Genomic DNA, 57,671 nt, shown 5'->3' with positions numbered 1-57,671 from the left:
CGGGAACGATATAATCTAGCACTTGCTGACGGTAATTAGCCACCATCTCCGCATTATAATCTGTACGGTACATTCTTGCATATCCAAGTTCAACAAAGTTTTTGAAACCTAAAGATTTTGCGATTTTCGTTCTCACTTTAACAAGCTCATCATAAATACGATCTAGTTCTTCCTCATTTCCAGCTAAAAATCCGTAGTATGCTTCACTTGCTGCTTTACGTTCGCTTCTTTCTTTTCCTTGCATAAACGGAATCAGTTGCGATAACGTTCTTTCTTCTCCAGCAAAGTCAATTTTTGCAGATGCTAATAACTGTGTATATTGCGATGATAATTTATTTTCTAATTGTAAATCTTTCACGACTTCATCTGAATATGTTTTTAAATCACATTCTGCTAGAGCAAATAATTGTTTTCCATAATACGCCTCTAATTCTTCACGAAATGGAGAATTAATGAGTGCCTTATAATATTTTGTACCATATCCTTGTACAACTGGAGAGAATTCATCAAAGAAATCCTGCTCCTCCTTATAAAAAGTATCCGTCGTATCAACAGAATGGCGAATGTAACAAAGGTTTCCCATTGTACCAAAATCGTTGCGAATCTCATTAATTGAATGAATGACTTGTTTTTGTTCTTCTACAGTTTTTGCGTTATCAAACTTCTCTAAAGCAACAGTAAATTTCTCTTTTAACTCTTCAATATTTGGGCGTTTATATTCATAGTCTTTAAATGACATGAACGAGCCTCCTCTCCATTACATACCTTTATTATAATTCAATACGTATTCTCGAATCCCCTCTTAATTTTCAACAAATTTCGGCAGTGACTGCCATGAGTTCATTACAAATAAAGAAGCCTTGGATTTATTTATCCAAAGCTCCTTTGGAACATATTATTTTTCATACTTCCCAATTTTTTTTAATAAATCAAGTAATTCATCTTTTTCATCTTTCGTTAACATTTCAAAAGACTGATGTATAACTTTCTCATGCCCCGGAAAAATAGAAGCAATAAAGTTCTCGCCAGACTCAGTTAATTGCGCGTAAATAACACGTCTGTCATTCGGACATGGGATTCTCTTTACTAATCCCTTTTTCTCCAACTTATCTACAACATATGTAATGCTGCCACTAGCTATTAAAATGCGCTCACCAATTTGCTGGAGTGGTTGACCGCCTTTATGATATAGCAGTTCTAATACAGCAAATTCAGTTGGATTTAACCCGTTACTTTGTATAGATTTATTTGTAGTATCCATAACAGAACGATGTACACGAGATAATGCAATAAATACTTTTAAAGATTGAGAAATATCTTCTCGTTCATTATTTGATGTCATACAACTTTCAACCCTTCACTTAAATTCTCAGCAATAAAAAGAAAATACCACTTCATACTTCATGTGAATTCCGAATGAGCATTCACTCATCCATTTCCTCTCCCCTAATATATTAAAAATCATTCTTGAATAAAAACATGACAATTTTAACATAGTTTATATATAATGATAATAAAAAAAGAAGGAGTACCACATTTGAAAGTCAAATTCCAAAGCATAATTATATATATATTGCTTGTTATCCTACCGACAATAGGGATTGGTGCTACATTTTATTCGTATCATACATATAAAATGAAACAGGAAAACAAATTATCTGCTCATACAGTTCTCTTTTTATATAGAGATTATTTGGATCATCATCTTGGTGAAGCAATTTCTGCTTTAGACATGCTTGCAAAAGTTGTAGGCACCGAGACTGGTAATATAAATGGCATTAAACAAATTGTACATGATACAGATGGAAACGATGCACGCTTTTCTGGTCTATATTACGCTACACCAGAAGGAGTCATTACAATCGCATCTGAAGATGAATCAAAGCCTATAGATGTTTCAGACCGTAAATATATTCAAGACGCGCTCCAAACTAAAAAAACCACTGTATCATCAGTCATTACTGATCGCGTTCTTGGACATAAAGCTATTATGATTGCTACCCCCATATTTAATAAACAGAAGGAGCTCTCAGGATTATTATTAGCTAGTTTACGCTTTGATTACATTTCCTCTTCTTTAAATGCCATTAAACCACAATACCATTTTGAGGTAACTGATAAACATGATGTAGTTTTTCTAACCGATGATAATAACGACACAAGTGATACGCATTCTAATATGCTTACTACCCCACTCCAAAGATTAAATTGGAAGGTCTCTGTTTCTCCATTACCCATTCATCAAAAAACCTTATACCAGTGGGTTGCAATAGAGTGTATAGCTACTTTATTTTTAATGTCTATTTTATTTTTGCTTGCTCAATATATGTTGTTAAAACGTCAAACAAAACTTGAAAGACAACAAAATGAACTACAGAAAATTGAATTAGTTGGAACTTTTGCAGCGAGTACAGCACACGAAATCCGTAATCCTCTTACTGGAATTAAAGGACTCGTCGCTCTATTAAAAGAGAAATATAAAGATGAACAAGATCAGTTCTACTTTTCCGTAATTGAACAAGAAATAGAGCGAATCAATGAAATTGTAAGTGAATTTCTTATTCTAGGAAAGCCAACCGCCATCATCGAACAAACATATGATGTAAGAACAATTCTAAATGAGGTAGCATTAATTATTCAATCTGAGGCGAATTTACATAACATTGTATTCCATTTACATTTGCCAGACCATCCTGTTCATATCCGTTGTTCGAAAGACCATATGAAACAAGTGGTTTTAAACATTACCAAAAATGCAATTGAGGCCATGACTTCTAATGATACACTAACCATTGTAGTAAAAAACAATGAAACACACGCACAACTGCATATTACAGATACTGGAAAAGGGATTCCGCAACATATTCAAAAACACCTCTTTCATCCGTTCTTTACTAATAAAGATACTGGAACAGGTCTTGGACTTGTCATATGTAAACGAATTGTAGAGATGTATAATGGGCATATTTTTATCGACAGTACAGAAAATGAAGGAACGACAGTTCATATCGAAATTCCGTTACACATAGTATAATTATCCTTATCCTATAAGGGTAATTATACTTATTTCATAAAACCAGCCACAAGCATTCGCCAAAAATTATTTGATTTTCCTTCATACCCGATTTGAAAAATAGGTATTTTTATAATTGAAAACCATTTCGGTGTTTGTTTTTCTTTATAACATTGATATTGTAAAATAAGCTTGTCCAATTCTTGACTAACTTGAATTGTCTCCCTACTATTTAGCCCACTTGTTAATCCTAGTTGAATCATTTCTTCACGTTTCATATGAATATCACGTGAAAGCTTTTCTAATGTGTACTTCCTTTTTACAGTAAACATCCATATCCCCCTTATTATACTTCCATGCTCTTAACTTCACTTCTCCATTGACTTGTTTAACTACTTAATCATATGCAAATTTGAAGAATCAGAAAATTTAACATTTTCTCCCTGTAATTTACAAATCTTTACCCTCACTTTGAGAATTATTACAAATTATTCTATCTTTGTAAATACATTCGCAATAATAGACATTTTTTTCATCTTCTTTTTTTATAAATTCTACGTAAACCGGGGATTCTTAATTTTCCACCTACTTTTCTTCGACATTTTTTGTTTAATTTATATAAAAAAGCAAAACATAATGATGATTGATAAAGTGAAACTTTAATCAGTGTTTTTTTGTTCAGCCCCCACTGATAATTAGCATTCACCAATCGGGTAGGCAGTGAATCTCCCACCTATCCAGCCCAATGTTGAGGTGGGAGTCTTACTACCCACAAATAGCAGGATAACAATAGAAAGGAAATATTTATATGCGAAAATATACGATTGCATTATTCATCATTGTTTTGTTTTTACCGTCTTTCTTATTTCCTATTCAAGCAAATGCTCATACGAATAAAGTTGCTATTGTCATTGATGATTTCGGTAATAATATGAAGGGGACTAATCAAATGTTATCACTTCCCATTCCACTCACTGTTGCTGTTATGCCTTTTCTTCCTTCCACAAAAGAAGACGCAATAGCTGCCCATAAGAAAGGACATGAAGTTATTATACATATGCCAATGGAACCTATAAAAGGTAAAAAAGAATGGCTTGGGCCGAAAGCAATTACAACTGATTTAAGCGATGAAGAAATAAACAACCGACTTGAACAAGCGATTCAAGAAGTACCGCATGCAATTGGAATGAACAATCATATGGGGTCAAAAGTAACAGCGGATGAAAGAATTGTTCGCCTTATACTTGCTGCTTGTAAAAAACACGGTTTATTTTACTTAGATAGTAAAACGAATCCTAATAGTGTCGTCCCAAAAATCGGAAAAGAATTAGGAGTTCCTATTATTGAAAACCAACTATTTTTTGATGATGTGTATACAGCAGGACATATTTCAAAACAAGCCCAATTACTCATCAAAAAAATTCAAGAAAAACCTATTATGGTAGCTATCGGGCATGTGGGCCCCCCAGGTGAAATTACATCACGCGTTATTGAAACTTCTATCCCTAAAATTCGTGAGCATGCAGACTTTATTTTCTTATCTGATCTAGCATTATCCCCGCCTCCTGTTTCAAAATAAAGTTCATTACTCACATCCCTCACCAATTGGGCTTTTACGGGCAGTCCGCCCCCACTTAACTTCTTTGCTTGCGCTGAATTTTGAGGCGAAGATCTTACTGCCCACAAATAGCGGGACAAAAAAGTACCTATCTATATATAACAGATAGGTACTTTTCTTTTTAACTTAAATATAATCTACATGACTCACTCTGAATCCTTTTTTCTCTATTTTTCCGATTAATTGCTTTAATTTTGTTTCATCTAACTCATCTGATATATTTACAATAACGCGGCGGATATATTGATCACCGTTATCTAGCGTAAATAGGCCACCGATATTATATGCTTTTAACAATGTCCCAAGCTCTTTAATCGTTCCCTTACAATCTTGTGTTGCAATTGTTAATATATAACCACCTGTTCGCATACCAAATGAATCTTCAATAACATCAAATATATTCGAATGCGTTAACATACCGACAAATTCATTATAATCATTTAGCACGGCTAAAAACGGAAGCCGACGAATTACATAAAAGGCTCTGAAGAAGGAATCCTTTTCAAAAATAAATGCATTGGAATCGTCGAGCATATCCCCTGCACTTACATGCTCTAATCCGCTATTGCATTTTTTTTCTAATAAATCTACTTTATAAATAATCCCCGTGAATTTCTTCTCATCTTCTGCTAATACCGGGATGGCTCGAAATCCCGTTTCGTTCATCATTTGCAGTGCCTCTTCACCAGAATCATTTATTTTGCAAAATGTTACTTGCTGCTTTGGCAGAAAATGATATTTAACTCGCAAAATATGTTCCTCCTTACATGTCAACATGTAATCTATATATAATAAGGAGACCTATATTTTATGAGTGAAATTATTTTTTAAAACGCTTTCATTTATTTATTAACTTGTAGCTATATCACATCCATTTTTATATAACAGAGCTTCTTGCCCCCTTAATCATTAATAACTTTACATGATAGTTCATTAAATATTCTATACCCTCTAGCCATTTTTTCGCCTCTTCTGGCGTTTTTCCCCACACAATCATGCCGTAATTATGAACAAGAACTACCCCTCCACCTTCAATGAAATTCGGAACATTCCTTTCTAATAAATCAGCGAATTTTTTTTCATCTTCTACAATTGGAATTGTCATTTCTGTTATACCTTCTTTTCCGAAAACACGCTCCACACTGCGTTTATCGAACGTTACTTCTCCTTCTTCCCCATATAACTCTGATATTAAATGACTATCTACAGTCTGCACTTGTAAAATACATCCTGCACTACTTTTTTTATAAATATCCGCATGCATAAATGACTCTGCAGCTGGTTTTTCTTCATTTTCAAATACTGACTCGCACATGCAATTTACGACAATAAAATCTTCTTCCGAAAATAGCCCTTTATCTCTTCCTTCAACATTTACTAAGAATGTTAACGGCTCTTTTGACGTGCATAGCGATAAGCTAATTTTGGTACCATAAAACCAATCACGAAGTGCCAATTCAGATTTCACATCTTTTAATTCATTCCATTTCTTCAGAAAAAATAACATTTCGTCACCCCCGGCATAATATTCATATAAGGTTCAAATCCTTTCTATGTAAAAGGAATATTTTTTGATTATTCTAAAAATTAATTGAATTATCACATGAGAACGCTTTTTTGTCAATATAGTTTCGTGGTTCTTCTTTAAAATAGGCTATTCATATGTCTATACTCCTATCTATTTCCTATTTCATTTTGTACATAAAAATACGCTACTCTTTAATTAAAGAATAGCGTATTTTCCTCATTTTTTATTCCGCATTAACGGGCAGCCCGATTAGTGAGGGCTAATAATCAGTGGGGAATGAACAAAACCCCCACTGATTAAAGTTTCGCTTTATTTCTTTATTGCATTATATAAAAACTGTGCATATTGTTCACGTGTTACGAAATTATCTCCTAAAAAATTCCCTTCCCCATCGCCCTTTGATATTTTATTATCCACTAAAGCTTTCACATATCCTTTCGCCCAATGGTCATTTGGTATATCTTTAAAATTCTCTGCACTATTTTCATTTTCTTTTAACTGAAATACTCTTTGTAATACTACTGACATTTCATATCGAGTTAATACTCCATCTGGACGGAACATACCATTTCCATAGCCTGTCATAATTCCAGCTTGAACCACTGCATCAATAGCCGTTTCATACATATTTCCTTTCGTATCTGTAAATGCCGTTTTTGGTACTAGATTATTTTCTAATTTTAAATACCTTTGTATTAGAAGAGCTACTTGTCCACGAGTAATGTTATCACCAAATCCAAATTCACCATTTCCATAGCCTATAAATAATTTTTCTTTCGCTAAGTAATTAATTGCTTCTTCTGACCAATGTCCCTTTGGTACATCTTTAAATTCTACCACTTCTGTTTTCTCATCTTCTTTAGACGTATTACCGTCTTTACTTTCTACTACATTTTGAATAACAGACCCTGTAAAGAAAATTCCTGTATCCGCGAATGGATCTTTCACACCAAATTCATATATTTTCTCACCTGGTGTACTCCATTTCACTACACCATTACTATACGTACCGTTATCGCTCTTCAGACGGATTTTCGTAGAAACCTCACCATCTTTTTCATATATAGGTACTTTTACTTCTTTATTTACTTCTGTTTCCTCTAAAAATACTTTTTGATTTTGGACATTAATATAAGCCGTCTTACTTAGTTCTATAACTGGTCGGACATCACGGATTTCATTTGCAACAAAACTTAGAAATACTAATTTTTTCAAATTACTAACTGGTGATAAGTCTGAAATATAATTCGCTTCTAAATCAAGCTTTTGTAAGTTTACTAAACTTGATAATGGCGTAATATCCTTTAACTCATTGTTAGGTAAGTGTAATTGTTTTAACTGTGTCATCTTACTTAGAGGAGTAACATCTTTTATTTCATTTTTCCCGATCCACAATTCTTCTAATTGCTTCATTTGCTCAATGCCGGATAAATCTTTAACTTTATTACGTGTTAATACTAAGTCTGTTAAAGGTAATGAATATAACGCTTTAATATCTTCAATTTGATTACCTGCTAAAGTTAAGTATGTTACATTTTTCAAAGCGCTTAATGGAGCAACGTTCGTAATTTTATTATTTGCTAAATTCAAGTAATCTAGTTGTTCCATTTTCGCTAATGCTGTTACATCTTCTATTTGGTTGCCTGATAGAAATAAACTTTTTACATTTTTCATTTCAGTTAGTGGTGCAACGTTTGTAATTTTATTATTACTTAAATCAAGAGATTCTAAATTATCCATCTTAACAAGTGGCGTTACATCTGAAAATTCATTACCACGCAAAGCTAAATGACTTAATTGCTTTAAGTTCGCAAAGAACGACGGATCTTTTATCTTCGCATTCGCAACTGTTAAAGATTTTAAATTTGGCATATATTTTAATGCACTATAATCAAGTATCTCATTTGTATTTAAAAACAAATCCTTTACTTGTAATAAATCTTCTTTCGTAATTGGTGTATTTAAATCTTTTCTATTAAATACTTTTTTATTAACAAGCTCTCTTAATTTCTTATCTGTTATCATATTTTGATTATCAACTGGATTATCCGTTTCCGTATTGCCTGAATTAGAGTTATCATCTGGTTTCTCTGTTTCTTTGTTACCTACAGTTGGATCTTTAATTTCAAATTGAACTTGATATTTGTGATCATATCCAATAGCTGGAATAAGTATATGCATTTGCATATTGTGCTTCTTCTCAAACTCACCAATTTCAAATTGAACTACTTTCGTTCCATTCTTCCTCTTATCTTCTGACAAAACCTTCACATCATGAAATACACCAGGCTGGTTTCTATCTTCTATTCTAAGATATTGAAAATAATCACTATCTTGCATTGTTACAGTGACAATTTTTTTGCCAGCTGCAATCGTTACTTTAGGATCTTTTATATATTGAGAAACCATAGATGGCTCATCTTTTTGGTCCTTATATATTTTAATCTCAGTATCATACGTGCGATCACTCGCTGCTGCTACCGATTGATTTGCTTCAACTTTTAATGCCGCTAATGCTGGAGTAGAGTACGTAGCAAATGGAATTGCTAATGTTGTCGCTACTACTAGCGCCTTCATGTAATTTTTTTTCAAAATAATATCCCCTATCATATATAATCTTTACAATTGATAAGTATTATCAATTGTCCACAAATAAATGATAATGAATATCATTATCATTGTCAATGAGAATATTACATTAAATTTATATTTTTAAAGATAAAAAAATAAAAAAGCCCTTTATTCAAAGGGCTTTTTTACCTATCGTATGAAGAATTTCACTTTTTTCCTTCTCATTGATGACACCGATTTTTTGCAAAATATTCGCGTACAATACAAGTTTATTATATATTCGTTCTGACATGTTCTCCCTTCTTTCCTTCGACCAACTTTTTTTGTATTGGTAAATTATATGAAAGAGGTGAGAAAATGTGTCCACTTTTTGCATAACTGCAAATCTTTTATTTTACAATTTACAGATAATAAAACTCCCTCCTAAAAATTAGGCGGGAGTTTATGTGCTTTCACTGTATTTAACAAACTGTCCACTGAATATTATGCTTCTTAAGTTCTTCTTCAAAGCTATATGGCATTTTTTTATCACAAATTACGTGTTGAATACGCGAAATTGCTGCTATACGATAATTCCCTTTCACGCCTACCTTCGTATGATCACATAAAATATATGTTTTCTCAGCTAATTTCATGATCGCCTCTGACAATTTCGCTTTCTCTAATTCAAAGCTGGAAACTCCAAAACTAGGTAATAACCCATCAATCGAAACGAACGCTTTATGAAAATGAAATTGCTGTATGACTTGCTGAGAAATAGACCCTGATACACGCGAATGCTTTGGAGATACTTTTCCACCTATAAACAAAACTTCACCGTGAAACATCTTTTTATTAATAGAAGAAATTAATTGTGTTGCGACTGGAAATGAACTTGTTACAATCGTTAAGTTTTTACGATGAACAAGGTATGGAACCATTTGAAGCGGTGTACTTCCATCATCAATTGCAATGACATCACCGTCTTCTACAAATGTCGCTGCTTTATAACCAATTCTTTTCTTCTCTTCTATATGTAGCATTTCTCTTTCTAACATTGGTGCCTCTACTCCAGCGCCTGGAAGTTGAACAGCTCCACCATACACTTTTTTCAGCTTCTTTTCACGATCTAATTCTTCTAAATATCGACGAATCGTTTCTGTTGATACAGCAAATTCTCTCGCTAATTCTGAAACCTTTACTTTCCCTTTAAATTCTACCTTTTCAAGAATGGTTCGCTTTCTTTCTTCTCCTACTACAGACATAGCTTCACCTCATTTATATCTCCCTTATAAACGTCCTTACTTATACAAAGCTATAATTTTCTTTATAAGTAGAAACTTCTTCATGAATATGAATACCGCGCTTTGCTAGCTCATCAAAAATCAATTGTGGATTTTCAAAGGCTTCTTCAGGCGTAACAACACCCACCCTATTTACATTTCCATTTGCAATTAACTCTGCAGCAATCCCAAATGGAATACCGACGTTTCTCGTATACGCTCTTAATTTTTCCCATCCTACAACAGAACCATCAGATAACGGATGTGTATGATATAACACATGTCTTTGCTTCTCATTATTTTTCATACCTATTACTTCTACATGAAGTGCATAACCATAAAGCTCTGTTTCTTGCCCTTCTTTCGATTGCAATAAATACTGTGAAATACAATCCATAATGCCTATTTCTTTCCCGTTTATTTCAATCTGATCATTACGCAATATGCCGTAATCATATAAAGCACGTACAAGTTGCATATTTTGCTGTGGCCAAGTTCCTCTCGTCTCTATCAGTTTGACACCTTTATTTTCTAATGCCTTTGCTAGCGTAATCGTTTCAGAATGCGGAATGATATACTGCGTTGCCTTACCATAAGGCTCTGGCAATTCTATTTCTCTCGGACGCGCAAACGGAGGTACTTGCTTAAATTCACCATCTTCATACACTGTACGCGATGGTAAATATGGATCATATTCATATGTCGTTGTCTCTGTAATTGATGCAGAAAAAGCAATCGGACGATACGAACCGTGACTTACACGGACAGACTCTACAGTATCCAATTGATTTGCTGCATGCATTGCCATCATTTGCGTTACACCCGGCGTCATGCCAAATCCAGGTAAACATATCTTTTCATTTTCAACAAATATAGCATGCGATTCATTTTCTTCACCAAATCCATTTAAGTTCACACCGTGACATCCTGCTTCTGCAATACAGCGGGTCGACAATCTGTTTAACTTTATCGTCGTACCGTCCATTACAATGTCATAACCAATCATTTTTGCAACCGTATCCTCGTGATCCGTTACATCTACTTTTACAAAATCAACACGAGGGTCGTTGAGCCATTCTACTACTTTACGGCCCTCCACCTCGTTAAAATCAGCTACTGTAATTGTCTCAAAAGATGAAAATTGAACTAAATCCAAAATAGCTTCGCGACAAATTTTACCTGCTCCACCTAAGCAAAACACTTTCACCCAATAACAGCTCCTTTAGCAATACTATCAACTAAGCGATTAATATCTTGTTCATGTACATCACCGATATTTCCAATGCGGAACGTATCTACTTTCGAAATTTTCCCAGGGTAAATAACAAATCCATAACGCTTTAATTCGTTATATAACTGTTGAAACTCGAATCCCTCTTTTGGATAAATGAAAGATGTAATAATAGGAGATTGGTATTCCTCATCTACTAGTGGCTTAAATCCAATTTCTCCCATTCTATTTACTAGTAGTTTTTGATTGTTGTAATATCGATTGTAACGCGCTCTTACTCCTCCCTCTTTTTCTAGTTCAAGTAGTGCTTGATAAAAAGCATGTACAACATGTGTAGGTGAAGTAAAACGCCATTTCCCATTTTGTTTTTCCATCGTTTCCCATTGATCATATAAATCAAGAGATAAAGAGCGTCCTTGCCCTTTACACTTCAATAATTCATCACGTTTTGCGATTACAAATCCGAATCCAGGAACCCCTTGAATACACTTATTCGCACTACTAATTAAAAAATCAATTTGTAAATCAGCAATGTCTATTTCAATCCCGCCGAAACTACTCATCGCATCAACAATTGTAACCTTTCCATACTGTTTTCCTAATTTACATACATCTACAATTGGATTTATAATGCCTGTCGTCGTTTCGCAATGAACAACTGCAATATGCGTAATCTCTTTATCTTCTTGCAATAACTTCTCTACTTCTACAATATTAGTAGGTTCCCACTCTTCTGTTTGACTGACCACCACATCAATCTGTAACATCTCTGCCATTTGCACAATGCGCTTACCGTACGCACCATTTGTACAAACGAGAATCTTCCCATTTGCCGGAATAACAGAACCAATTACTGCTTCAACTGAAAACGTACCGCTTCCTTGCATTAACACTGTTGTATATTTCTCTTCTTCCTTCGTCGCTAACGATACAAGTTTAGCTCTTACTTCTTGCACCATCGTATTATATTCATCATCCCACGTACACCAATCGTATAGCATAACTTCTTTTACTGATTTTGTTGTCGTTAATGGTCCTGGTGTTAATAATAAGTAGTGATTTTCAGTCATGATCCTATTCCCCTTTTATGAAATAATAAGTTCTTGTTTCTCGATATGTTCCATTACGCTTTCGAGCTCCTGCATCGTTTCTATCGTAAAGTGCGCCCCATTTTCAACGAAACGATTGCGAACTACTTCTATTTTTTCACGAAGTTCTACCGAATCCATATTCTCCACTTCCTCTTCCGTTAAACCGAGCTCGCTACTGCCAAGAATTACACCAACTGTCCACATTCCAGCATTTCTACCTTCTTTCATATCTGATACTGTGTCCCCAACTTTTATCATATGGTTCATCGGATACACACCAAGTTCCATTGCATTTTTATAGCACATCCATGGATATGGACGGCCTGCTGGAACATCATCTGGCGTAACAAGAAAATCAGGTTTATATCCTTGTAACGCTGCTTCCTTTGCTACAATATCCATCATTTCTCTCGTATAACCAGTCGTTGAACCAATTTTAATTCCTCTTTCACGTAAAGAAGCAATCACTTCTTTTACTCCATTAATCGGCGAAGCATAGCGTGGTAAAATAGCGAAGAGAATCTCTTCAAATTCTTCATACATCTCCTGAATGTCTGCTTCTGTTGGTAATTGTTGGAAAATAAAATTCCACTCACTCGCAATACGAGGCATCTCAGTAAGTGCCCTTACATGATCTATTTTTAATAACCCCATTGGCTTACGAGCTTCTTCTGCTGTAATTGCTACACCCCGTTTATGAAAAATCTCCATGAATACTTCTAGTGGTGCAAAACATCCGTAATCAACTGTTGTCCCTGCCCAATCAAAAATAACTGCTTCAATTTTCATTCTGTCCATCACCTTTCTTACTTATCTTTTTTGCCATTGTGAAGTTCGGTTACGAAGTGCTTTCGTTCCCCATTCATATACAACTCTTACTACAATATTTGTAACAACAATAAGCACACTCATTGCAGCTGCTGGCGCCACATTTCCTGCATCATCCATATTTACGATTGATACGGCAGCTAGTTTAAAATCAGCTGCATATAGGAATACAACTGCCGATACAGTTACCATTGAATTTACGAAGTAGTACATTACCATTTCTAAAATTGCTGGTAAACACATTGGTACCGTTACTCTAAAGAATGTTTTATAAAACGGAATACCCATCGACTGCGAAACAAGCTCAAACTCTCGATCTAATTTCTTTAAAGCAGTCGTTGCCGTGACAAATGTTACAGAATAAAAATGAATGATATTTACTAGTACTAACACAGCGATTGTTCCGTATAAAGAATGAAACGGGTTCGTTACTGATAGTCCCAAAATTTGAATCGTTGGTTGACTAAAGAAAAAGACATATCCTAATCCGAGTACTAAACCTGGTATGGCTAAAGGAACGATAGAGAAAAAGTAACCTGTTTTTCGGAAGAATTGTAGCTGGTCTATTTTCTCAATTGCATATGCAAATACAAATGTTAAAATCGCCCCAATAACTGCTGTAACTGCTGAAACAATTACGCTATTTTTAAATGCTTCAAGTCCATCTCCTGTTAAACTCGAAAAATTAAAATGCTCAAATGTAAAACTCATATTATATGGCCATACTTTCACACTTGCAGCAATACCAACTGCCACAAATAACAGAATGATCATAAATGTAATCACACTACAGTATATGAATGAGATGACATCTCTTTTCTTATTAGCTATTATTCTGTATGGTACTGCTTTTGAAGATAAGAAATTCGCCTGCTTTCTTTGCGTAATACGATCAACTGCAAATGCGAATATAGCTGGGATTAATAAAATCATTCCAACTGTTGCACCCATCGACATATTTTGCTGTCCAATTACTTGTTTGTATACGTCAGTAGCAAGCACATTATATTGTCCACCAACAATTTTTGGTGCCCCAAAATCAGTGAAACTAAGTGTAAACACAACAAACATTGCACTAATTAATCCGTACTTTACACTAGGTAAAGTAACCGTGAAAAATTGTTTTGTTTTACTCGCCCCTAGCATATTAGAAGCTTCATATAAACGATAATCGGATCCTTGAAAGGCAATTAGTAATATGAGAAAGGCTTGCGGAAATGTATACATAACTTCAGCTATTACAATTCCTACTGGTCCATATAAAGGGATTTGTATACCTTCAAATAACCCAAACATTCCTTTCGTTACTAGCCCTTGATTACCAAATAAATATGTAAGTGCTATACCGTGCATCATCGTTGGTGCAAACAATGGTAATAACGCTACATACTGAAATACACGCTTTCCAAAAACATTCGTACGGGCAATTGCATATGCGTAAACGAATGCAATTGAAACTGAAATAATTGTTGTTGCGCCCGAAATCCATACCGTATTTTGTAAAGACTGAACTAAAGTTGGTGTTGTAAAATATTTACTGAAATTCGCTAAACCAATGAAAACTCCATCTTTATTATAAAAAGCTTGTGTAAATAGTTGTAATAGTGGTAATACAAGTATGACAAGGAAGGAAAGAATCATACCGATAATTACAAGCCTTTGGATCCATTCCTCTTTCCCTATACTTCTCTTAATCTTTTTTTTCGCACTTTCTACCTTGTAGTTTTCTAACATCTCCATCTATACAATGACCTTCTTTCCATATGACAACATATGATTTTCTGAGAAAGAGATTTGAATCGGCTTTCCTTTTCTAATATCAGCTACTTCTACTTCTGATGCTAATATATCCACTACAATTTTCTCATTATAAAGGTGTGTGTTTTCTTCTACGACTCGCACTTCCGTTCGATATACAGATCCACGAAATTCCATACTTTCCACAACTGTTTTAATACCGTCCTTTTGTACAATTGTTACATGTTCAGGACGAATTGCATGCTCTTCGTTATTTTTCGAAAAGAAATTAATAGAACCAATAAAATCTGCCACAAACGGATTGGCCGGTCTTTGATAAATCTCCTCTGGTGTTCCAATCTGCATAATTTCCGCATGATTCATTACAACAATTTTATCAGCCATCGTTAATGCCTCTTCTTGATCATGCGTGACCATAATAGTTGTTACTCCTACTTTCTCTTGCAAATCACGCATTTCTCTACGTAACTTTTCACGTACTTTTGCATCTAAAGCAGATAACGGCTCATCGAGTAACAAAATATCTGGAGACAGAGCGAGCGCACGTGCAAGTGCCACTCGCTGCTGTTGTCCACCAGACATTTGAGCAGGATATTTATCTTTTACATTCAGCAAATCTACAAGTTTTAACGCCTCTAGCGCTTTCTCTTTTACTTCTACTTTTCCATATTTTTTTGTCTTTAAGCCGTATTCAATATTTTCAAGTGCTGTTAAATTCGGAAATAATGCATACGATTGAAACACCATTCCGAAGTTTCTCTTTCCAGGAGGTAATGCTGTAATATCTTTTCCATTCACAGCTATACTACCTGTTGTTGCCTCTTCTAGCCCTGCTAAAATTCGAAGCAATGTCGTTTTCCCACAACCACTTGGGCCTAATAAACATACAAACTCATTTTTGTTCACAGTAAAAGAAATATCTTTTAACGCTGTAAATGCATCAAACTGTTTTTGAATGTGTTGAATTGATAAATATTCGCTCATTTTTTCTCTCTCCCACTCACTTACTTTTTCGGTTCTGCTTTTTGGCCAAACTCTTTTTCCCATTTTTCTAAAATTTTGTCACGATTTTCTGCTGCCCACTTAAAGTCATTCTTTTTGTATAACTTTTCTGTTACATCTTTAGGAAATCCATCTGGAAGTTTATAATCATTTTTAATTGTCGCAAATCCATTTTTCTCGAAGTATAACTTCATTACATCATCAGTAATCGCCCAATCTAAAAATGCTTGCGCTAATTTTTCATTTTTTGCATTATCTTTTTTAATAAGTGCGTTCGCTTCTACTTCCCAACCTAATCCTTCTTTCGGCAATACAACTTCAACTGGTGCACCTTTTTGTTTCTCTTTCAAAGCACTATAAACCATTGATACGCCAACTGGATATTCACCCGCTCCTGCTAATTTCGCTGGTTTTGATCCTGAATGCGTATAACTTGCCATATTATCATGAAGTTTCTTCATGTAATCCCAGCCTTTATCTTCACCCATGATTTGTAGCCATGCAGAAACTGTTAAAAATCCTGTTCCAGATGATGCTGGATGTGGCATAACAAGTGTTCCTTTATACTCTGGTTTCGTTAAATCTTCATATGATTCTGGCATCGGTAAATTTTTCTTCTTTAACTCTTCTTTATTTACAGCAATCCCCGTCATAAATGCAGTATTTCCTACCCATTTTTCAGGTTGCTTATCATCTTTAAATTGTGGAAGAACACGATCTGCTCCTTTTGGAGAGTATCCTTTTAACATATCTTTTTTATCTAAAGCTAATAGACTTGATGCCGCAGTTCCCCATACAACATCGGCTTGTGTATTTTTCCCTTCAGCTAGTAATTTCGCAGTAATAACTCCTGTTGAATCACGTACAATGTTCAATTTCACATCAGGATATTTCTTTTTAAAGGAATCAAGATAAATTGGTACAAGCTCTTCTTCAATTGCTGTGTAAACAGTTAATGATCCAGATAATTTGTCATCTTTCACTTTCGCTCCAGCACTTTCTTCCTTCTTTGCACCACACCCCATTAATAACGAAAATACCATTCCAGTCGCTACAGCTTTAAAGATTGTTTTTTTCACTGTTTCTCTCTCCTTTTACAAATCTTATGTACAACTCAAATATAAACAACTAGTGTAAAAGCAGTATTAAACCAACATTAATCTTTTGTTTGTTGTTTGTTTTTGTGTAATACGTTGCTACTTCTATGTTTTTTCGCATTTTTCTGCTAATAGAAAACACTAAATTTACAAATAATTAAAAAAACCTTTATAATCCCACAAAAAAATGAGGCGTTTGTAAAAAACGCCTCATTTTTGTTTCCCTTTTTTTGAATTACGATTCGCATACTTTGCGCTATTTTCTCCTTCATACTCTAATGCAAATTCTGCATCTGGTAAGCTTTCTTTCGGAGTTTTATTATTATTGATTGCCGCATTTTGTTTCACTTTTCTTTTTACCAATACATTCACCTGCTCTCAAGAAATCACTTTCTACTCTAGTTTGAAACAACTTAAAATAATTATTACTGGCAAGTGTTAACAAGTACATAAGAGGCGTTAGATGGAAATACTACATATGAAGAAATCATTATAAAAAGGAGCGATAATTTTGAAGAAAAAAGAAAAGATTCAATCACCCATTTTAGGCGAAACGCTCCCGCATCAAATGAATTTTCCATCTTTTAAAGGAACAGGAAAAACGATGCAACAACCTTTTGTGAATCAATATAATGTTGTAATTGGAGACAGTAAATATAATTCCGAGAACAGTCCGCTTAATAATTGGAGTGATGAAGTAGATCCTGCCATTATGGCTGGCGATGAGTGGATCCATCCGACAAATGATATTGGGTGGATTTCAGAAGAAAATCAAGAGTTGCTAAAAAACGAAGTGGATAATAAAAATGAAGCTTTTATGCATCCACAATTTGGCATTAACGACTAAAAAACCATTCTACCTAACGTAGGTAGAATGGTTTCATACTATCCAATAATAATCCGCTCTTTCGGGTATTTATAGCGAGGTGGTTGTTCCCTTCCACCACTAGCTAAAATAAATGTTAAAATACCAACGCGTCCGATAAACATAAGCACAATAAGTACAAGTTTCCCAACAGTTGTTAAATCAGGCGTAACACCTGTTGATAGTCCCGTCGTTCCGAAAGCAGAACAAACTTCAACAATTAAGCTCATAAGCGGTACATTTTCCGTAATAGATAAAATGAATAGCGCAGTAGCACATAACAAAATCCCCATCGTCATAACGACAGATGCTTTCAGTACATCCTCTTCATGTAGCTGACGTTTGAAGACTCTAACTGTTCTACCGCCCCTTGCAAAGGTGTATAGTGACAATATACTAACAGCAAATGTAGTTGTACGTATTCCGCCCCCAACCGAACTTGGAGATGCCCCTATAAACATTAATATACTCATAAATAAAAGCGTCGGTTGTGATAATTCACGTATATCCATTGTTGCAAGTCCACCACTTCGCGTCGTCACAGATTGAAATAATGTATAAAATACAGTTTCATGCCATGATTTTCCTACTAAAAAATGATTTCTCTCCAGTAAAAAAATCATAATTGTACCCACAACAACGAGTGTGAAAAATGTTGTTGTCGTCAATTTTGTAAATAATGAAAAACGGAATAATTGTTGTCGCCTTTTACTAAGAAATTGCTTTACTTCCATTAGCACAGGGAAACCAATCGCTCCTAAAATAATTAGTAACATATGAATCATTTGAACAATATAATCTTTTTTATACGGAATTAATGATTGTCCTGTTAAATCAAATCCGCCGTTCGTAGTCGCACTAACAGCTGCAAAGAAACCGTGAAAATAAGCTTCTTGCCAAGTCGGAAAGTAAAGTAAAAATCTTGTACCTAATAAGATTGCTCCAATAAGTTCTATCGAAATAATTACAATTAAAATAGAACGCATCAATTCTACGAGACCCGATAAATTTCCTTGATTATGATCTGCCATAATTAATCTTCTTCTTTGCAAACCAATCTTTTTCCCCGTAATGATCCAAACAAATGTACCAAGCGCCATAATTCCTAAGCCGCCTAATTGTAAAATAAGAGCTAAAACAATAATTCCTGCAGTAGTAAACGTATCTGGAATCGTAATAACAGACAGCCCCGTAACACTTACCGCACTAACCGATGTAAAAAGAGCATCTATAAATGTCCATTTCACACCGGGCTTCGTAACAAACGGGAAACTAAGCAATATTACCGATACAACTACCGCTAATAAATAAAACAAAACGATGAGTTGTACAGGACGTAATTTTTGTAAAAACTTTTTTATATCTCTCATTCCATCACTTCGCTACCTTTTTTCTATCGATTAAATAAAGAAAAATCTTTACTTTCTTTATTTGTAAATAACTGCTCAAATAATTTGGCAAAGACCATTCCATATACAGTTCCATTACCTCCATACGGCAATGCGTAAAATAAATTATGTATCTTTTCATCTTCTTTTAAAATGGGAAGACCATCATGAGTACCACCAAATACAGCTGCCCAATAGTAGTCTGCCTGTATATTTTTATACTGCGGGAACATCTCTTTTACAATATTAATAAGGATATCACGCTTATGCAATAATTTCGTATCACCGATTGTTTGAATTTGCATCGCTTCATCTAATCCGCCTACAATAATGCGGTTTTGATACGTTCGAAAATATAAGTAGGGTCGTGCCGTTTCCCAAATTAACGATCGCTCATGCCAGCCTTCAAACTGATCTATTTCATTTGTTACAATTGCATAAGAGGTGTCTACTGTTGTATTTTTTTCTTTCTTTCCAAAAAGCGCTTCATAACCTGTCGCCATAATAATATTCTTTGCTACAATTTGATTCCCTGTTTTCGTGTAACAAATTAAATCATTTTTGCGTTTTTTTATATGTATTGCCTCTGTATGTTCATATATATTAGCTCCCATTTGGTTTGCTTTATGCAAAAGACTATGTGCTAATAAATACGGATTTACCTCAGCATCACCGTGTGTATATAATGCCGCTTGTTTTATAAAAGGATAACGCTCCTTAATATCAGATGCTGTAAAATACTCAACAGGAAATCCATAATTCTGTAACGTATTGTACTCCTCTTGTAAAAATGAGACATCCTCACTTTTACTTGCATAATATAAACTATTTCGCAGAATAAAATGGGGATTAATATCAAGAGTCGGTATTACCGCTTCCATTGTTCTTAGCGCTTCATAACAAAGCTTATATGCTCGCACCCCTTTTTCTTTACCAAATGTATGGATAAGAGAGGTTAACGATTTATCATGGAGAAATTGTAGTAAACCTGTATTAGCAGCTGTGCTACCACATGCAATGGCTCTTTTTTCAATAAGTGTAACACTCACGCCAATTTTCGCTAACGAATGCGCTATATGAGCACCAGCTTCGCCGCTTCCGACTACGAGCACATCACATATCATATCATTTTCTAACAGTGGATAACAAGGTACAGAAACTCCTGTATTCCAAAACAACTTACCCATCATAAGTTTCATAATTATACTCCTAAAATATAAATTTCTCCTTTCTATGTTTTGTTATTTTTCATAAAAAAATCCAACTAACATAGGCTAGTTGGATTTTTTATCTTTAATTAGAACGCTCTTCAAGCCAATTTCCAATCGTCGGATATGTTTGTTTTACAGCTGTTCCACCGTAAACGATAGACATATGTCCTGTCGGTAAACATACATATTGTTTATCATTGCTAGAAATATGATCTAGCAATGCTTCTACTTGACATGGCAAAGCGATATGATCACGTTTCCCAGAAATATTTAAGACATTCGCCTTAATATTTGCAAGGTCTACCTTTTGTCCGCGAATAACGAGTTCACCCTTAACCAATTTATTATTTTGATAAAAATCACGAATCCACTGTCTGTATGATTCACCTGGGAACGGAATACCATCCCCAACCCACTTTTGAACCAATCTCCAGCTTTCGACGAAGCGTTCATTCTCTGAACGATCTACTAAAGCAACATATGGACCAACAAAGTTCGTAATTGGCTTTAACATTTTGTTTCCGAAATCAATCATTTCTGGCGGAATATTTCCAAATGTATCAACCGCTTTATCTAAATTGAAGTATTTCTCATCTAATAAAGGACCATACAATCCTGTTTCAGAGAAATCAAAAGGACTTGTCATAAAGATTAGGTTACGAATTGGCATGTGCGGATGAAGCGCTGCATAAATAGAAGTTAGCGTTCCACCCATGCAATAACCAAGTAAAGAAATCTCGTCCGATTTCGCAGTTCGCATTACTTTTTTTACGGCTTTTGCAATATAATCAAACACAAAATCATCAAATTTCAAATGACTATCTTCTAAACCAAATGTGCCCCAATCAAGCATATACACATCAAAACCACGATCCACTAGATATTCCACTAAACTATTTCCAGGAGTTAAATCCATAATATATGGTTTATTAATAAGAGCATATATTAACAGAATTGGAACTCTTTGTGTTTTTTCTTGTTTTGGAATGTAGCGATAAAGCTTCGTCTTATTCTTCGTCCAAATAACCTCTTTCGGCGTTAATCCTACTTGCGGCTCTGGTTCACGTAATAAAATTTCACTCGCCCTTTTCACTCGGCGGTATGCTTTTCGGTACTCTTCTGGGTATAGCTCTAATTGCTTTTCCCATTCTGTTGCGAATGTAGTCATTTTTCTATCTCCTTTTTGGTCGATTTCCTTCTTAAAAAAAGAAGTGCATTCCTGCTATGGATATGCACTTTTTTCTTACTTCATTACATATATAATCCGCCGTTAATGTTTAATTGTTGACCTGTGATATACGCACCGTCACGGCATAGGTATACTACACCTTTTGCAATTTCATCAGCTTGACCAAAACGTTTTTTCGGGATTTTTGCAACGATTTTTTGACGTACTTCTTCTGGTACTTCTGCTACCATTTCAGTATCAATAAATCCTGGGCAAATAGCGTTTACAGTGACATTTGTTTTTGCAAGTTCTAACGCTAACGATTTTGTAAATCCTAGCATACCTGCTTTTGCTGCTGAGTAGTTTGTTTGGCCAAATCCACCTGCTTGACCAATAATAGAAGAAATGCTAATAATCCTTCCTTCTTCCGCTTCAGTTATGTATGGAAGAACCGCGCTTGTCGTATTAAATACGCTACTTAAATTCACGTCAATTACGCGCTCCCAATCTTCACGATTTAACTTTTTGAATGTACGATCTCTTGTAATACCAGCATTATTAACAAGAATATCAACTTTACCAAAATGATTCACAGCTTCTTCTACAAGTCGGTTTGCATCTTCTACTTTAGAAACATCCGCTTGCACTGCATAAACGTCATGTCCGTCTTTTCCTAATTCGTTTACTAAGTTTTCAGCTGCTTCTTTACTGCTATTATAGTTAATAACTACTTTTGCTCCCTCTTGTGCTAATGCTACTGTAATCGCTTTTCCAATTCCTTTTGCTCCACCTGTTACGATTGCTACTTTTCCATTTAATTGAACCATTTCTTTTCCCCCTTAAATGAATTTGTGAACGATTGTTATGAATCATTTTGGTACTCATACTATAGAGTCCATATATAATTATGTTTCGCTGTTTATACGTGAAAAGAGATTCTCCCTCTCTCTTTTATCTGTTATAAACAAGCGCTTTTATCATTTTTTATTTTCTGGCTTATTCGCAGGCTTTACCTCTTCTTTTACAGGTACTTGTAGTTTAGCTAGTACTGCATTTTGCTTTTCTAGCAATTCTAAAATTTGATCTACTTTTGTTTCAAGCATACGAATATCTTGTTTTACTTTCGTTACATCACGCTTTAATGTAGGAGCTTGTCCTAAAGAATCTACTTTTTCCTCTAGAAACTCCTCAATGTTATCTACTTTATTTTCTAAGTTAATAACTAGCGTAGCTACTCTTGCGATATCCTCTTTCGTCGGCACATTTACTTGTTCTAAATAGTTTTTTGTCGTATCATTTAATGCTTTTTGATAAAACAAATTCAAATCTAGAACGCTGCCCATCCAAGCAGAATATTCTTCTGTTTTAATTGTTTCATTGAGCGCTTTTCCCCAAAATGTTTCGGTTTGTTCATAAGCATTTTTCCATGCTTGTAGTGGATCGAATTTTTGATCAATCACTTTACCTACACTCCCTTTTTCGTTTTTGAAACAATTCAACCTATTCACTATTTTCTAATATTCTGAATAAAACTTCAAGTCTATATTTTATTTTTTTCTATTTTCTAACAAATGTGTTGACTTTAAAAACAGATAGGTGTAAATTGCACTTATAAGCAAAAAATTCCATCTAACTGATTCATGAGGTGATGCACAATCATGCTACAAAATGAACCAGAACAACGCGAAAGTTTGGAAAGCAACCAAGCGAAACAACCAAACTCCATGCCAAAAAACTTCTTAGTTCCCTTCTTACTTCTCTGTCTAAAAGACTGGAGTCTTCATGGTTACAAACTTATTCAAATGCTAATGGATATCGGCTTTTCTTCTGTTGACCAAGGTAATGTTTATAGAACACTACGCAAATTAGAAAAAGAAAACCTTATTTCTTCTACTTGGGATACAAGCGATGGAGGGCCGGCAAAAAGAATTTATTCTTTAACTGAATATGGAGAGCAATATTTAACAACATGTGCGACTTCTTTTGAACATTATCAAAATATGTTGCGAACGTTTTTCACATTATACACCAATGCTTTCTTTCCATTTTCTACTTCTCCAGAAAAGGATGAAAAGGATTCTTCATCTTCACCTGGTGGTACAGCAGAGTAATCTGCGTTCACAATATGCAAAAAAACATTTGGAGGTCAAATAATGGAAACTAAACCATACGAATTAGTCGATGCATTTTGGAAAAACTGGTCTCAATCACTTTCCCTTTTCTCTTCAGCTGGGAAACAATTAGAGCAGCTTACTTTAGAAACATTAAAACAACAACAAGACGCTTTGCATAAATTAACATCAGGAGTAGATGAACTAGAAAAAGAACTACAACAACTCACTGCTCAGTTCAACAACCAATATACAGATTACGTGAAACAATTAACTGGAAACTCCTTAAATGATCAAATTAACGAGTGGCAGGACAAATGGAAGGAACTTTCTGCTCATATGCATCAACTTACTGTTTCTCCTACAAAAACATCTTTGTCAATTCTTACACAAACAAGCGGTCAATTTGAAGAAACAACAAAACAATTTATTGAGCAACAACAATTACAACGTGAAGAGGCTCAAAAACAGTTAGAGGGTTTTTTGGAAGAGTTCAAGTCAAAACAGTTGGAACTCGCAAAAAAGTTCGAGGAAAACTCAAAAAATCTATTTACTTCCATCAAGTAAGAAAAATGTGGGAGCTAACTGCAGCACAAACAAAACTCTTTCTTCCTCCTACTACATCAAGATGGCTGGCATTTTTCGATATGGAAAAGAAGGAGGACAAAATGAATCCATTCCAAGAAGCACAAACCGTCCCGGAGCTTCGTTATGATGAGATTCAAGTCGGTGATCAAGCATCCCTTACAAAAACAATTACAGATGAAGATGTTATCAATTTTGCAAAATTGACTGGGGATGTGAATCCTATTCACATTTTAGACTCTTTTGCAAAAACGACAATGTTTAAAGAACGCATTGCCCATGGTATGCTCGTTTCGAGTTTTATTTCTACCATCCTTGGAACGAAACTCCCAGGCAAAAATACGATTTATTTATCCCAAAATGTTTCATTCCGTGCCCCTGTTAAAATCGGTGATACACTTCGCGTTGTGGCAGAGGTTATTAAGAAGCGTGACGATAAAAAAATCATTACGTTGCAAACAAATATATATAATCAATCGGATGATATTGTCGTGGAAGGTACAGCGACAATACTAAAAAAAGAGTAGCAAATTTGCTACTCTTTTTTCTATCCAATAACTTCTAATCACACCGATTACTTCCGCGTATGAGCACGCCGGTTCCACATAAAATAACAGTACCAATTCAGATAAGTACTTATCTGGACTGGATTACTCATAAGGATGTGTATCATCATGGCAAAAACAAACAAATTACTAGTTCCAGGTGCTGAACAAGCACTTGATCAATTTAAATATGAAATTGCACAAGAATTCGGCGTAAGCTTAGGGTCTAATACAGCATCTCGTTCTAACGGATCAGTTGGCGGTGAAGTAACAAAACGTCTTGTTTCTTTAGCTCAACAACAATTACGCGGATAATAATATAACATATGGCTTAGAGGCAGATATTCTCTGCCTCTTTCTATTTTTCACATACATAATCGGACTTTTTCACATACTAGTAAGAGCAAACAGAAAGGAACGATATATAACATGAAACGGATTAACATTCGTATGAGTCCTCCCCGCGTTCTTACTTTGTCTTTTATCATGTTATCAATTATAGGTACATGCTTATTAAAGCTTCCAATCGCTACAACAACGTCTATTTCATGGCTCGATGCTTTATTTACAACAGTTTCTGCCTGTACGGTTACAGGGCTTGGTGTTGTGGACACTGGAAAAGTATTTACTTTGTTTGGCCAATGTGTCATTTTAACGCTTATACAAGTTGGCGGACTTGGTATTATGAGCTTTGCTGTCTTAATTGCGATTATGCTCGGCAGAAAAATCGGTCTTCAAAATCGTATTTTATTACAACAAGCATTAAATCAAACGAATATAGGCGGCGTCATCCGTCTTGCCAAAGCATTATTTTTATTCTCTTTTACAGTCGAATGTATCGCTACTTTAATTCTTTCTTTTGAGTGGGTACCAAAATACGGGGTTACCAAAGGGATCTATTATAGTTTTTTCCATTCAATCTCAGCCTTTAACAATGCTGGTTTTTCTGTGTGGAGCGATAATTTAATGTCCCATTCTCATAGCATTATTGTCAATTTCGTCATTTCCTCTCTCATCATTTTAGGTGGAATTGGTTTTACAGTGATCGTAGACATAAAAAGAAAGAAAAACTTTAAAAACCTTACACTACATTCAAAACTTATGCTCTCTTCTACTCTAATCATCAACATTATTGCTACCCTTTTTATTTTTATATTCGAGTTCCATAACTCTCTTTCTATGAGAGGTTTTACCCCATTTGAAGAAGGAATGGCCTCTTATTTCCAAGCAATTTCAACACGAACTGCCGGGTTTAATACAGTTGATATTTCTACATTGTCAAAACCTTCCCTGCTATTAATGATGCTACTTATGTTTATTGGTGCTGGTAGTGCTTCAACGGGTGGGGGGATTAAGTTAACAACATTTTTAATCATATTTTTTGGTGTATTTAAATTTTTACAAGAACAAGAAGATATTGTCGTATTTAAAAAATCCATTAAAGATACTCTCATTGTCAAATCATTAACCATTACTATTATTTCTATTTCATTTATCTTTTTTGCTATTTTAATTTTGAGTATTACTGAACGAGTTCCTCTATTGATGAGTGCTTTCGAAGTATTTTCAGCATTTGGGACTGTTGGCCTCAGTATGAACTTAACACCCCACTTAACTATAATTGGAAAAACGATTATTATTTTTATGATGTTTTTTGGGAAAATGGGTCCTTTAACATTGGCATTTTCATTTGCTCGTAAAAAGAACCGAAAAATAAAATATCCGAATGAAGATATTTTAACAGGTTGACAACCGTATAAATTATCCATATAATGAGAATACAATAACATATCTCCAAAGGGGAGTAGCGTCCAAGAATATATCTTGGAAACAAAGTCGTCATTACGTAGAACTTAGTTCTTCCGGCTTTGTTGGCATTTTTATTACATATGTCTAGCAAGACCTTTGCCTATTAACGGCAGAGGTCTTTTTTGCATTCATTTCCAGATTCTTCCAAAATTAATAGGCAGGAGTATGGGGAAACTAAATAGTGGGGAAATTCTTCACTTATTTAGAAGTTATAGAGATGAGAGGAGAATGTACATGGATGTATCATTATTATTGGAGTATGGTTGGGTATTACTCATCCTAATTGCACTTGAAGGGATTTTAGCGGCTGATAACGCTCTTGTTCTTGCAATTATGGTAAAACATTTACCAGAAGAAAAACGAAAGAAAGCACTATTTTACGGATTAGCGGGGGCATTCGTTTTCCGATTTGGATCGTTATTTATGATTTCGTTCTTAGTCGATGTATGGCAAGTGCAAGCAATCGGTGCCATCTACCTTATGTTTATCGCTGGTAATCACTTATTTAAAACATATGTTAAAAAGAATACAGATGAAGAAACAGAAGAAAAAGAAGCAAAGAAAAAACAAGAGAACTTTTGGTGGACTGTATTTAAAGTTGAGGTTGCTGATATCGCCTTCGCAGTTGATTCAATTTTAGCTGCTGTTGCACTAGCAATGACTTTACCAAAAACAGGACTAGGTACAATTGGTAGTCTTGATACTGGGCAATTCGTTGTTATCTTTGTAGGTGGACTTATCGGATTAATCATTATGCGATTTGCAGCAACTGCTTTCGTACAAATCTTAAAACGTAAACCAGGGCTTGAAACTGCAGCATTCTTAATTGTAGGTTGGGTTGGTGTGAAGCTAGCAGTTTATACATTAGCACACCCTGCATTAAATGTAATTCCACATTCATTCCCAGAATCCACTCCGTGGAAGCTTACATTCTGGATTGTATTAGTCGGAATCGCAGTTGGTGGTTGGTTCTTCTCAAAAGAAGTAGAAGTAAAAGTGGAAAAGAATTTAGACGAAAAAGCGCTGTAATTACAGCGCTTTTTCTTTTTCCTTTCTTCCTCGCAATGTCCAGAAAAAATTCCATTATACTATCTTTTGTAAACGTTTTCTTAATGTATGTATGTCCTTTTTGTGAAACATTGCACAAACTCATTGAAAGTAGGAACAATTCCATGTACTTTATTCATATAAGGAGTATTTATAGAAGATTTACTAAAGGAGCGTATTACTCATGCTAGAACAAGGACTAGATTATGTTGTCAAACTGGCTAAAAGCAAAAAGAAAATACTAGATACAAACCCAATGCAATATTTCATTCGTGCTGCACTTGCTGGTATTTATATCGGTTTTATTATTGTACTATGTTTTAAATTAGGTAACTTTTTTCACATTGCAGATTCACCAGCAACTTATTTATCTGCCTCTATGTTTTTCGGGATTGCTCTCGTACTTATTATATATGGTGGTGCTGAATTGTTTACTGGGAACACAATGTACTTTACTGTCGCAACTTTAAGAAAAGAAACAACGATTTCTGATACACTTCGTAACTGGGTTGCTTGTTATGCAGGTAACTTAGCCGGCGCATTATTCTTTGCCTTACTATTTTACGCAACTGGAATTTTTGAAGCAATTGATCACGGTCACTTAATGAGTAAAGTCGTTGAAGGAAAGATGAATACACCTACGATGCAGTTATTCTTTAAAGCCATTTTATGTAACTGGCTCGTATGTCTTGCTTGCTTCTTACCTTCTCAGGTTAAAGGTGACACAGCAAAAATAATGGTGATGATGCTACTTGTTTTCACATTCTTCTTATCTGGTTACGAACATAGTATTGCAAACTTATCACTCTTTGCTTTATCTTTAGTTTCACCGCATCCTGAGACAATTTCTTTTTCAGGTGCTATTCATAACTTAATTCCTGTTACAATTGGTAACATTATTGGCGGATCAGTATTTGTCGGTATGGTATACCACTACTTAACAAAGAAAACGCCTGAAGTTCAACAGGAAGAAACTGAAATCGCAACAGCTCAACAAGAAGAGATTATTCCTTTACAAGCCCATATGAAACATTAAAAACTCCAAAGTTTTACTTTGGAGTTTTTAGCTACCCACGTATTTAACAACAAGGTGAGGAGTAATTTCTCCTTCTTCCTTTCCCTTATCCATTCTCTGTTTCATCTTGTGCATACCAATGACATCATTCGTATGAAAGTGAATTTCATTTACATATAACCCCTCTGTACAAAAAGCTTCTACAAAATCTAGTCCATTTTTCGCTCCCCATCCCATATTAAAATCAAGAGAAAGAATATTCACATCATAATCCCGAACCATTTGCAAAGCACATTCTACTGTAGTTGCGGGCACATACCCGAACGGGCAACTTCTTTGATCATCCATATATACGTTCATTTTCGATTCCCTCTCTAATTTGAATATGCGGCCAATACATAACATATTGCCCCGAGACTAATAAAAGGACCAAATGGAATTGGCTTTCGTACTTCTATACGTTTTAATCCGATACCAATCCCGAAAAAACAAAGACTAAAACAAGATGCTAAAAATAAAACGATAAAAACTCCTTTCACTCCTACTATAAATCCAAGTAACGAAAGTAGTTTTATATCTCCTCCGCCAATCCCTTCTGGATATATCTTTTGCATGCAATATAACAAAATAAATATAACACCACTACCAGCTATACTATCTGTCCAAGTAACTAATTGTACAAAAACACTTTCGAGAATGAGTAAAAAGGCAAACGAAATTAAAATACAATCAGGAATTAACATATATAAGTAATCTGTAACTGAAATAATAAGAAGTAGCGAAAAAAGGGATAAAATAATAATAAGCTCTCGTTCTATTCCAATCATATACACTGTAAGAAGAAATATACCTCCTGTTATACATTCAAATGCTACATACATAATTGGAATTTTCCTCTTACAATTCGTACAACAGCCTCTTTGTATATAAAATGAAATGATGGGGATTAGTTCTTTTGTCCTTAGCACATATTTGCAATAATCACAATGTGAACGCGGGGTAATAATAGAAGCACCTAATGGAACCCTCATCGCAACTAGCATAAAAAAAGAACCAAACACCATCCCTGCTAACAGTGCATATAAATAAGTGAACATCCCTTCCTCTCCTTTCCCAAAAAACATAGCAAAAAAAGGAGAGAACTTCTACTTCATATTATCCTTTATTCTACTAAAAAGCAGGCCATTTCCTGGCCTGCTTTCCCCTCTTTTATACGATGAAATAAACTGCTTTTAATGGTCCATGTACTCCGACAACAAGATTCATCTCGATGTCAGCCGAGTTACTTGGCCCTGTAATAAAGTTAATACAAGATGCCGCTGTCTCCCCATTTTCTACGCGTGAGTTCATATCCTGAACTGCTTGTGTAATACGAGGCACAAGTGTTTCACGTGGAATAATAGCAAAATATACAGTCGGTAAAAAGTGTAAAGAACGCCCTTGACCTTTATGACTTTGTACAACAATTGTACCCGATTCAGCTAATGTATAATCACTAAATGCAATACCAATATTCGCTTTTTCAGCTAAACGCATATTTTCGTCTTTTCTCTCTGGATCCCATACATTTACTTCAACATCTCGTTTTGGAAGTTCTTCTTTAAATAAAGATGTTAAACCATATGCATCAAAACGCGCATCTGCTGATAATAAAATAGGTCCCCCGCCGTTTTCCATGATTACTTTTTGAAGGTCTTCACCTAAACGGTCGTTTGTCGTTTCTACTACAGTTGTATGAATGTTTGTACATTGCTCTTTAAACACTTCTAGTAATTCTTCTTGTGAATAATCTTTTAACGTTTCTATATTCACATTACTTTTCCATACTGGACGCTCTACACCTTCTGTTTTACGCGCGCGCCCAAGTTCTTTTGCAATGTTATCTAGAAAGGCATCACGGTTTTGAATTAATCCTGTCATTATTTATCCCCGCCTTTCTTATGATCTTTATACCAATCACGGAATCGTTCTTTACTTGGAGCTGGGAATTCACGAATATCCGTCCAGTTTTTAAGTGGTCCAACACCTTTTGATACACGATTACCAGATGTAAATGGACTCATTGCCGCTGGTGCCATTTTTGAACCCATTTTATATAAAGCAGCTGAAGAAGCACCCATACTAAACATTTTCATAGCCAGTTTTTCTGCAAGTGGTGCACGACCTTCTTGCTCAACGATGACTTGACGATGTTTTAATAATAAATCATGCAATGGAATTTTTACTGGACAAGCTTCTGTACATGCTCCGCATAAACTAGATGCATAAGGAAGCTCTTTGTAATCATCATATCCACCTAGAAGCGGTGTTAATACCGCACCGATTGGTCCTGAGTAAATCGATCCATATGAATGTCCACCAACGTGACGATATACAGGACATACATTAACACAAGCAGCGCAACGAATACATTGTAATACTGAACGGAATTCAGATCCAAGAATTTGAGAGCGACCATTATCAACAACAACTAAATGAAATTCTTCAGGTCCATCAACTTCCTCTTCTTGAATTGGCCCCGCTACTGTTACATAACTTGTTAATTTTTGACCTACTGCACTACGACATAGTAAACCAACTAAAACATCTAATTCTTCCATTGTCGGAACCATACGTTCCATACCCATTACCGCTATTTGTGTTTTAGGAATTGACATAACAAGATCTGCATTACCTTCATTCGTTACTAAACAAAGAGAGCCAGTATTTGCAACAGCAAAGTTACAACCAGTTACACCAATTTCTGCATCCATAAATTTCTCACGAAGTTGTTTACGAACAAACTTTGTCATTTCATACGGGTCATCAGAATTTTCATAGCCTAGCTTTTCTTTAAATACATCGCGAATTTGCGTTCTATTTTTATGAAGTGCAGGTGCAATAATATGTGAAGGTGGATCGTTATCTACTTGCAAGATATACTCTCCTAAGTCACTCTCTAACACTTCACAGCCAATCTCTTCAAGCGCATGGTTCATACTGATTTCTTCTGTTACCATCGACTTTGATTTTACTATCTTTTTTGCCTGCTTCTTTTTTGCAACGTCTTGAATATACTTTGCTGCTTCCTCTTTCGTTTTCGCAAAGTACACGTGTCCGCCTCTTTTTGATACATTTTCACTTAACTGCATTAAGTAATAATCAAGATTTTCTAACGTATGTTGACGAATTTGTTCACCTAGTTCACGCCACTCTTCCCAGTTTCCTAGTTCATCTGCGGCTTTTAAGCGATTCGTATATAAACGCGTTTGTGCAGAAGATACTGCTCCGCGCATAAACGAATCTTGAATTCCATCACCAACGCGATCATTAAATTTTTTCTCACTGATTTTCATAGACATAGCTTATGTTCCCCCTTCATGAGCGACTATTCAGTACCTCAGCAATATGCATTACTTTTACTTCTTTTCCTAAACGCTCAATACGTCCGCCAATGTTTAACAAACACCCACAATCTGCACCGATTAAATAATCTGCACCTGTTTCCATTACACTATCTACTTTTTCGTCTACCATTTGCTCAGAAATTGGAGTCATCTTAACTGAAAACGTTCCCCCAAACCCGCAACAATTTTGCACGTTTGGCAAATCTCTCACAGTTAATCCTTTTACATTTGATAATAAAATTCCTGGTGCTTCTTTTATTCCAAGCATACGTGTCATATGACATGATTTATGAATAGTAGCGACCCCTGGTAAACTTGCACCAACATCAGTAACCTTTAAAACATCCACAATAAACTGTGTAAATTCATAAGTTTTATCAGCAACTTTTTGTGCACGTTTAGCCCACTTTGGATCATCTTTGAAAACATGTGGATACTCATGAAACATTGTCGCACAAGAACCAGATGGCGTAACAATATATTCTGCATCTTCGAAAGTTTCAATCATATGTTTCATTGCTTCTTTTGCTGCTTCTACATGGCCGCTATTATAAGCAGGCTGACCACAACAAACTTGCGCTTCTGGAAATTCAATTTCACAACCTAAACGCTCCAACACTTCAACCGTTGCTTTACCGACATTTGTTTCAAACATATCGACTAAACAAGTAACAAATAAAGTAACTTTCATAACTATTACTCCCCCTTTTTACAACTTCACCAACAAACATATGGTCATCAGATGACTAAGCAGAGAAGAAATAGGCTCAACCATGGCCTATCCTCTCCCTCTTCTAAAGAAAACGCTTACTTAATCTTTCTCTATTTTATCAGAAAATTAAATTTTTAAAAGATTAAATTACGAATTTATATCGTTTTTACCTGTGACAATATGTTCTACATTTGTTAAGTGATCTAGCATTGCTTGCTGCGCTAATTCTACATCTTGTTTTAACACCGCATCATATATAACTTGATGCTCTTCTATAAGTCGTTCTGATGTCGTTTGTTCACCATATAAAATAATGCGTCTTGATTCACCAATCGTTTCAGCAATCATCTCTGAAACATGATTCATGAGTTCAAGCAAAATGCTATTATGCGAAGACTCTGCAATTCCCATATGAAATTGAAAATCGGCTTTTTCGCCAGCCTTTTCATCTCCAATGCTCTTTGCCATTTCATCTAACCAATGTTTCATATTTTGTAAATTATCTTCCGTACGTTTTGCCGCCGCTACTCGAACTGCCCCCACTTCAAGCACCTTTCGTACTTCTAATAAATTCAAAATATCTTCTTTCTTCATTAATAATCTATTGTTTAATGATTTCGTTAATGAAGAAGAATCGAAGTTCTTCACATATGTACCTTCTCCTTGTTTCATCTCAATTAAGCCCATCGCTCTTAGCGCACTTAGCGCTTCACGAACAGCAGATCTGCCAACTTGAAACTGCTCAGCTAATTGATGCACAGGGAGTAGTTTGTCACCAGGTTTTAACGTACCATTTTTAATCATTGTTAAAATAGCTTCAGATACTTCTTCGTAAATTTTTTTCGGTTTAATAGATTTGTACTCCAGTTAAATCACCTCAGTATCTTCCAAACAACAATTGAAACGATTTATAAGAACTTTGCATCATAACTATTTTAGACCGAATTGATAAGAAGTACAAATGTTTTGTTCATAAAATAGTCAAATTTTCGATATTTATTACATATTAATTTATATTTTTACGTATAAAGTGAAACTTTAATCAGTGAGGGTTTTGTTCATCCCCCACTGATTATTAGCCCTCACCAATCGGGCTTTTACGGGCAGCAGTGCCTCCACCTAACTTCTTTGCTTCCGCTGAATTTTGAGGTGAGGGTCTTACTGACCGGCGAATAGCGGGATAAATATTTTCTTCAATATAAAGAACATGCCCTAAAAATTAGAACATGCCCCCCTCATCCTGTACATTCAGTTTAATAATAACCGTTGTTCCCTTATCTTTTTCACTTTCAATTTTCCACTGTCCACCATGTATATGAACAATTTGTTTCACAATAGCAAGGCCTAAACCTGTTCCACCATGTTGACGACTTCTCGCTTTATCAACTCTGTAAAAGCGTTCCCCAAGATTCTCCAAATGCTCTATATCAATGCCAATTCCTGTATCTTTTATTTTTAATTCACAGTAATCATCGATTTGCTCTAAAGTTATAACGATATTTCCTTTTTGATTTGTATATCGTATCGCATTATCTAACACATTATGAAGCACTTGTTGCATACGATCCTCATCAATCATGACAATGACCTCTGGATTTAAATTGGTTGAAATATGAATTTCCTTTTCTATAAACTTAATCTCATACGTATCTAATACGTCTTCAATCAGCTGTGAAAAAACGATAGGTTGCTTCTTTAACGGAAAGTGCTCACCTTCTAATTGTGCTAAGTCTAACAAGTCATGAACGAGACGCTGCATACGACCTGCTTCTTTATGAATTAGCTGCGTTACTTTTTCCTGCTGAGCTCCCTTTGCAACACCATCTAAAATAGCCTCGCTATACCCTTTTATATAACTAAGTGGTGTTCTAAGTTCATGCGAAACATTTGCTAAAAATTCCTTACGCTTTACATCTTCTGTTTCTAATGAATTTGCCATTTTATTAAATGCTTTTCCTAATCGTCCAATTTCATCCTCTGAAGAAACTGTAATCCGCTCCGAAAAATCTCCCGTAGCCAAATGATTTGCAACCCGCTCCATTTGCGAAAGTGGCTTCGTAATTGCAATTATAATTTTTCTTCCAACCCATATCGTAATTAAAATCATAGCAATTGCTAACGGTGCTAAAATAAGACCCATATCATAGATTAAATCTTTTATACTTTTTAAAGGAATATACGAATAGACAATTCCGACTAATTTTTTATTTTCCAATACAGGAATGACAACCCCCATAATATTACGGTCAAAATGTTCTTCATATCCTATTTTTGTCACAGTTTTCCCATCTAATAGCGTTTGCCTATCTCCTTCACTTATAAGAGAATGATGATGCACATCAAAAGGCAAACATGCGCTTAAATCACGCGGATTAGATACGAAAATAACGTCTGAACTAGATATTTGATCAAACGATCTTACTTTCTCTTCAAAAGTTGATATTCCTTCACGCTTATCATATTGAGCAGCAAGATTTTTCCCTTCCATTACTAACGAAGTTTTTAAATTATCAACGTATAACTTTTCATACGAGTATAAAGATACGAAATAAAGAAAGGACACTGTTACACATACTGCACATACTACTGTAAGCCAAAGTTTTTGTACCATCGTAAACATATGTTACACCTCAAATTTATAGCCTACACCCCAAACAGTTTGAATGTAGTTTCCACTTTCTCCAAGCTTCAAGCGCATCGTTTTCACGTGCGTATCTACTGTTCTTGTACTTCCGGCATAATCATATCCCCATACCTTTTCAAGTAATTGCTCCCGGCTAAATACTTGTCCTGTATGCTGACAAAGAAAATATAGTAAATCAAACTCTTTTACAGTAAGAGAAATCGACTCACCATTCGCCTCAATTCGTCTGCTTTTTTCATTGATAAGAATTGGTCCAAATTGAATCTCTTCTTGCTGTTCTTGCTTTGTATATCTTCTTAGTACAGCTTCCATACGGGCAACCAATTCACCAGGACTAAACGGTTTTACAATATAATCATCTGCTCCCATACGTAAGCCATTCACCCTATTCCACTCTTCACCTTTTGCGGTTAAAAATATAATCGGCACATCTGACGTTTTTCTAATTTCTTTACAAACTGAAAGTCCATCCATTTCTGGCATCATTATATCTAATACAACGAAATCATAATGATCCGTTTCTAGTTTTTTAAGAGCCTCTTTTCCGTTTTCAGCTTCTCCCCACTCATATCCAAAGTTATCCAAATACATTCCAACAAGCTGCCTCATATCACTTTCATCATCTACAACTAGCACTCTATATTTATTCATTGTCCTTCCCTTCCCTCTCTATGAGTTGAAACGGTCCTTTTCCGACTTTAATTGTTTGTTTTATTTTCATACTCTTCATATCCATGACGCACACTTCATCACTATCATAACTTGCTACATATCCTTCTGCTCCGCTTTTCAAAAATGCAAATGGATTTGAGCCTATTTCAACGGAAGCTACCTCTTTATACGTACTAATATCAAATTTTCTAAGCATATTCGAACCGTGGCTTAATGCATATACGTACTTATTATCTTTCGTTATGTTCACAGGCATAAATGGAGCGTGTAAAGAACGTACCATTTCACCGCTCTGTAAAGAATACACTAATACTTTCTCATTCACTTGATTTCCATCACCATGCCCGCCAATCCATATTTCTTTCCCATCAGGACTAATCGTCGCTCCTGTTGATGCTGGCGGAATCATAAAGGATTGAACAACTTCTTTTTTCTTCGTATCAATTGTCGTTAGTTTCGTATCATAAAAGTTTAGTACAGATAACCGATTCTGATACTCTACCATCGTTATAGGCCCTTTTCCTGTTGAAACATTTCCTGTCTCTTTCCCATTTATCGTAAAGAACCTTACCTTTTGAACATTTTGATCAGCAGCAAATAATTGTTTTTTATCTGCTGATACGACCACATTTACAATGCCCTTTCCAGTTTTATATTTTCCCACTTGCCTTCCTTCCGCTAGTGAATATACATACATATATTCTAATTGCTTACCGTATACAAGTATTTCATCGCCATTTGGAAGCAGTGTGATTCCAGCCATTGGCTCATTTAGTTCCCATGTCGTAATTAACTTTTTATCTTTTTTATCAATAAAACTAATACTGCCTTCTTTTATATTCGTAGTTATAATAACATTTTTATCTTTAGCAATTGGTGTATATGAACTTCCTTGACACCCTACTAATAGAAATAAAAAACAGAGAAGAAAAACATACTTTCTCAAAAGATTCCCTCCATCTTCAGATGATTTCGTTATAATTGTAAAATAACAAATAAATGTGTGGAAAGTGTGAAATTCCCCTTTCTTACTCAATTTACATATATAATGTACAACAAATAGAATTTGAGGTGTGTCAATTATGCTATTTCCTGATTTAGCGAATAAAATTGTACGAGAAGTACGCAGACTAATTACAGAAAATATAATTATCATTAATATAGAAGGCGTTATTATCGCAAGTACAGATACAGAAAGAATTGGCCAATTTCATGAAGGTGCACTCCGCTGCGCTAAACAAAAGAAAACCGTCATCATTACAAAAGAAGATGAAAGGCGATTGCAAGGTGTAAAGGCTGGGATGAATCTTCCTCTATTATTTCATGATGAAGTAATTGGTGTCATTGGGATTACCGGAGAACCTGAAAATATTTCACGCTACGGAGAAATATTGCGTAAGATGACCGAATTATTAATTCATGAAAACTACTTTTTAGAGCAATTAGAACTTGAGCACCGTTCTTATGAAGCTTTTGTCTTTGATTGGCTTCAAAATACAGAGTGGTCCCCGAGTTTTCTTGATCGTGCCAAAACACTTGGCATTGATTTATATAAGAAAAAACAACTTGTTTTGTTTTCTATTGGCAAAAATGACACAATGCTCCAGCGTAAAATATGGCAACATGTACGAAATATTTTAACAAAAGAGCATCTATTTGTTCGCTGGGGAAATGATCGTTTTATTTTATTTACAGCGATGAGCTCCAAAGAACAAACTTATCAGTTTTTAAAACGGTTAAAACAAGACTGCGAAGCTTTATTTTCTATTCCTTTATATATCGGGATTGGGCAAACAGTTACCCCAAACAATATGAACATATGTTACGAACAAGCATTACGTGCTCTTTCTGTATCATTGGAAACGAAAAAAATTGTATTTAATGAAGATTTACGTTTAGAAATGTGTTTACAAGATATTTCTGCCGAAACGCGTGAACAATTTCTAGAGCGTACCATCGAAAGCTTACTATCATCTCCTGAGCTTATGCACACTTTACGCTTATTTATCGATTATAACCAATCTTATAAACAGACAGCTAAACAATTACATATACACATTAACACCTTACATTATAGGCTAAAAAAGATTGAAGAACATACAGGACTTGATCCAAAACAATTCAAAGACTTAAACGTTTTATACTTCGCACTCCTCCTATTAGATAATCATACAAAAAAGAACGATAAAACAGATTAATCTTTAGATGATTATACATAGAAAGAATCCCTCGACTTTTTTATCATTATAATGAAAGCACTGTTACCACGTTGTTTATTATAACTAAACACGTTAACAGTTTGAGGGGGATTTCCAATGTTAGAAAAACAAATTATTCATTCATTCGTATCTATTGTTGGCGAAGATAATGTAGATACATCCAATATGGGGCGTTTAACTTATAGTTATGATGCCACTCCAAACTTCCAAGCAATGCCTGATGCAGTCATTGCTCCTCGTAATACAAATGAAGTAGCTGAAGTGTTAAAAGTATGTAACACTCACAAAATTCCTGTGTATGTGCGCGGGTCTGGAACAAATCTTTGCGCAGGAACATGTCCACTTGAAGGCGGTATCGTCCTTATTTTCCGCCATATGAACAATATTTTAGAAATTGATGAAGAAAACTTAACAATTACTGTACAAGCTGGTGTCATTACACTTGATATTATTAAAGCGGTAGAAGAAAAAGGTTTATTTTATCCACCAGATCCAAGCTCGATGAAAATTTCTACAATCGGCGGTAATATTAATGAAAACTCAGGTGGATTACGCGGTTTGAAATATGGCGTAACACGTGATTATGTAATGGGGCTTGAACTTGTCTTACCAAATGGTGATATTATTCGCACTGGTGGTAAATTAGCAAAAGATGTAGCTGGTTACGATTTAACTCGTTTATTTATCGGTTCTGAAGGAACACTTGGCGTGGTAACAGAAGCCATATTAAAACTTGTTCCTATGCCTGAAACAAAGAAAACAATGCTTGCATTATATGAAGATATTAATGAAGCTGCACGTGCTGTTTCTTCTATTATTGCAAATAAAATCATTCCAGCAACACTGGAGTTTTTAGACCAACCGACAATTGAAGTAGTAGAAGAGTTTGCACAAATCGGTTTACCTACAGATGTAAAAGCAATTTTATTAATCGAACAAGACGGTCCACCCGAAGTAGTCAATCGAGATATTGAAAAAATGGCTAACGTTTGTCACTCTATGAATGCAGTTGATGTTCGCGTTGCAAAAGATGAGACGGAAGCAGATGCGCTTCGTACCGCTCGCCGTAGTGCCCTATCAGCGCTCGCACGATTAAAACCTACTACAATATTAGAAGATGCAACTGTACCACGTTCACAAATAGCTCCAATGGTTGAAGCTATTAATACCATTGCAAAAAAATATAATATTCCTATTTGTACGTTTGGACACGCTGGTGATGGTAACTTACATCCAACTTGTATGACAGACGCTCGTAATGCAGAAGAAATGCACCGAGCTGAACAAGCTTTTGCTGAAATATTTGCGAAAGCAATTGAACTTGGTGGCACAATTACTGGTGAACATGGTGTTGGTGCGATGAAAGCTCCATATTTAGAAATGAAATTAGGTAAGGAAGGTATTGCAGCTATGCAAGAAATAAAGCAAGCTTTCGATCCAAATAACATTATGAATCCTGGAAAAATGTTCGCGAAAGACACCCGAAAAAGAGTGGTGGTTGAGCGATGACGACATTGAATAAAGAAAATATTCAAAAAGAATTTAAAGAACGATTAAGTGAAGATGAATTACTAAACTGTATGCGATGCGGTTTTTGTTTACCTACTTGTCCTACCTACATTCAATCCGGATATAAAGAGTCACATTCACCGCGCGGACGTATCGCATTAATGAAAGCTGTCGTCGATGGTTTAATCGAACCAGATGAAGATGTTGAGAATACATTAAACGTTTGTCTTGGTTGCCGTGCTTGTGAGCCTGTTTGTCCATCTGGTGTAAATTATGGGCATTTATTAGAAGAAGCTCGTGATATTATTAATCAAAATAAAAAATTCTCGGTGCCAGTGAAAGCTGTTCGAAAAGTCGTTTTTGAAGGATTATTCCCCCATCAAAATCGAATGAGAACATTAACTGGACTAATCGGATTTTATCAACGTTCTGGTTTACAAACGCTAACACATAAAACAGGGATTATGAAGTTATTCCCCGAAACACTTGCAACGATGGATCTCGTTTTACCAAAAGTCCCTAAAATGAAAGCGATGAAAGATCGTCCTTCATTTTTACCTGCAGAAAGTACAAAGAAAAAACAAGTTGCATTCTTCACAGGCTGCTTAATGGATACGATGTTTTTAGAAACAAATAACGCAACGATGAAACTTCTTCAATTAGCTGGTTGTGATATCGTTATTCCGAAAACACAAAGTTGCTGCGGTGCATTGCATGGACATGCTGGTGAAAAGAGTGGAGCAAAAGAATTAGCAAAGCGCAATATAAAAGCATTCGAAGACTTAAACATCGACTATATTATTACGAATGCAGGTGGTTGCGGAGCTTACCTCGTAGACTATGATTATCTTTTAAAGGATGATCCGGATTGGGCTGAACGTGCTAAGCAGTTTGTTTCTAAGATTAAAGATATTACTGCTATACTAGTAGAACTAGACTTCCATAAGCGAACTGACTTACGACTCACGCCGCAAGTTATTACGTATCAAGACTCTTGTCATTTACGCAATGTTATGCGCACATCTTCTGAACCTCGTATGTTACTAGAGGCTATCCAAGGTGCAACATATCGAGAAATGAAAGATGCCGATCGTTGCTGTGGCTCTGCTGGTATTTACAATATTGTTCATTCAGAGTTATCAATGGAATTTCTAGATTACAAAATGGACCGTGTGCATGAAACAGAAGCAGCAACCATTGTTACTGCAAATCCAGGTTGTTTATTACAAATGAAATTGGGTATTGAGCGAGAAGGGCTTTCTCATAAGATAAGAGGAATTCACATTGTGGATTTATTATTAGAAGCAATTGAAACTAACTCGTAATAACTCGTAACATACGTAATAATAGGAAAACGGCTATCTCCTTCGTCTATGTAAAGAGATAGCCGCTTTTTTGTCTGCTACAACATTAAAAATATGTTACTTTATTATAAAAAAGAACAACAGAAACATTACAGTTTTGTAAAAATCAATCCATTATATTCCTCAAAAAATCGCTCAAACCATTGATACAATAGGATTCTTCATTTTCTATTTAGGTAACTTTATCCAAAAACCCCCTCTTAAAACCAAGTATAAAAACACTATAAATTCCTTTTATACTCTATATTTCTCTTATTTTTGCTCCCTCCTTCTCTTAGGATAAATTAGGTAATTTTAAAGTATATGAATTTTTTTCCATCTTTTTTCTCGCAAATTGTATGCTACGATGAATTTGTCAGTCAGACAGGCTGTCAAAAACAAATCGTGTGAAAACAAATTAAAACTTTATATAGGGGGACACACATCATGAAAAAGCGTGTTTTATTATCTGTAGCTGCTGCAACAGCTCTTACTTTAGGAGTATCTTCTCTAGATGCACAAGCTGCAACAGTACAACCATCTAACTTAAAGGTTCAAAATATTCAGCATTCAAAAGTGATGATGAAACAAATGAGCCAACAAGAATTACAAGCATTCTTACAATCTATGGGAGTTGAATCATTAGCACAATGGCAACAAGGAAACTTCCAACCAAACTGCTTCATTCCTGGTCAACAACCTACTGAAAATGTTGTAACTGAGCAACCAACAGCTAAGCCAGAAACTCAAAAGCCAGTTGAACAAAAACCAGCCGAGCAAAAGCCTGCTGAAGAAGTTCAAAAACCAGAAGCTCAAAAACCTGCTGAAAACAACAATACTCAAAAACCTGCTGAACAAAAACCAGCTGAGCAAAAGCCTGCTGAAGAAGCAAAATCTTTAAGCGAGTTCGAACAACGTGTTGTTGAATTAACAAACGCTGAGCGTGCAAAACAAGGCTTACCAGCACTAAAAATTGATACTGAATTAAGTAAAGTAGCACGTATTAAGTCTGAAGATATGCAAAAAAACAACTACTTTGATCATAACAGTCCTACATACGGATCTCCGTTTGATATGATGAAGAAATTTGGTATTTCTTATACATCTGCAGGTGAAAACATCGCTCAAGGCCAACGTACACCTGAAGAAGTAGTACAAGCTTGGATGAACAGCGCTGGACACCGTGCAAACATCTTAAATAACGGCTTCACTCACATCGGTGTTGGCTATGTAGAAAGCGGCAACTACTGGACACAACAATTTATTACGAAATAAATAGATTAAAAGAGTCTTCCCATGAGAAGACTCTTTTTTAAGTTTCATAGCTTTCTATTATGTATGAATAGAAAATATATAACATAAACAACATAGATCCACAGCTTATTACACTAAGCAATACATAAAATCCCCACTCTAAGTTCAAAAACAATGAAAACAATATGCCACATGCCATCACTTGAAAAATTCGTCTACTTACTAAACGAATTTTTTGTAATTTAATTGGATCTTTTTCTTTGCCTTTTATTTTCTTAAATTCTTTACTCAGCATAAAAAGAAACATACTAATCCCAATCGTTAATCCTGTTTGAAAGGATATCAAATCCCCAAAATTAATAAAGAGGATAAGCATATGAATAAACAACATAAATAACGTAATTTTCTTTATAAATCCGCCTATAATACCATGCTCTCTTTCATTAAACTTAAATATATTATGTGAAATAATATACAAAAATCCATATGAAAAAATAATAAAACAAGGAATAAATGCTACAACAACTTGTTTACTCATAAACTCGTTTGGCTCACCATTTACATTCCAATGTACTGCCATACGATTTGGTAAATAGGGATAGAGAAATAGAGTAAGTAAAAGACAAGCGAAAAATATTCCAAGTACATACTTATATTTGATCAAGTGATTCTCACCTCTCTTTTCTCTTAACGGCTTCGCTTCTTTTAGAGAAATCCCTGCAAAAATCTACTTTTTTCAAGTTAAAACTTATACTTTACGCATTTTCTTTTTGAAATTCTTTTATTTTTTTATTTAAATTTGTAGGAAACGGCACATCAACTTCAATTGCTTCTTTCGTAATTGGATGCAAGAAATTTATCTTCATCGCATGCAATGCTTGACTGGACATATATTTTGTTTGTCCACCATATAATACATCCCCAACTAGTGGATTACCATTATGACTCATATGAACACGAATTTGATGTGTTCTACCCGTTTCTAATTGTAACGTTACGAAAGTCGTGTTTTGCTTCTTAAAATACTTTTCTACTTTATAATATGTGATAGCTTGGTCACCTTTTGGAGAAATACGACGCCTTGTAGCATGATGGCGGTCCCTTCCGATAGCAGCATCAATCTTTCCTTGTTTCTTCTTTACTTTCCCTTCAACGAGCGCTGCGTACGTTCTTTTAATTTTTCTTTCCATTAATAGACGATCCATAATTGCACCAGCAATTCTATGCTTAGCAAACACGACACCACCTGTCGTATCTTTATCTAAACGATGAATATGACGCACCTTCGTCTCTAAACCTTGCATTTGAAAATGAAAAGCAACAAGATTTGCAAGCGTCCCGGTTCCACCTTTTTCAGCAGGGTGTGTGTCCATTTGCTCTGGTTTATTTACGATAAGTACGTGATCATCTTCGTATACTACATGTAATTCACCATATTCTGGATCTACACCGTACTCTTCCTCCGCAAACATATAGACTTGTAACTTATCGTTCTCTTTTAAAAGCTCATTCCATCTTCTTTGTTCCCCGTTAACCGTAACACCTTTTTCCATACGAAGCTGATGTAATAGCTTTTTCGGTATTTCCCATTCTACTTTTAATACCGATTCAATACTTATACCATTCCATTTAGCTGGAACGATAATTTCACACCATTCGCCCTTTTTCTTTGTTTCCATACTGTTTATCACCTTATTTCTATTGATTCTCTCATTGTAACGGAAAACACACTTTGATGCACTGTCAAAAATAGAGGACAGTCTTATAATAGACTGCCCCTCAAGCTCTAAGTCTTTTCATTTCTAATAATACTTCTTCAGCTTTTTGTTCATACGATAAATCTTTAAAGAAATCCGCCAACCTTTTATAATCATTGTAAGCATCTAATAAATCGTCCATCTTTTCTATTTTCATCACTTGTTGTTTTTGTTTCATTTTTACTGGATAGCGATAACCTGATACTTCTTGTATTTTGTAATACTCATCCTCTACTTGAACGACCTTTACAAGTTCTTCCTCTTCTGCATCCATCGTATACCCATCAAATTCTCTAAGTAGTTCATAAATGATATGAGTCCATTCATCTTTTGGATAAAATCCTTTTTCTAACCGATAACCGACAATGCGATACATATGCCCATCGTTCTCGGCAAACTGTACTGTATCATTTAACTTAAACTTAAAATAACGAAACATTGCCTTCACCTACTTATTATGTAATGTTCTTATCACATACTATTTGCAAAATGTAGGCTTTGCTATTCATAAAAAATGCTCATCATATTGATGAGCATTTTTTACGATGCTTTTTCTCGTTTTTTTCGAAATGGTAACCACCAGTTCCAGTCTCCAAATAACTTCATTAAGCTTGGTACGAGCATAAGACGAATAATTGTTGCATCAAGAAATATTGCTAATGCAACGCCAAGACCCATCTGCTTTACTGGTAAAATATCAGTAAATGCGAATGCACCAGTTACAACAATCATTATTAAAGCAGCTGATGTAATGATTCTACTTGTTGAAACGAGCCCTTCTAACGTTGCTTGATCGTTATCTCCTGTTTCTTCATAGAGCTCATGAATACGTGAAATAAGAAATACTTCATAATCCATACTAAGCCCAAATACGAGGCCAAAAATGAAGATTGGTAAGACAAACAGAACCGGACTTGCTTCTAAACCGAAATGACCACCTTCAAATAACCAAACAACAATTCCAATGGTTGCACTTAAACTAAGTATATTCATAACAATTGCCTTAATTGGAATGAGTATAGATCGGAATGCAAATAATAATATAACAAAGGTCGATCCAAATATAACAGACATACCAATTACAACTTTATCTTTAATTTCATCTTCTAATTCTTGTTGAAACGTCGTCATTCCGCCTAGATAATACGTAACATCCGTTTCTTTATAGTTCTTTTTAAAGTCACGTACCCACTGTTTTGCAGTCTCTGTACGTGGTTTTGTTTTCAAAAAGATTTCTATCGTCGTCTTATTCCCTTGCGTGTATGCTTCAAATACAGGAGTTAGTTTCGCTGATTCTGGCGACTGCAATATTCCAACAACTTGATCTGCTTTCATTCCAGTTAACCCGTCGTATAAACTTCTTACTTCATGTACTTTCTTATCATCTTTTAACTTTTGAACGACTTCTTCTATCTTTTGTAGACTTTCTTTTTCTTTCATATCTTTTTTCGTCTCTACAACTAACGTAACATCAGCGTGTGTTTTGAAAGTTTCATTAAATGCTTCTTCATACTTTTCATATGCAATCCTTGTATCACTCTTTTCAGGTAAAGCTTCAACACCAGGGAACTGCAAATTCGCTGTACGTAATGGTAATAAGCAAATAACAATAAATGTTGTAACAACAATAATCATTGCAATTGGATGTTTCATCACAAATTGTGCAAATTTACGCCATGCTTTTGCCGGCGTATGTGCTACTTGATTCTTTTTTAATATTCTTTTACCTATTAACGATAATAGTGCTGGAAGAAGTGTGAGTGAGAATAAAATGCTCATAATGACAACAATCATTCCGCTAATCGCGACAGATTGAATATAATCTATCTTAAAGAAAAACAAACCGGATAACCCAACAAATACGCATAATCCTGAAAATACAATCGCACGTCCTGCCGTTTGATATGTAATTGCTATCGCTTCTTTTACCGTTCGTTTAGCAACTTCCTCTCGAAAACGGTTCACAAATAATAGCGCAAAATCAATAGATAATGCAAGTCCAATCATCGGCGCAACGTTTAACACGAAAATAGATAGTTCTTTATCAACACCGATGAAATACAATATCCCCATCGTACTAATAACACTAAGCGCCCCATTCAAAATCGGTAAAATTGATGCCAAAAGACTACCAAACGAAAATAGTAATACAAGAAACGCAATTGGTAATCCAATCATTTCTGCTACTTTTAAATCATTTTGCGTTCTTTCATTAATCTCTTGATTAATTTTCGGGAATCCTGTAGGTGTTACTTTTAATGCTACATTACTTTCTTTCCCAATCTCATCAGCAAATTGTAATGTCTTTTCCATTCTTTCTTTATTTGTTTTCCCGGAAAATAAAATTGTCGCATAACCGATGTCATCTTGTAGCATTTCTTTATTTTGGATTGGGTGATGGAAAGATTCATAGCTCTCTTTCTCTTGAACATTCTTTACAATTTCATCTATTCGCTTTTTAAATTCCTCATGCGAAGCATCTTTATTTTTCTCAAAAACGAGCAGAAGCGTATCTTGAGACTTCTTAAAATCTTGATCTAAAATTTCTTTTGTTTTTTGATAGTCGCCTTCCGTTTGGAAACCGTCACCACCTAATACTCCCGGTAGCTTTGGAGCAAAAATCCCAAGTGCGATTGCGAGCAACAGTAACGCTACAATTACTGTATAACGAAACTGATACAAAAAGGCTCCTAACTTCCCCCACTTATCAACTTTATGTACGTTTGTCTTCACACATTTTCACCTACTTTAAATAATTCAATTGTCACTTATACTGTATCACATCTTGATATAAACAAAAAACGTCTGGAAAAACTATAATAATAGTTTTTCCAGACGTTTTTCTATCTCTCTTTATTAAACCCTAATCTCTCAGTAAGTAAACGATGGTAGTAAATCGCGATAATTAACAAAATACCACCTACGCAGTAACCAGCTAAAATATCAGTTGGGTAATGTACATTTAAAATGACTCTACTTAATCCAATCGATAGAATTACTATACCCATCAAAATCGTTGTGACACATTTCCCAGCTACGCTTTTCAAATTAGCAGCAATGATATAAGTAAGAAATCCAAATGTCATAATCGATAGCATTGCATGTCCACTAGGAAAACTATATCCAAGTGCATCTAGCGCTTCATTTAATGACGGACGTTCTCTCTTTACAATCTCTTTTATCCCTTTATTCACAAGATGTGTTATTAAAATTCCCATTGGATATACAATCATCGCAGCATAATAACGCTTCTTCCAAAAAACAAGCAAGCTTATGACGAGCGTAGCGACTATCCCAATTGCTGATCCCAATTTTGTAAAGTACGAGAAAAATATAAGAGAACTTTCCGTTTGTAGCCCTCTTACTAATCCACGGACATATGTATCCATCACTGTAACGCCACCTGCATGTACGCGCCAAGCAACAATACCAAATACAGCAAATAACAAACCGATACACATTACCTCATACTGATGTAACTTCTTATTCAAACGATTTCCTCCTACTATGAAAAAATGCGATTTCTACTTTAGAAACCGCATTTCCTTACTTATTTACCTTTTGTTTTTAGCTCTGTCCAGTAACGATCATAGTCTTTTAACTTATCGTCTACATCAACAAGCCATTCTGTACGATCTAACTCTTCTTTCGTTAAGAAAATCATGTGATTATCACGGTATTCTTTACTATGAAGAGGATGAGCTTTTTCATTTGGATTACTGTAACCAATTGACTCGTAGTTTTTCACACTTACTTTTTCATCTAGTAAGTAGTTCATAAATTTCTCAGCAAGCTCTTTATGTTTTGCACCTTTTGGAATTGCTAACGTATCAGCCCAAATTGTGCCGCCTTCTTTCGGTACAACATATTCTACATCTTTATTATCTTTTGCGATAAATGCTGCATCTCCAGACCAAACTGTTCCGATCCAAGCATCTTCTGTAATGAATTTTTGTTTAATGTTATCTGTATCAAATGCTAATAAGTTTGGAAGCAGCTTCTTTAAATCATCTGCTGCTGTCTTTAATTGTGCATCGTCTTTCGTACTGTTTGAGAACCCGTGCTTCTTAAGACCCACTCCTAATACCTCACGAGAATCGTTCAGTAACGTTACATGTCCTTTATATTTCTCATTCCATAAGTCCGCCCAGCTTGTAGGTGCTTCTTTCACATACTTTTTATTGTATGCAATCCCTGTTACACCCCAAGTGTACACTAAAGAATATTTATTCTCTGGATCAAACGCAGGTGTTTTGAAATTAGAAACCATATTTTCGATATTCGGGATATTCTTTTTATCTAACGGCGCTAATAAGTCCATTTTCGCCATTGTTTTAACCATGTAATCCGACGGCTGGATTAAGTCATACTTTGCGCCACCAGCTTGTAATTTCGCAAGCATTTCTTCATTACTTGCGTACTTGTCATAGTTAATTTTCACATTATATTTCTTTTCAAAATCTTTTAGCACTTGCTCATCAAAATTGTCAGCCCAGCTATAAATATTTAATTCTTCTTTCTTTTCACCACAACCAGCAAGCACACCAGCAACAAGGCTAAAACTAATTGCTGCGCCAGCTATTCTTTTCATTAATTCCATCGGTTTATTACCCCCTTGTACTTTCTATATCGTTCGTATTATAAAGGAAGGTGTCCTCCAGAGTTTTCTTCACCATCTGCACCTTTGTTCCGGAAGATTTCAGATAGAACCATTAATCCTACGATAGCAACAATTAAAATTGTAGAAAGAGCATTAATTTCTGGTGATACTCCGCGCTTAACCATACTGTAAATATATAATGGCAATGTTGTTGATCCTGGTCCTGATACGAAGAAACTAATTACAAAATCATCAATTGATAATGTGAATGTTAATAATGCTGCCGAAATAACTCCCGGTGCAATTGCTGGGAACGTTACATAACGAAACGTTTGCCAAGGCGTTGCTCCTAGATCATTTGCAGCTTCTTCTAAGTCACGTCCCATACTTGAAAGACGCGCAGCTAAAATAACAACAACAAACGAAATACTAAATGTAATATGTGCAATAATAATCGTTGTTTGTCCAAGTTCCATTCCTAACTGGCTGAAAAGAATTAGTAAAGATAATCCCATTAAAATATCAGGAATTAAAATTGGTAAATATACAAGGCCATTAATAGCCCCTTCGAAACGATATTTATAACGATGTAAAGCAATTGCAAAGAATACACCAAGTACCGTTGTCACAATCGTTGTTATAACTGCAATCGTAATACTATTTACAAATGCATCAATAACATCTTGTTTTTGAAATAAATCTGTATACCAATGGAATGTAAAACCTTCCCACTCCGCATTAATGCGAGAGTCGTTGAAAGAATAGACCATTAAAACCATCATTGGAAAATACAAGAATAACAAAATTAACCAAGAATAAGAAACTAAAAACTTCTTCATCTTTGCCTATTCCCCTCCGTTCTCATTATATTTATATACTTTCGTTGCACGATAATATAAGTAAATTAACAGAACAGAGAATAGAACAACGATAATCGATAACGCAGATCCAAATGGCCAGTCACGTGCACCTAAGAATTGATTTTGAATAACGTTTCCGATTAATGCTACTTTCGATCCGCCCATCACGTCTGATACAACAAACATTCCGATAGAAGAAACGAATACTAAAATAGAACCAGTCGCAATTCCTGACATAGTCATCGGCACTGTTATATTCCAAAATGCCTTTATTGGTGTTGCTCCTAAATCATAAGCCGCTTCTAGCTTACGCTTATCCAGCTGCTCAATTGCTGCATACACTGGTAAAATCATAAATGGTAATAAAGAATAGACCATTCCGAGTATTACAGAAGGAGTATTATATAATAAATTTAACGGTTCACTAATAATGCCAAGCTTTAATAACAACGTATTCACAAGACCTTGTGAACGTAAAATAACAATCCATGCGTATGAACGAACAAGAAAGTTAATCCAAAACGGGATCGTTGCCAATAATAAAAGAATAGAGCGGTATTTGCGGTCAACAATTGTAATTGTATACGCAAACGGATAACCAATTAATAAACATATTACTGTTGTAATAACTGCGATCTTAACAGTTTCCCATAACGTTCCTAAGTACAAAGGATCAAACACACGGGATATATTCTCCAGCGTAAATTGCATTTCTACTGTCCCGTAAGCTCCGCGCTGCATGAAGGCGAATCCTAATACGAATACGAGCGGGATTAGGAAGAAAATTAACAGCCACGCGACTGTAGGTAGTGCGAGTAATTTCCCTTTTTTCAATTTAAGGTCACCTCGTCCTCTTGCTCCCAGCCTACATATACATTATCTCCAATGCTCCACTGCGCTGCCTCTTCAGCAGTTTGATATGCCATTAGTAATTCTGATGTTTTCTCATCACGTACATAAAGCTTCTCCATATTTCCGACAAACTCGATATCTTCAATATGTCCAAGATGGTATTCTTTTAAAATTGACTCTTCAACCGAACGTACTTTTACATTTTCAGGGCGAATTGCTACATAGCCTTCCCCGTTTTTCACAATATTATTTTCACCGATGAATGTCGCAACGAACAATGTTTTCGGCTTATTATAAATTTCTTTAGGTGTTCCGATTTGTTCGATATGTCCTTTATTCATAACTACAATACGATCGCTCATGCTCATTGCTTCTTCTTGATCGTGCGTTACGTATATGAACGTAATTCCTAAATTACGTTGTAAGTTTTTCAATTCACGTTGCAAGTCTTTTCGTAACTTAAAGTCAAGCGCTCCAAGTGGCTCATCTAATAGTAATACACGCGGATTATTTACAATCGCTCTTGCAATTGCAACACGCTGCTGTTGTCCACCAGAAAGCTTCGCAGGTTTACGATTACGGAACTCAAGTAACTGCGTTAAACGCATTGCCTCTTCAGCACGCTCTTTCTGCTCTGCTGCTGATACTTTCTGCATTTTCATACCAAAACAAATATTCTTCTCTACTGTCATATGTGGGAATAGTGCGTAATGTTGGAACACTAGGTTCATATGACGCTTATATGGCGGCAAATCGTTAATTCTTTCATCATCTAATAAAAGATTCCCTTTAGTTGGAGTTTCAAATCCTGCGATCATACGAAGTAACGTCGTTTTCCCGCAGCCACTCGGCCCTAAAATTGTTAAAAACTCTCCCTCTTTAATATCTAAAGAAAGAGGTGGGATAATCACTTGATTTCCAAAATGTTTTTCAACTGCTTCAACTTTAATAATCTTTTTCATTTTCCCGTCCTATCTACCTTAAATTTTTAATTTTTATATTCATGAATAAATATTTATGTTCTATAGACTATTTTTTGTTTCGATCCAAACAAAAATGATTATTTAACAAGCGTTCGTTTCTATTCTTTATGTAGTATGTTGGATTCATTTTCGCATGATACATAACGTCGAACAGAAAAACCCCTTCCATTGCGAAGGGGCTATTATCATACGGCTACGCCTACTGATAAACACCATCATCATTTTAACAACTTTCGTATGAATTTTAAAGCACTTTTTGTAGAAGAGTAACGAATTTTCATGTCGAATACTGTAGATTGGGCTAAAATGCTTTTATAATGTGAAAAAGTCCGAAAACTTTCTTTCCCATGATAACCCCCTAATCCACTACTTCCAACACCCCCAAAAGGTAAATATGGCGTGGCAAGATGATAGACAACATCATTAATACAGCCTCCACCATATGAAATATTACTCGTCACTTTCTTTTGTACTTCTTTATCTTCAGAAAATACATATAACGCTAACGGCTTCGGATGTTGCTGGATTGTGCCAATTACATCTTCTATGTTGTCGTACTCTATGATTGGTAAAATCGGACCAAAAATTTCATCTTCCATAACAGTATCTTTCCATGTAATATCCGCTAGTACTGTCGGTTCAATATGTAATGTATCTTTCTTATAGTTTCCACCAATTACGACTTGACCATCTTGTAAGAATCCACATAATCGTTCAAAATGACGCTCACTTACAATACGCACATAATTTTCATTTCGCAAAGGTTCTTTACTATACTGCTCTGTAATTTCATGTCGCAGTGCCTCAATTAGCTTTTCTTTCACGGAAGAATGCACATACATATAATCAGGCGCTACACACGTCTGCCCTGCATTTAAAAACTTACCCCAAGCAATTCTTCTTGCTGTCATCTCTATCTTTGCATCTTTATGTACAATACAAGGACTTTTCCCGCCAAGTTCTAAAGTGAGCGGTGTCAACTGTTTCGCTGCTGCTTCCATTACAACTTTTCCAACTCCAACACTACCAGTAAAGAAAATATAATCAAACGGTTCCCTCAGCAAAGATGTACTCTCTTCAACGCCACCTTCTACTACCGCTACAAGCTCTTCTGGGAATAATTCATCTAACATTCTCTTAAGCATTTTTGAAACGCTTGGCGTTAACTCTGACGGCTTTAAAACGATTGTATTTCCAGCTGCCAGTGCTCCTACAAGTGGTGCAATTGCTAATTGAAAAGGATAGTTCCACGGTGCAATAATAAGCGTCACACCATACGGTTCTGGCACTACTTTTCCTTTTGATCCAAAATGAGTGAGTGCTGTTCGAACTCGTTTCGGTTTACTCCACGATGACATATGTTTCAATTGAAAGGAAATTTCTTTTAATACATATCCAACTTCCGTTGTAAACGACTCGTGAACTGACTTATTTAAATCTAATTTCAATGCCTGAAATATTTCTTCTTCAAAACGCTGAATGCCTTCATAAAGCTTCTTCAAATTATTCTTTCTCATTTCGATGCTTCTCGTATGCCCTTTTAAAAAATATTCCTTTTGCCTACTTACAATAGAGGAAATACTCATTCACTCACCTTCTCCCACTATTTTTATCCAATTCTTTCATTATTTATATAGACTTCATATATAACAAATTTCTATTCTTAAGGTTACATTATATATGACTTTTTCAGCTATATAAAATTCATTGCTCACAAAAAAACTACCGAAAGAAAATCTCTCGGTAGTTTTACTGTATTAACGATATAAACGAACAGCACCTGCAGAATTATCATCAGCTTGTCCTACTACTTCAAATTTCAAACCAAGCTTCGGTAAAATACGTCCTGCATCTGGAATCTGTTGATTAATATACGTTTTAGAATCATCAAACTTTGGTACGCCTGCTAAACCATCATACGTAAATGTTCCACGCGTTGGAGATACGACTTTCCAAGCTGGCGTTTTGTCGAATGAGAACGCTGCATCAGCGATTTGGAATCGTGTACTACTCTTAACTGTTGGTTTACCATTTAAAGTACCAACAATTGCTTCTGGATGAGAATCAACTACACCAAGGAAACCGTGTCCTGGATGTACACCAACCCAGTTATCTGTATAAGCTGAATCTGCATACCATACAACCATACCAGTGTTAAATACTGGACCGCGAGCAAATTTCAACGCGTTATCTGCCCCAGCATAGTTTCTCCACTCAACATAGTAGTTATGTTTTTTCTTCTCTGTTCCGTTAGATACAACGAAACCATCTAATTTTAATTGTGGTGTACCTTCTGCGTCATCAGAGAATGCTACTTTACCATCTACTGTTAATGAAGCATTATCAAGAGCGAATCCATTTAATGCTAAACCACCATCAGTAATGTAATCAAATGTTAATTTTACTTTCTTGCCTTTGAATTGACTTAAATCATATGATTTGTCAATCCATTTTCCATTTGTCGAATGTGCATTTCCACTATTTGCTTTCTCACCAAGTCTTTCAATTAACGTTTGTTGACCATCTTCCGTTACAGCGTGTACTTCAAGGAAATCATACTCTGCTTCAATTTCATATAATGATTTGAAGTCAAATTTTGCAGTCGTTGCATTTGTTAAATCGAACAGTGGTGTTTCCATCTTCGTATGAAGATCATCACCTTTTGTGCTGTAGTAATACTGTTTTCCAAATGCCGGCTCAATTGTTTTTATATCTTTGTCTGGTAAGTTAACACGAATCATACCCGGACGGTTAGATTTCGTAACACTTTGATCCAAATATGTCGCTAGACCGATACCTTTATTTAATTTCTCGTAATCTACTTCTACGATATTTGCCCAGTTACCACCGATTGTTTTTTGGAAAAACTCTTTATTTTGTGGTGAGAAACTCGTTGGCGTCGTTCCAGCGATTTTACCAGCCCAGCTTCCGCCACTCATAATAGACCAAGCTTCAATCGGCTCACCTTGACCACTATATTGTGTATCGTACTCATCTGGAAGACCTAAATCGTGACCATATTCATGTGCGAATACACCAACCGCTCCATCTTCTGGTTCAATTGTGTAGTCGAATGCTGCCATCTTTCCACCCCAATATGGTACTTTCGCTTGTGTACCTTCAATTGGGAATGGCTTTGGTCCAACTGTCCAACGGTGCGACCAAATTGCATCATCGCCTAATTTACCACCGCCTGCTTCTTGTCCAACACCCGCATGAATAATCATTAAGTGATCGATTAAACCGTCTGGTTGATTTTTATTTCCATCACCATTTACATCGTATTGATCAAATTGGTCGAACTCTGATAAATCAATACCACTATCTACAGCTGCTTTTAATGCATCTTTTACTAAATCACGTGGCCCTTTTGGTCCTTTATTATCATGGCCGCCGCTAGCAGCATCTGCACCATAATCAGCCGCCTTACCAGGAACTGTTAACCATTTTGTAACTGTTCCGTCCACTGTGTAACTACCACCAGATTGTTCTTCGTAATATTGTTTAAACGTTTCAATTTTACTTCCATCATCTAATGTGAATGGCTCGTTGCCGAATAACATTTTTTCATAATGTTCTTTATTAAAATCGTTAGAATACATATATCCAGGCTCTTTGTCGATATTATTATGTTTAAAGTCAGCGTACTCTACAAGTAAAACGAGTACTTTGTCTTTACGAACTTCACCGTTATAGTCTTTTTGTTTCGCTGGAGAAGTTGGTACTTTGCCATTTAGACCGCCTTTAACTGGGCCTGTCGCTGCAGGTGTGCCTGTTGCTGGTTGATTTAATTTTTCTTTCGTGTCTGCTTTCGCATCTTTCACTTTCTTTAAAAAGTCGGATGCATCTTTCGTAAGTTGGTCCCCATTCGCTGCTTCTTTCCCAGGATTTTCACCCTTTTTGTTCTCTACATACTTTTCGACTGCTTTCTTTGTTTCTGTCTCTGAAGCCTTCGAATCAATTACCCCACGTTTTTTTAATGCATCTGCTAAACGTTCTTCCGGAATTAAATGATCATCAACTGGGCTCGTAGCTGTTTTATTCACAGGCGTTTCAGCATATGCAGATTGAGTGCCAGCTCCGAATGAAAGGCCTAATACAGCTGTCAATGCGATTGATGACAAAACTTTGAACGGTTTCTTGTTCATCCCTTATTTCCTCCCCTAATAAATAATATGTATTACAAATTGAATTTTATTAAAAATTCAATATTTTTTCAATATTTAGTCATATTATGTAATGTTTTTAATATATTTGTAAAAATTTCATAGTTAGCATACGAATATATCACAATTCAACAATGTTTTCTGAAAATATTGAAAGTTTTTATCGAACAATTTATAATTTCCATAGAGGGAGTTTAATGGGGATTTTATCTTTGTTTCATCTACACAATATTTGATAATTCACTATATAAAACACAAAATCGGATTTCATTATCATGTATTCTGTAGCAGCAATTATGACCGATAATTAGGGAGGAATTACATTTGTACAAAGATAAGACAGACGCACTGGATCAAGAATGGATTGATTTAATACTTGAAGCTCTAGATGCTGGTATCGCCATGCAAGACATCGAGCAATTTTTCCAACGTATGAAGCCATCCAGTCAGGCTCAATAGGTTTGTTCTTTTTAACGAAGTTTATGTTATAATAATGACATCATAAGACAACTACATATTGATAGAAAGGTGCGCAAATATGATTGGAGAACGTATAAAACGCCTTCGTTTACAAAAAGGGATTTCATTAACTGAACTTGCCGAAAAAGCTGGCGTTGCTAAATCTTACATTAGTTCTATAGAACGAAATTTACAAAAAAACCCTTCCATTCAGTTTCTTGAAAAGATCGCAGCAGTTCTACAAATTCCAGTTGATACTTTACTTCATGATGAAACAACAAAGGAAACTAACCTAGACTCCGAATGGACACAACTCGTTAAAGATGCAATGAACTCTGGTGTCTCCAAAGAACAATTTCGTGAATTTCTTGAATTTACAAAGTGGAAGCAAAATCAAAAATAATAATAGAAAGAAGTGCTTACAACCAGCACTTCTTTTTCTTTATAAAAAAAAGCGGGAATACCCGCTTTTTTATTATTTTTCTTCCCCAGCTTCTTGGTTAGCATTGAATGTCCATTCTAAATTCAATGTATCACCTTGGAAGATATTTTGATCTTTTCCATCATCTACAAATTCAAATTGTACCCATAGATAATCCTCTGTACCAGCTGCTAATCCACCCTTTTCTCCCCACTCAGGAGCAAAGATATCTTTAGCTAAAAGATCTGGATCAACTTTTTGTAAGTCTGCTAAAGTTGTTTCGTATACAGGCTCACTTTGTTTATCCCAGTTCCAAAGGAATTTTACTTTAACGTGCTTACCAAAGTCTTCACCAGCATTATCACCTTTTGCATCTTTAACAGTATACTTTGTTGCTAATTTAACGTCTTTAATAGTTAACGAACCGCTGTTTTGTAATAAGAACTCTTTCTTAACAGAATCCCCTGGTTTTAAATCTTTAATATCTACAAGCGTCTTAGGGTTTAATGTAAGGTCTAACGTCCCAGCTGCAAATGTATTGTTTGATACTTCTTTATCGCTAAAGAATGCAAATGTTCCTCCACCAATTAAAGCTAACCCCAATGCTGCTGATGCAACTCCCATACCTAATTTCTTTTTCAGACTCACAATCAATTCCCCCTAGCTTTTTTTTATATTTTTATCACTTATTTTTCAATAAGAGATGTAAAGAAAACTATATTAGCTTAGCTAATATGCGTTCTTTTTTAAAAACCTTATGTTCATTATAACGAACAACCCTATATAAACACAACACATATTTATTAATATTTTCAGTTATTTTTATTTCTCAATATCATTTAGACTTTTCAGAAAAAAACAATGATAATTTATAACTTTTTTCACACTCAAATCATTTAATACTATAAGAAAAAAGAAAAACAAAGAGGTGAGGGCTAACGTTCCCTCACACTCGTATAAATATTACTAGTCTTGCTTATTCGTTCACTCTCTCTTACACCACATTCTTGTTTTCCGGCTGTTTCACTAAAGCAGTTACTCCGCTTTCTTTTGCTCTTCTACTTTCTTCTGTTCTTCTACTTTCTTCTGTT

At 35.3% G+C, this 57,671-nt stretch carries 56 protein-coding genes and 1 riboswitch (1 of these 57 running past the window's edge); of the genes, 16 read left to right on the top strand and 40 right to left on the bottom strand.

Annotated features, from left to right (window positions below; all coding sequences use genetic code 11):
- Positions 1 to 739 carry the 5' end (the start) of a M3 family oligoendopeptidase gene (locus HMPREF2590_RS16085; protein ID WP_000008578.1) on the bottom strand. It extends 956 nt beyond the left edge of the window, so only the first 739 of its 1,695 coding nucleotides appear in the window; its start codon is at positions 737 to 739; its stop codon lies off the left edge, out of view.
- A gap of 156 nt (positions 740 to 895) precedes the next feature.
- Entirely contained in the window at positions 896 to 1,342 is a 447-nt protein-coding gene (locus HMPREF2590_RS16080; protein ID WP_000203336.1) for a MarR family winged helix-turn-helix transcriptional regulator, read from the bottom strand.
- Between the two features lie 195 nt (positions 1,343 to 1,537).
- On the opposite strand from HMPREF2590_RS16080, the gene HMPREF2590_RS16075 reads away from it, so the two are divergent.
- Entirely contained in the window at positions 1,538 to 3,034 is a 1,497-nt protein-coding gene (locus HMPREF2590_RS16075; RefSeq protein ID WP_000865054.1) for a DUF3149 domain-containing protein, read from the top strand.
- Between the two features lie 29 nt (positions 3,035 to 3,063).
- Here the strand turns inward: HMPREF2590_RS16075 and HMPREF2590_RS16070 are convergent, their stop codons facing one another.
- Complete coding sequence (locus tag HMPREF2590_RS16070) at positions 3,064 to 3,345, bottom strand: aspartyl-phosphate phosphatase Spo0E family protein (protein WP_000495536.1); 282 nt, start codon at positions 3,343 to 3,345, stop codon at positions 3,064 to 3,066.
- Positions 3,346 to 3,821: 476 nt separating this feature from the next.
- On the opposite strand from HMPREF2590_RS16070, the gene HMPREF2590_RS16065 reads away from it, so the two are divergent.
- Complete coding sequence (locus HMPREF2590_RS16065) at positions 3,822 to 4,592, top strand: divergent polysaccharide deacetylase family protein (RefSeq protein WP_001234107.1); 771 nt, start codon at positions 3,822 to 3,824, stop codon at positions 4,590 to 4,592.
- A gap of 165 nt (positions 4,593 to 4,757) precedes the next feature.
- Here HMPREF2590_RS16065 and cbpA read toward each other — a convergent pair whose 3' ends face one another.
- The 11 genes from cbpA to HMPREF2590_RS30395 form a co-directional block, all read right to left on the bottom strand.
- Positions 4,758 to 5,381, bottom strand: a complete 624-nt coding sequence (gene cbpA / locus HMPREF2590_RS16060) for a cyclic di-AMP binding protein CbpA (protein ID WP_001264207.1) — start codon at positions 5,379 to 5,381, stop codon at positions 4,758 to 4,760.
- Between the two features lie 127 nt (positions 5,382 to 5,508).
- Positions 5,509 to 6,138 carry a class II aldolase/adducin family protein gene (locus HMPREF2590_RS16055; protein WP_000896005.1) on the bottom strand — a complete coding sequence of 210 codons (630 nt, stop codon included), beginning with the start codon at positions 6,136 to 6,138 and terminating at the stop codon, positions 5,509 to 5,511.
- Between the two features lie 330 nt (positions 6,139 to 6,468).
- On the bottom strand, positions 6,469 to 8,769 hold the full coding sequence (locus tag HMPREF2590_RS16050; protein WP_002004686.1) for an NEAT domain-containing leucine-rich repeat protein: 2,301 nt from the start codon (positions 8,767 to 8,769) through the stop codon (positions 6,469 to 6,471).
- Positions 8,770 to 9,191: 422 nt separating this feature from the next.
- Positions 9,192 to 9,974: a DeoR/GlpR family DNA-binding transcription regulator gene (locus HMPREF2590_RS16040; RefSeq protein ID WP_050821732.1), complete on the bottom strand. Its 783-nt coding sequence runs from the start codon at positions 9,972 to 9,974 to the stop codon at positions 9,192 to 9,194.
- Positions 9,975 to 10,014: 40 nt separating this feature from the next.
- Positions 10,015 to 11,199, bottom strand: coding sequence for a saccharopine dehydrogenase family protein (locus HMPREF2590_RS16035; RefSeq protein WP_000862174.1), 1,185 nt, complete (start codon positions 11,197 to 11,199; stop codon positions 10,015 to 10,017).
- Complete coding sequence (gene phnW, locus HMPREF2590_RS16030) at positions 11,196 to 12,293, bottom strand: 2-aminoethylphosphonate--pyruvate transaminase (protein ID WP_000138230.1); 1,098 nt, start codon at positions 12,291 to 12,293, stop codon at positions 11,196 to 11,198. Before phnW ends, HMPREF2590_RS16035 begins: the two co-directional genes overlap by 4 nt.
- A 15-nt stretch (positions 12,294 to 12,308) precedes the next feature.
- The gene (gene phnX, locus HMPREF2590_RS16025; RefSeq protein WP_050821731.1) at positions 12,309 to 13,103 is read right to left on the bottom strand and encodes a phosphonoacetaldehyde hydrolase; all 795 of its coding nucleotides are present in this window, start codon (positions 13,101 to 13,103) and stop codon (positions 12,309 to 12,311) included.
- A gap of 21 nt (positions 13,104 to 13,124) precedes the next feature.
- The gene (locus HMPREF2590_RS16020) at positions 13,125 to 14,882 is read right to left on the bottom strand and encodes a putative 2-aminoethylphosphonate ABC transporter permease subunit (RefSeq protein ID WP_000425518.1); all 1,758 of its coding nucleotides are present in this window, start codon (positions 14,880 to 14,882) and stop codon (positions 13,125 to 13,127) included.
- Positions 14,883 to 15,884 (bottom strand): putative 2-aminoethylphosphonate ABC transporter ATP-binding protein, encoded by a 1,002-nt coding sequence (locus HMPREF2590_RS16015; RefSeq protein ID WP_000006192.1) that lies wholly within the window; start codon positions 15,882 to 15,884, stop codon positions 14,883 to 14,885. It abuts the gene before it with no gap.
- Between the two features lie 20 nt (positions 15,885 to 15,904).
- Complete coding sequence (locus HMPREF2590_RS16010; protein WP_000750895.1) at positions 15,905 to 16,981, bottom strand: putative 2-aminoethylphosphonate ABC transporter substrate-binding protein; 1,077 nt, start codon at positions 16,979 to 16,981, stop codon at positions 15,905 to 15,907.
- A 228-nt stretch (positions 16,982 to 17,209) separates the two neighbouring features.
- Positions 17,210 to 17,347 (bottom strand): hypothetical protein, encoded by a 138-nt coding sequence (locus tag HMPREF2590_RS30395; protein ID WP_162200384.1) that lies wholly within the window; start codon positions 17,345 to 17,347, stop codon positions 17,210 to 17,212.
- A 163-nt stretch (positions 17,348 to 17,510) separates the two neighbouring features.
- Between HMPREF2590_RS30395 and HMPREF2590_RS16000 the strand changes: the two genes are divergently transcribed.
- Entirely contained in the window at positions 17,511 to 17,846 is a 336-nt protein-coding gene (locus tag HMPREF2590_RS16000) for a DUF3905 domain-containing protein (protein ID WP_003313079.1), read from the top strand.
- Positions 17,847 to 17,884: 38 nt separating this feature from the next.
- On the opposite strand, the gene HMPREF2590_RS15995 is transcribed toward HMPREF2590_RS16000, so the two are convergent.
- From HMPREF2590_RS15995 to phaR, 5 genes are all read right to left on the bottom strand, one after another.
- Positions 17,885 to 19,234 (bottom strand): TrkH family potassium uptake protein, encoded by a 1,350-nt coding sequence (locus HMPREF2590_RS15995; protein WP_001204691.1) that lies wholly within the window; start codon positions 19,232 to 19,234, stop codon positions 17,885 to 17,887.
- 23 nt (positions 19,235 to 19,257) lie between these two features.
- Positions 19,258 to 20,451, bottom strand: coding sequence for an NAD(P)/FAD-dependent oxidoreductase (locus HMPREF2590_RS15990; RefSeq protein WP_050821730.1), 1,194 nt, complete (start codon positions 20,449 to 20,451; stop codon positions 19,258 to 19,260).
- A gap of 94 nt (positions 20,452 to 20,545) precedes the next feature.
- A complete protein-coding gene (gene phaC / locus HMPREF2590_RS15985) occupies positions 20,546 to 21,631 on the bottom strand; it encodes a class III poly(R)-hydroxyalkanoic acid synthase subunit PhaC (RefSeq protein ID WP_000206333.1) in 1,086 nt (361 codons plus the stop codon).
- An 83-nt stretch (positions 21,632 to 21,714) separates the two neighbouring features.
- Positions 21,715 to 22,458, bottom strand: a complete 744-nt coding sequence (locus HMPREF2590_RS15980) for an acetoacetyl-CoA reductase (RefSeq protein WP_000250407.1) — start codon at positions 22,456 to 22,458, stop codon at positions 21,715 to 21,717.
- A 150-nt stretch (positions 22,459 to 22,608) separates the two neighbouring features.
- Positions 22,609 to 23,091 carry a polyhydroxyalkanoic acid synthase subunit PhaR gene (phaR, locus tag HMPREF2590_RS15975; RefSeq protein ID WP_003313087.1) on the bottom strand — a complete coding sequence of 161 codons (483 nt, stop codon included), beginning with the start codon at positions 23,089 to 23,091 and terminating at the stop codon, positions 22,609 to 22,611.
- Positions 23,092 to 23,289: 198 nt separating this feature from the next.
- Here phaR and phaQ point away from each other — a divergent pair, with 198 nt between their 5' ends.
- The 7 genes from phaQ (at position 23,290) to HMPREF2590_RS15940 (ending at position 28,764) form a co-directional block, all read left to right on the top strand.
- Positions 23,290 to 23,742 carry a poly-beta-hydroxybutyrate-responsive repressor gene (gene phaQ / locus HMPREF2590_RS15970; protein ID WP_000939955.1) on the top strand — a complete coding sequence of 151 codons (453 nt, stop codon included), beginning with the start codon at positions 23,290 to 23,292 and terminating at the stop codon, positions 23,740 to 23,742.
- Positions 23,743 to 23,784: 42 nt separating this feature from the next.
- On the top strand, positions 23,785 to 24,309 hold the full coding sequence (phaP, locus tag HMPREF2590_RS15965) for a polyhydroxyalkanoic acid inclusion protein PhaP (RefSeq protein ID WP_000448594.1): 525 nt from the start codon (positions 23,785 to 23,787) through the stop codon (positions 24,307 to 24,309).
- A gap of 101 nt (positions 24,310 to 24,410) precedes the next feature.
- A complete protein-coding gene (locus HMPREF2590_RS15960) occupies positions 24,411 to 24,854 on the top strand; it encodes a MaoC family dehydratase (RefSeq protein ID WP_001067916.1) in 444 nt (147 codons plus the stop codon).
- Positions 24,855 to 25,001: 147 nt separating this feature from the next.
- The gene (locus HMPREF2590_RS15955) at positions 25,002 to 25,187 is read left to right on the top strand and encodes an alpha/beta-type small acid-soluble spore protein (protein ID WP_001140707.1); all 186 of its coding nucleotides are present in this window, start codon (positions 25,002 to 25,004) and stop codon (positions 25,185 to 25,187) included.
- Positions 25,188 to 25,301: 114 nt separating this feature from the next.
- Positions 25,302 to 26,621 (top strand): TrkH family potassium uptake protein, encoded by a 1,320-nt coding sequence (locus HMPREF2590_RS15950; protein WP_000822340.1) that lies wholly within the window; start codon positions 25,302 to 25,304, stop codon positions 26,619 to 26,621.
- A 38-nt stretch (positions 26,622 to 26,659) separates the two neighbouring features.
- Positions 26,660 to 26,825: riboswitch (yybP-ykoY riboswitch) on the top strand.
- Between the two features lie 90 nt (positions 26,826 to 26,915).
- Entirely contained in the window at positions 26,916 to 27,710 is a 795-nt protein-coding gene (locus HMPREF2590_RS15945; protein WP_000383326.1) for a TerC family protein, read from the top strand.
- A 202-nt stretch (positions 27,711 to 27,912) separates the two neighbouring features.
- The gene (locus tag HMPREF2590_RS15940; RefSeq protein ID WP_000893029.1) at positions 27,913 to 28,764 is read left to right on the top strand and encodes a formate/nitrite transporter family protein; all 852 of its coding nucleotides are present in this window, start codon (positions 27,913 to 27,915) and stop codon (positions 28,762 to 28,764) included.
- A gap of 27 nt (positions 28,765 to 28,791) precedes the next feature.
- Here the strand turns inward: HMPREF2590_RS15940 and HMPREF2590_RS15935 are convergent, their stop codons facing one another.
- The 9 genes from HMPREF2590_RS15935 to HMPREF2590_RS15895 all read right to left on the bottom strand — a co-directional run bounded on the left by HMPREF2590_RS15935 (position 28,792) and on the right by HMPREF2590_RS15895 (position 37,103).
- Positions 28,792 to 29,103, bottom strand: a complete 312-nt coding sequence (locus HMPREF2590_RS15935; protein WP_001103761.1) for a cyclic-phosphate processing receiver domain-containing protein — start codon at positions 29,101 to 29,103, stop codon at positions 28,792 to 28,794.
- A 14-nt stretch (positions 29,104 to 29,117) separates the two neighbouring features.
- The gene (locus HMPREF2590_RS15930) at positions 29,118 to 29,840 is read right to left on the bottom strand and encodes a prepilin peptidase (RefSeq protein ID WP_003313093.1); all 723 of its coding nucleotides are present in this window, start codon (positions 29,838 to 29,840) and stop codon (positions 29,118 to 29,120) included.
- Between the two features lie 112 nt (positions 29,841 to 29,952).
- Entirely contained in the window at positions 29,953 to 30,663 is a 711-nt protein-coding gene (locus HMPREF2590_RS15925; protein WP_000147183.1) for a LutC/YkgG family protein, read from the bottom strand.
- Entirely contained in the window at positions 30,663 to 32,084 is a 1,422-nt protein-coding gene (locus HMPREF2590_RS15920) for a LutB/LldF family L-lactate oxidation iron-sulfur protein (protein ID WP_000061922.1), read from the bottom strand. Before HMPREF2590_RS15920 ends, HMPREF2590_RS15925 begins: the two co-directional genes overlap by 1 nt.
- Before the next feature lie 16 nt (positions 32,085 to 32,100).
- Positions 32,101 to 32,820 carry a (Fe-S)-binding protein gene (locus HMPREF2590_RS15915; protein WP_000869150.1) on the bottom strand — a complete coding sequence of 240 codons (720 nt, stop codon included), beginning with the start codon at positions 32,818 to 32,820 and terminating at the stop codon, positions 32,101 to 32,103.
- 168 nt (positions 32,821 to 32,988) lie between these two features.
- A complete protein-coding gene (locus HMPREF2590_RS15910; protein WP_254904472.1) occupies positions 32,989 to 33,678 on the bottom strand; it encodes a FadR/GntR family transcriptional regulator in 690 nt (229 codons plus the stop codon).
- A 382-nt stretch (positions 33,679 to 34,060) separates the two neighbouring features.
- Positions 34,061 to 35,461 (bottom strand): sensor histidine kinase, encoded by a 1,401-nt coding sequence (locus HMPREF2590_RS15905; protein WP_000494817.1) that lies wholly within the window; start codon positions 35,459 to 35,461, stop codon positions 34,061 to 34,063.
- 3 nt (positions 35,462 to 35,464) lie between these two features.
- Positions 35,465 to 36,136 (bottom strand): response regulator transcription factor, encoded by a 672-nt coding sequence (locus HMPREF2590_RS15900; protein WP_001046400.1) that lies wholly within the window; start codon positions 36,134 to 36,136, stop codon positions 35,465 to 35,467.
- Positions 36,129 to 37,103 (bottom strand): YncE family protein, encoded by a 975-nt coding sequence (locus tag HMPREF2590_RS15895; RefSeq protein WP_001234153.1) that lies wholly within the window; start codon positions 37,101 to 37,103, stop codon positions 36,129 to 36,131. Before HMPREF2590_RS15895 ends, HMPREF2590_RS15900 begins: the two co-directional genes overlap by 8 nt.
- 127 nt (positions 37,104 to 37,230) lie before the next feature.
- Between HMPREF2590_RS15895 and HMPREF2590_RS15890 the strand changes: the two genes are divergently transcribed.
- The 4 genes from HMPREF2590_RS15890 (at position 37,231) to HMPREF2590_RS15875 (ending at position 42,503) form a co-directional block, all read left to right on the top strand.
- The gene (locus HMPREF2590_RS15890) at positions 37,231 to 38,355 is read left to right on the top strand and encodes a CdaR family transcriptional regulator (protein WP_001999325.1); all 1,125 of its coding nucleotides are present in this window, start codon (positions 37,231 to 37,233) and stop codon (positions 38,353 to 38,355) included.
- A 117-nt stretch (positions 38,356 to 38,472) separates the two neighbouring features.
- On the top strand, positions 38,473 to 39,885 hold the full coding sequence (glcD, locus tag HMPREF2590_RS15885) for a glycolate oxidase subunit GlcD (RefSeq protein ID WP_003313096.1): 1,413 nt from the start codon (positions 38,473 to 38,475) through the stop codon (positions 39,883 to 39,885).
- The gene (locus tag HMPREF2590_RS15880; RefSeq protein WP_000209648.1) at positions 39,882 to 41,210 is read left to right on the top strand and encodes a (Fe-S)-binding protein; all 1,329 of its coding nucleotides are present in this window, start codon (positions 39,882 to 39,884) and stop codon (positions 41,208 to 41,210) included. The genes glcD and HMPREF2590_RS15880 overlap by 4 nt, the downstream gene beginning before the upstream one ends.
- Positions 41,211 to 41,675: 465 nt before the next feature.
- Positions 41,676 to 42,503, top strand: a complete 828-nt coding sequence (locus tag HMPREF2590_RS15875; RefSeq protein WP_000747588.1) for a CAP domain-containing protein — start codon at positions 41,676 to 41,678, stop codon at positions 42,501 to 42,503.
- 37 nt (positions 42,504 to 42,540) lie between these two features.
- On the opposite strand, the gene HMPREF2590_RS15870 is transcribed toward HMPREF2590_RS15875, so the two are convergent.
- The 11 genes from HMPREF2590_RS15870 to inhA1 form a co-directional block, all read right to left on the bottom strand.
- Positions 42,541 to 43,146, bottom strand: coding sequence for a DUF1648 domain-containing protein (locus HMPREF2590_RS15870; RefSeq protein WP_000598995.1), 606 nt, complete (start codon positions 43,144 to 43,146; stop codon positions 42,541 to 42,543).
- Positions 43,147 to 43,237: 91 nt separating this feature from the next.
- Positions 43,238 to 44,161: an RluA family pseudouridine synthase gene (locus HMPREF2590_RS15865; RefSeq protein ID WP_000448327.1), complete on the bottom strand. Its 924-nt coding sequence runs from the start codon at positions 44,159 to 44,161 to the stop codon at positions 43,238 to 43,240.
- A gap of 100 nt (positions 44,162 to 44,261) precedes the next feature.
- Positions 44,262 to 44,678, bottom strand: a complete 417-nt coding sequence (locus tag HMPREF2590_RS15860; protein WP_000490301.1) for a hypothetical protein — start codon at positions 44,676 to 44,678, stop codon at positions 44,262 to 44,264.
- 101 nt (positions 44,679 to 44,779) lie between these two features.
- Positions 44,780 to 46,972 (bottom strand): MMPL family transporter, encoded by a 2,193-nt coding sequence (locus HMPREF2590_RS15855; RefSeq protein ID WP_000856421.1) that lies wholly within the window; start codon positions 46,970 to 46,972, stop codon positions 44,780 to 44,782.
- A 110-nt stretch (positions 46,973 to 47,082) separates the two neighbouring features.
- The gene (locus tag HMPREF2590_RS15850; protein WP_001035520.1) at positions 47,083 to 47,730 is read right to left on the bottom strand and encodes a phosphatase PAP2 family protein; all 648 of its coding nucleotides are present in this window, start codon (positions 47,728 to 47,730) and stop codon (positions 47,083 to 47,085) included.
- A gap of 59 nt (positions 47,731 to 47,789) precedes the next feature.
- Positions 47,790 to 48,839, bottom strand: coding sequence for a spermidine/putrescine ABC transporter substrate-binding protein PotD (gene potD, locus HMPREF2590_RS15845; protein ID WP_000422307.1), 1,050 nt, complete (start codon positions 48,837 to 48,839; stop codon positions 47,790 to 47,792).
- A 38-nt stretch (positions 48,840 to 48,877) separates the two neighbouring features.
- Positions 48,878 to 49,678: a spermidine/putrescine ABC transporter permease PotC gene (gene potC / locus HMPREF2590_RS15840; RefSeq protein ID WP_000714192.1), complete on the bottom strand. Its 801-nt coding sequence runs from the start codon at positions 49,676 to 49,678 to the stop codon at positions 48,878 to 48,880.
- Between the two features lie 6 nt (positions 49,679 to 49,684).
- Entirely contained in the window at positions 49,685 to 50,533 is an 849-nt protein-coding gene (potB, locus tag HMPREF2590_RS15835) for a spermidine/putrescine ABC transporter permease PotB (protein ID WP_000715500.1), read from the bottom strand.
- Positions 50,530 to 51,513, bottom strand: coding sequence for a spermidine/putrescine ABC transporter ATP-binding protein PotA (gene potA / locus HMPREF2590_RS15830; RefSeq protein ID WP_000720336.1), 984 nt, complete (start codon positions 51,511 to 51,513; stop codon positions 50,530 to 50,532). Before potA ends, potB begins: the two co-directional genes overlap by 4 nt.
- Before the next feature lie 239 nt (positions 51,514 to 51,752).
- Positions 51,753 to 53,120: an aldehyde dehydrogenase gene (locus HMPREF2590_RS15825; RefSeq protein ID WP_000028380.1), complete on the bottom strand. Its 1,368-nt coding sequence runs from the start codon at positions 53,118 to 53,120 to the stop codon at positions 51,753 to 51,755.
- Between the two features lie 171 nt (positions 53,121 to 53,291).
- Complete coding sequence (gene inhA1 / locus HMPREF2590_RS15820) at positions 53,292 to 55,682, bottom strand: M6 family metalloprotease immune inhibitor InhA1 (RefSeq protein WP_001035945.1); 2,391 nt, start codon at positions 55,680 to 55,682, stop codon at positions 53,292 to 53,294.
- Between the two features lie 342 nt (positions 55,683 to 56,024).
- Between inhA1 and HMPREF2590_RS15815 the strand changes: the two genes are divergently transcribed.
- Together HMPREF2590_RS15815 and HMPREF2590_RS15810 are read left to right on the top strand one after the other, a co-directional pair.
- Positions 56,025 to 56,159 (top strand): anti-repressor SinI family protein, encoded by a 135-nt coding sequence (locus tag HMPREF2590_RS15815; protein WP_000276219.1) that lies wholly within the window; start codon positions 56,025 to 56,027, stop codon positions 56,157 to 56,159.
- A gap of 79 nt (positions 56,160 to 56,238) precedes the next feature.
- Entirely contained in the window at positions 56,239 to 56,562 is a 324-nt protein-coding gene (locus tag HMPREF2590_RS15810) for a helix-turn-helix domain-containing protein (RefSeq protein ID WP_000578885.1), read from the top strand.
- Positions 56,563 to 56,634: 72 nt separating this feature from the next.
- On the opposite strand, the gene calY is transcribed toward HMPREF2590_RS15810, so the two are convergent.
- Positions 56,635 to 57,228 (bottom strand): biofilm matrix protein CalY, encoded by a 594-nt coding sequence (gene calY, locus HMPREF2590_RS15805; RefSeq protein WP_000053713.1) that lies wholly within the window; start codon positions 57,226 to 57,228, stop codon positions 56,635 to 56,637.
- Between the last annotated feature and the right edge of the window lie 443 nt (positions 57,229 to 57,671).

It is taken from the genome of Bacillus sp. HMSC036E02, from assembly GCF_001836235.1.
In the GTDB taxonomy this organism is placed as follows: Bacteria; Bacillota; Bacilli; order Bacillales; family Bacillaceae_G; genus Bacillus_A; species Bacillus_A cereus.
This window is presented reverse-complemented; position numbering and strand designations above follow the sequence as displayed.

Coding starts and splice junctions, on each gene's coding strand:
- phaC (WP_000206333.1), bottom strand. CDS start 21,631: ATGACTACATTCGCAACAGAATGGGAAAAGCAATTAGAGCTATACCCA.
- HMPREF2590_RS15875 (WP_000747588.1), top strand. CDS start 41,676: ATGAAAAAGCGTGTTTTATTATCTGTAGCTGCTGCAACAGCTCTTACT.
- HMPREF2590_RS15940 (WP_000893029.1), top strand. CDS start 27,913: ATGCTAGAACAAGGACTAGATTATGTTGTCAAACTGGCTAAAAGCAAA.
- HMPREF2590_RS16065 (WP_001234107.1), top strand. CDS start 3,822: ATGCGAAAATATACGATTGCATTATTCATCATTGTTTTGTTTTTACCG.
- HMPREF2590_RS15990 (WP_050821730.1), bottom strand. CDS start 20,451: ATGAAACTTATGATGGGTAAGTTGTTTTGGAATACAGGAGTTTCTGTA.
- HMPREF2590_RS16040 (WP_050821732.1), bottom strand. CDS start 9,974: ATGTCTGTAGTAGGAGAAGAAAGAAAGCGAACCATTCTTGAAAAGGTA.
- HMPREF2590_RS15920 (WP_000061922.1), bottom strand. CDS start 32,084: ATGTCTATGAAAATCAGTGAGAAAAAATTTAATGATCGCGTTGGTGAT.
- HMPREF2590_RS15900 (WP_001046400.1), bottom strand. CDS start 36,136: ATGAATAAATATAGAGTGCTAGTTGTAGATGATGAAAGTGATATGAGG.
- HMPREF2590_RS15980 (WP_000250407.1), bottom strand. CDS start 22,458: ATGGTTCAATTAAATGGAAAAGTAGCAATCGTAACAGGTGGAGCAAAA.
- HMPREF2590_RS15925 (WP_000147183.1), bottom strand. CDS start 30,663: ATGACAGGATTAATTCAAAACCGTGATGCCTTTCTAGATAACATTGCA.
- HMPREF2590_RS16055 (WP_000896005.1), bottom strand. CDS start 6,138: ATGTTATTTTTTCTGAAGAAATGGAATGAATTAAAAGATGTGAAATCT.
- glcD (WP_003313096.1), top strand. CDS start 38,473: ATGTTAGAAAAACAAATTATTCATTCATTCGTATCTATTGTTGGCGAA.
- potC (WP_000714192.1), bottom strand. CDS start 49,678: ATGAAGAAGTTTTTAGTTTCTTATTCTTGGTTAATTTTGTTATTCTTG.
- HMPREF2590_RS15860 (WP_000490301.1), bottom strand. CDS start 44,678: ATGTTTCGTTATTTTAAGTTTAAGTTAAATGATACAGTACAGTTTGCC.
- HMPREF2590_RS15825 (WP_000028380.1), bottom strand. CDS start 53,120: ATGAGTATTTCCTCTATTGTAAGTAGGCAAAAGGAATATTTTTTAAAA.
- HMPREF2590_RS15995 (WP_001204691.1), bottom strand. CDS start 19,234: ATGAGAGATATAAAAAAGTTTTTACAAAAATTACGTCCTGTACAACTC.
- HMPREF2590_RS16080 (WP_000203336.1), bottom strand. CDS start 1,342: ATGACATCAAATAATGAACGAGAAGATATTTCTCAATCTTTAAAAGTA.
- phaP (WP_000448594.1), top strand. CDS start 23,785: ATGGAAACTAAACCATACGAATTAGTCGATGCATTTTGGAAAAACTGG.
- potD (WP_000422307.1), bottom strand. CDS start 48,839: ATGGAATTAATGAAAAGAATAGCTGGCGCAGCAATTAGTTTTAGCCTT.
- phnX (WP_050821731.1), bottom strand. CDS start 13,103: ATGAAAATTGAAGCAGTTATTTTTGATTGGGCAGGGACAACAGTTGAT.
- HMPREF2590_RS16020 (WP_000425518.1), bottom strand. CDS start 14,882: ATGGAGATGTTAGAAAACTACAAGGTAGAAAGTGCGAAAAAAAAGATT.
- HMPREF2590_RS16015 (WP_000006192.1), bottom strand. CDS start 15,884: ATGAGCGAATATTTATCAATTCAACACATTCAAAAACAGTTTGATGCA.
- HMPREF2590_RS16070 (WP_000495536.1), bottom strand. CDS start 3,345: ATGTTTACTGTAAAAAGGAAGTACACATTAGAAAAGCTTTCACGTGAT.
- potA (WP_000720336.1), bottom strand. CDS start 51,513: ATGAAAAAGATTATTAAAGTTGAAGCAGTTGAAAAACATTTTGGAAAT.
- HMPREF2590_RS15865 (WP_000448327.1), bottom strand. CDS start 44,161: ATGGAAACAAAGAAAAAGGGCGAATGGTGTGAAATTATCGTTCCAGCT.
- HMPREF2590_RS15960 (WP_001067916.1), top strand. CDS start 24,411: ATGAATCCATTCCAAGAAGCACAAACCGTCCCGGAGCTTCGTTATGAT.
- HMPREF2590_RS15905 (WP_000494817.1), bottom strand. CDS start 35,461: ATGTTTACGATGGTACAAAAACTTTGGCTTACAGTAGTATGTGCAGTA.
- HMPREF2590_RS16050 (WP_002004686.1), bottom strand. CDS start 8,769: ATGATAGGGGATATTATTTTGAAAAAAAATTACATGAAGGCGCTAGTA.
- phnW (WP_000138230.1), bottom strand. CDS start 12,293: ATGACTGAAAATCACTACTTATTATTAACACCAGGACCATTAACGACA.
- HMPREF2590_RS15945 (WP_000383326.1), top strand. CDS start 26,916: ATGGATGTATCATTATTATTGGAGTATGGTTGGGTATTACTCATCCTA.
- phaQ (WP_000939955.1), top strand. CDS start 23,290: ATGCTACAAAATGAACCAGAACAACGCGAAAGTTTGGAAAGCAACCAA.
- HMPREF2590_RS15810 (WP_000578885.1), top strand. CDS start 56,239: ATGATTGGAGAACGTATAAAACGCCTTCGTTTACAAAAAGGGATTTCA.
- HMPREF2590_RS15955 (WP_001140707.1), top strand. CDS start 25,002: ATGGCAAAAACAAACAAATTACTAGTTCCAGGTGCTGAACAAGCACTT.
- inhA1 (WP_001035945.1), bottom strand. CDS start 55,682: ATGAACAAGAAACCGTTCAAAGTTTTGTCATCAATCGCATTGACAGCT.
- HMPREF2590_RS15935 (WP_001103761.1), bottom strand. CDS start 29,103: ATGAACGTATATATGGATGATCAAAGAAGTTGCCCGTTCGGGTATGTG.
- HMPREF2590_RS15880 (WP_000209648.1), top strand. CDS start 39,882: ATGACGACATTGAATAAAGAAAATATTCAAAAAGAATTTAAAGAACGA.
- HMPREF2590_RS15930 (WP_003313093.1), bottom strand. CDS start 29,840: ATGTTCACTTATTTATATGCACTGTTAGCAGGGATGGTGTTTGGTTCT.
- HMPREF2590_RS15950 (WP_000822340.1), top strand. CDS start 25,302: ATGAAACGGATTAACATTCGTATGAGTCCTCCCCGCGTTCTTACTTTG.
- HMPREF2590_RS15915 (WP_000869150.1), bottom strand. CDS start 32,820: ATGAAAGTTACTTTATTTGTTACTTGTTTAGTCGATATGTTTGAAACA.